Here is a 56,120-nt window from a genome sequence, read left to right as displayed (position 1 = left end):
CCGCGCTCAGACAGGTGGCCGATGACTCCCAGTCCGGTGCGACCACGCGGCGCTGATTATCCAGCAGCCAGGTAATGCGCTTGGGCAGCGAGCGGGAGGTATCTTCCAGCACCAGCGAGGGCCAGTTGCGTAAGGTGTCATCGCTCAGCGGACCTTCCAGCGCCGCCAGCGGGTGATCGCGCGCGACCACGCAGGTCCAGCTCAGCATGCCCATGTCGCGAAACGCGTAGCGCCCCCCAACCGGGATCGCCTGGGTTGCACCAATCGCCATCTCCGCCCTGCCGTCCGCCAGCGCATCCCAGACGCCGTTGAACACTTCCTGCGAAACACGCAGTTCGACGTCGGAAAAATGACGATAGAAATCGACGATCATCTGCCGGGTCCGCTCCGGCTTAACGATGTTATCCACCGCGATAGCGAGATGCCCGCGCCAGCCGTTGGCGATCTGCTGGCACTGCTCACGGGTGATCTGCATTTTTTTGATAACAGACCGCCCTTCCTTCAAAAACCACGCTCCGGCAGGCGTGAGCTCCACGTCGCGATGGCGCCGCTCGAACAGCGGGACCGCCAGCCACGCTTCCAGCTGGCGCACCGTATAGCTGATAGCCGAGGGAACGCGATGCAGCTCCTGGGCGGCACCGGTAAAGCTGCCGTTACGCGCCACGGCATCAACCACTTCAAGGGAATAATCTGACCACATCTTTAGCCTGCAAATTTTTTGAATGCACCCGCCAAATATTAGCGTTTCACAAGCCGCTTTGCACTCCCTACACTCTGCGCCAACGTACACCTGCCTCCTCAGGAGAAAAAAAGTGCAACCCAGGAAAGGATTTTTAGTCTGGCTCGGCGGCTTAAGCGTGCTGGGCTTTTTGGCAACCGATATGTATCTGCCCGCGTTCGCCGCGATGCAGGAAGATTTGCAAACCCCTGCCGCCGCCATCAGCGCCAGTTTAAGTTTGTTCCTCGCTGGCTTTGCTTTTGCGCAATTGCTGTGGGGGCCGCTCTCGGATCGTTTCGGCCGTAAGCCCGTCCTGTTGTTGGGTCTGGCGATTTTTGCCGTAGGCTGTCTGGGCATGCTGTGGGTCCGCGATGCCGCCTGGCTGCTGGCGCTGCGCTTTATTCAGGCGGTCGGCGTCTGCGCCGCAGCGGTGACCTGGCAGGCGCTGGTGACCGATTACTACCCCGCCTCGCGCACTAACCGCATATTCGCCACTATTATGCCGCTGGTCGGCCTGTCGCCGGCGCTTGCCCCGTTACTGGGCAGCTGGATCCTCGCGCATTTCGACTGGCAGGCTATTTTCGCCACGCTCTTTGCTATTACGCTGGTCCTGATGCTGCCTGCTTTCGGGCTTAAACCTGCGCATAAAAAAGAGACGCATCCGGACGCAAAGCCCATCACCTTTACCTCTTTACTGCGGTCGAAAGCCTATCGCGGTAACGTGCTGATTTATGCTGCCTGCTCTGCCAGCTTCTTTGCCTGGCTGACCGGTTCGCCGTTCATTCTGCATGACATGGGCTACAGCCCGGCGGCTATCGGCCTGAGCTATGTACCACAGACCATCGCCTTCCTGGTGGGTGGCTATGGCTGTCGCGCCGCGCTGCAAAAATGGGAAGGCCAACAGATGCTGCCCTGGCTGCTGGTTTTGTATGCGCTAAGCGTGATTGCGACCTGGGCTGTCGGCTTTATTCCCGGCGCCGGGCTTGCAGAAATTTTGATTCCGTTCTGCGTCATGGCGATCGCTAACGGGGCCATCTACCCTATTGTTGTAGCCCAGGCGTTGCGTCCATTTCCGCAGGCGACAGGCCGCGCTGCCGCGCTGCAAAATACCCTGCAACTTGGCCTGTGCTTCCTGGCAAGTCTCGTGGTCTCTGCGTTGATTGCAACCCCGCTGCTCACCACTACCAGCGTGATGCTGGTCACCGTTGCGCTGGCGGGTTTGGGCTATCGCATGCAGTCCTCAGCCCATCGCGAGCAGAGTGAAAACGCGCATACAGAAACGTCGCACGCCTGATTGCGCGGGAAACTATGTTAAATACCAGTGATTAGGTTGCTAACAATTTTCTGTTGAATCACCAAATTTTGCGGCCTATACTAAATTTGGTTCGATTAAATACGATAAATATTAAGTGTTAACGGGAGCCGGAGCGCTCCCGTTTTACCATTGAAGGCATTTCGGCAAGGGTTATCTCCCTTCCTCTGTTCTACGTCGGATATTAGCCTCGCGGGCATTTACCGTGAGATTTCTCACAAACCAAAAAAGCGTCTACGCTGTTTTAAGGTTCTGATCACAGCAAGGTGATGGAGAAGCTATGAGTTCATCGTGTATAGAAGAAGTCAGCGTTCCGGACGATAACTGGTCCCGGATCGTCAGTGAACTGTTGGGACGTGCGGGCATTACGATTAATGGCTCATCCCCCTCCGATCCCCAGATAAAGCATCCCGATTTTTTCAAACGCGTGTTACAGGAGGGGTCGTTAGGGCTGGGTGAAAGCTATATGGACGGCTGGTGGGAGTGTGAGCGGCTGGATATGTTCTTCTCCAGCGTATTACGCGCCGGTCTTGAAAAACAGCTCCCTCGTCATTTCAAAGATACCTTACGCATTGCCTCCGCCCGCCTGTTCAATCTGCAAAGTAAAAAACGGGCGTGGATCGTCGGTAAAGAGCATTACGACCTGGGCAACGATCTGTTCAGCCGTATGCTCGATCCTTTAATGCAGTACTCCTGCGGATACTGGAAAAAAGCGACGACCCTGGAAGAGGCGCAGCAGGACAAGCTGCAACTGATCTGCGATAAATTGCAGTTACAGCCCGGTATGCGTGTGCTGGACATCGGCTGTGGCTGGGGTGGTCTTGCCTGGTTTATGGCGAAAAATTACGGCGTCAGCGTAGTCGGCGTCACGATTTCCGCTGAACAGCAGAAGATGGCGCAGGAACGCTGTCTGGGTCTGGATGTTGATATTCGGCTTCAGGACTACCGCGACCTGAACGAGCAGTTCGATCGCATTGTTTCCGTAGGTATGTTCGAGCACGTGGGGCCGAAGAACTACAAGACTTACTTCGAGGTCGCCGATCGTAACCTGAAGCCTGAGGGAATTTTCCTGCTACACACCATCGGCTCTAAACGCACCGATAACAATGTGGATCCCTGGATCAACAAATATATCTTCCCGAATGGCTGTTTACCCTCTGTTCGCCAGATTGCGAACGCCAGCGAACCGCATTTTATTGTGGAAGACTGGCATAACTTCGGCGCAGATTACGACACCACCCTGATGGCCTGGCATGAACGTTTCCAGGCTGCATGGCCTGAAATCGCCGACAACTATTCGGAACGATTCAAACGGATGTTTAGCTATTATCTGAATGCCTGTGCGGGCGCGTTCCGTGCGCGGGATATACAGCTTTGGCAGGTGGTGTTTAGTCGTGGGATTGAGCACGGTTTGCGTGTGGCTCGCTGAAAAAATAACCCCGGTTAACCGGGGTTATTTTTTATTCTTCTTCCATGGTTTTAATTATCGCCGCCTCTTTCGCCGCCAGTACGCGCTCAACGGTATCCACGACCGCCTGGGTCTGGGGATCAATTTCGATATTTACGCGCTGCCCTAGTTTTTTTGCGCCAAGCGTAGTACGTTGCAGCGTTTCAGGAATTAAATGCACGCAAAAACGCGTTGGCGTCACTTCACCGACGGTCAGACTAATCCCATCGATGCCAATAAATCCTTTATAAAGGATGTATTTCATTAATGACGGATCCTGCACCTTAAACCAGATTTGACGGTTATTTTCCGAGGTCACGATTTTCGCCACTTCTGCGGTGGTCATAATATGGCCCGACATCAGATGCCCGCCAATCTCATCGCTGAATTTCGCCGCGCGTTCCACGTTGACGATATCTCCCACCACCAGCTCACCCAGGTTAGTGATACGCAGCGTCTCTTTCATTAAATCAAAGCTAATCTGGTTATCGTTAATTTCGGTCACCGTCAGGCAGCAGCCGTTATGCGCTATCGACGCCCCGGTTTCAATGCCGTCGAGCATATATTCAGGCAGCTCAACTACGTGAGTGCGGAAATTCGGTTTTTCATCAATGGACACCACTTTGGCAGTGCCCTGCACAATACCAGTAAACATGCTTACAGCTCCTGTTCATTCCGAACGGCGATGACACCGTATAATCCCACCACAATAACAGTTGAAAAAACAGGTTGCCAGTGATGCGCAATTTCTGGCGATTTTTTCACTAGATAATTAGTTAAACCCCGCTACAATAGCTGGCATCCCTCTGTTTTTTCTTCTTGCTGCCAGTAACGGCGGCCTTTTTAGTCTCTCAAATAACTACAATACAAAGGTGTTCACGTGCAGAAGTATATGATCGAAGCGCGTCAGTTATTGGCACTGGCCATACCGGTGATCGTCGCGCAGGTAGCCCAAACCGCAATGGGATTTGTGGATACGGTAATGGCCGGTGGTTACAGCGCCACCGATATGGCCGCCGTGGCGATCGGAACCTCAATCTGGCTTCCGGCCATTCTTTTTGGTCACGGCCTGCTGCTGGCGCTGACGCCCGTTATCGCGCAGCTTAACGGCTCCGGTCGACGCGACCGCGTGGCCCATCAGGTGCGCCAGGGCTTCTGGCTGGCCGGGGGTGTCTCCGTCCTGATTATGATCGTCCTGTGGAACGCCGGGTATATTATTCGCGCCATGCATAATATCGACCCGGCGCTGGCGGATAAGGCGGTCGGTTATCTGCGCGCCCTGCTCTGGGGCGCGCCCGGCTATCTGTTCTTCCAGGTGGCACGTAACCAGTGTGAAGGGCTGGCAAAAACCAAGCCGGGCATGGTGATGGGCTTTATCGGCTTGCTGGTGAACATTCCCGTGAACTATATCTTCATTTACGGTCATTTTGGCATGCCGGAACTCGGCGGCGTGGGCTGCGGCGTGGCAACGGCTGCGGTGTACTGGGTGATGTTCGGCTGTATGCTCACCTACATTAAACATGCGCGATCCATGCGTGACATTCGTAACGACACCTCGTTCAGCGCACCTGACTGGACGCTCATGACCCGTCTCATTCAGCTGGGGTTACCCATTGCGCTGGCGCTGTTCTTCGAAGTGACGCTGTTTGCCGTCGTCGCCCTGCTGGTCTCGCCGTTAGGGATTATTGATGTCGCAGGACACCAGATCGCCCTGAACTTCAGCTCTTTGATGTTCGTCCTGCCGATGTCCCTGGCTGCCGCGGTGACGATTCGCGTGGGCTTCCGTCTGGGGCAAGGCTCGACGCTGGACGCGCAAACGGCAGCCCGCACCGGCCTCGGCGTCGGCGTCTGCATGGCAGTCTGTACCGCGCTCTTTACCGTGCTGTTGCGTGAGCAAATTGCCCTGCTCTATAACGACAACCCGGAGGTAGTGACCCTGGCCTCGCATCTGATGCTGCTGGCGGCCATTTATCAGATCTCTGACTCCATCCAGGTGATTGGCAGCGGCGTGCTGCGTGGGTATAAAGATACGCGTTCCATCTTCTTCATCACCTTTATCGCTTACTGGGTGCTGGGTCTGCCGTGCGGGTACATTCTGGCGCTCACGGATCTGGTGGTGGATCGCATGGGGCCAGCCGGATTCTGGATGGGCTTTATCATCGGCTTAACGTCTGCGGCCATTATGATGATGCTGCGTATGCGCTTCCTGCAACGTCAGCCGTCTGCGGTAATTTTGCAGCGCGCTGCACGTTAATGACACAGTAGCCGCCGGCTGGCGGCTACTTTCTCTTCACTTTGCGCGGTAATGAAGCAATCGCGTGAAATCAGAGAGAAAAATGCATTTTCCCTCTTGCCACCTTGGGGCTGTGCCGCTAATATTCGTCCCCGTTGTCACCGACAACACAATGCGTTCATAGCTCAGTTGGTTAGAGCACCACCTTGACATGGTGGGGGTCGTTGGTTCGAGTCCAATTGAACGCACCATTTTGCGTCTGTAGCTCAGTTGGTTAGAGCACCACCTTGACATGGTGGGGGTCGATGGTTCGAGTCCATTCAGACGCACCAATCTGTTTTCTCGCACATTTCATTCCCGTTCAGCCTCATGCAGAGGCAGCAAACCTTTTAAGCACATCGAAAGTGACCTCCAGCCCGCGCGTGCAGCGAAAGAGCGGAATGGCATAAGCCCCATCAGGTTAGCAAAACGCCCGGCGTTTGCCGGGCGTGAAAACAACGTCAATCAATGATTACGGCTTATGTTCAATCGCCGGGTTGTTGTTGATGGCGATGCGCTGCGGTTTCTCTTCTTCCGGGATATCCTGGTGTAATTCAATCGCCAGCAAGCCGTTTTCCAGCGAAGCGCCGGTTACTTTCACATGCTCCGGCAGACTATAGCTGGCCCGGAAGTCGCTGCGGCTGATACCCCGATGGATCCACCCTTCTTCGCCGTTTTCGGTTTTCTCTTCTTCACGTTTACCGCTGATATTCAGCTGACCGCCAACGGTTTCAATTTCCAGTTCGCTCTCTTTCCAGCCCGGCACGCTGAGCGTCAGTTCATAGCGGTTATCACCCACCCGCCGGATATTGTAAGAAGGCGTGGAGGGCAACGGCGTACTGCCGGTTAGCTGGCTAAAAAGGCGATCGATACGGTTAAAACGGTCCGCAAACAGAGAGTCGGAGAGATCGTTCAACATGGGAAAAGCTCTCAGAGTCATCATGTACCTCCTGAACAGTAAAAAAGAATATTCAAAAAGTTCATGTCTTACGGGCAGATATTCCTTACCCGCTTTCTATATGAGGTTACCGCACAATATTTCAACCTCAGGAGCCTGCAAAATGTAGCTGGAACCTAAAAAAAGCAACGGGCCGTTAAGCCCGTTGTTCGTTACTTCATCGCAATTCTATCACTCTCGCCCGCTCAGCCTGCTTTCGGTAGTGATCATATCGCTCCCGGAACCATGCCTACTGTTCATTACTCATATTGCCGGTCACGGCATCGATATCAACTGGCTGACCCAGGACGTACATACGGGCAAAACTGCGTGCCAGAAAATCAAAATTCTTTAATGCGTTTATATCTTGTCGCTTCATTAGCATATCCCTCCAGTCATTGTGATTACTGTTCAAGGTCATATGCTTTTCTGATCTCAGTATCCGCCTGAAAAAGATCGTTTTTTGAGCGATGCGTGCGCATCCATCTGCCAGTGTTCACATTTCAGGAACGACAAAACTCTTCAGCCCTGGTCATGATTTTCCCTCCCTTTTATCACTCATGCAGAAAGCATAAACGCCAGCCATGCAGTAAGTTCGCCATGTAGCCGGAAGGTGCGAACGGCATGCTTTAATGCCAGACGCTGTAACAGGTCGCCCAGCGCGTTCAGGTGGGTTTCCACCTGCAAGCGTCTTATCAGTTCGAATAACAGACAAAGAACGTTTACACTGGCGGATTAATACTGATTTCCTGAACAAACGGGTAAATGGGTGAATCCGGGCTTGTTGGCCATATAGAGAAGGGCGCATGTAGGTTGCCGCGGTTGTGTATCGAACTGCGCATTGTTTTCTCCAACACGCTGCTCCTGGCCTTTCACGGCTGTTTTCTTTTTCGTCTGCGCTTGCCTGGCGGAGGGGGAGGGTTTTACCTGCCGGGGCAGTTCGGAGGCACCATAACATGAACAGAATCGCTTCGACTGGCTCAGACTTCCGTCATTGCAGACAAAACGACCATCCGATGTACAGTGTGCTATGCCATCTTTTGAGCCCGAGCAGGGCTGTCTTCCACGGGCGGCATCAGCCTGCATGTTAAAAAGTACACTGACCGTAAGATGGAGAATTCTCCTGATAAAATCAGCTGGTTCTCCTCACTGACGCTGTGCAGGTCAAGCCCGCCGGCGAAGTTACCGTACTTTTTAACCCCCATCACATACAGATAATCGTTAAACCTGGGACCAAACAGTCTTTCCTTTCAGAAATCAGGCAGAATCATATCTAATCAGCCAGGGTCAATTGAATTGACCTTCCCATAAGTTCAGGAAGGGGCGCAACATCCCCTCTTCAAAACGTCTTAATTTTTTCCTTCATTGAATGATTTAACCTTTCTCCTGCTACGCTTATTTTATGGTTCAGAAATGCAGGAACGCTTTCGATGAAAAAAATCGCCATTATCGGCTCAGGTCCAACAGGGATTTATACCTTTTACTCACTTCTTAACAACGCAGCACCGCTTTCGATCACCGTGTTCGAAAAGGCAGACCAACCCGGTGTCGGGATGCCCTACAGCGACGAGGATAATTCCCGGCTGATGCTGGCGAACATCGCCAGTATCGAAATTCCGCCCATTTTTATTACCTATCTCGACTGGCTCAAACAGCAGAGTGCGGCCCATCTTGCCCGCTATAACGTCGACAGTGAGAAACTGCACGACCGGCAATTCCTGCCGCGTATTCTGTTGGGTGAATATTTTCACGATCGGTTTCTTGCCGTCGTTGCTGAGGCGAAAAAGTCGGGCTTTCATGTCGAGGTGCACCCCAACGCAGAAGTCACGGATATTAAGGCTGATGCAGACGGCGTGGCCCTTTCAGTGAACGATGCCCCTTTCTCAAGGCGGTTTGATCTTGCGGTTGTTGCCACCGGCCACGTCTGGCCTGATGAAGATGAAACCACCCGCGCATATTTCCCAAGCCCATGGTCAGGGCTGATGGACGCGGAGGTCCGAGCCTGTGAGGTGGGGATCATGGGTACCTCCCTCAGCGGGCTGGACGCTGCAATGGCGGTTGTGATGCAGCATGGCCGGTTTAGCGGGGAGCAGTTCGTTGTCAATAAAGGCAGCGAAGGGTTAAATATCACCCTGATGTCCCGCACGGGCGTTCTGCCGGAGGCCGACTTCTACTGCCCTATCCCTTATGAACCGCTGTCCGTGTTAACGGAGTCTGTGGCGGAGAGCGAAATCGCCAAAGGCCCGGACGGGCTGCTTGACCGCATCTTTGCGCTGATGGTGAAAGAGCTCGAGCTGGCCGATCCGCGCTGGTGCCAGGCGATATCGCTCGGTACGCTGAATGCCGACACGCTTCGTGATGTCTGGTTTGAGGATCGTAAAAAGCATGGCCCTTTCACCTGGGCCGAAGCGAATCTGAAAGAAGTGGAGCGCAACAAGCGCGAAAAACGCACCGTTGCCTGGCGCTATACCGTGCTTCGTCTGCATGAAGTGGTTCAGGCCATCGTCCCTTCACTCAGTGAGCATGACAGAGAGCGGTTTAAATCCGGGCTGGAGCGTGTGTTTATCGATAATTATGCCGCCATTCCACCGCAGTCTATCCGCCGTTTACTGGCGCTGCGCGAGGCAGGGATCATTAGCGTGGTCGCACTCGGTGATAATTACGACCTGGATATCGGCAGCGATCAGACCGTCATCACCACGGCAGAAAAGCGTTACCGCTTCGACGTGTTTATTGATGCGCGCGGGCAAAAGCCACTCAGAAACAAGGACATTCCCTTCCCCACCCTGCGTAAACAGCTTGCGGAAACCGGCGATGACGTCCCGGACGTGGGGGAAGACTATACGTTGCTGGCGCCTGCATCACTGCGGGGGCGCATCGCTTTTGGGGCGATCCCCTGGCTGATGCACGATCATCCCTTTGTTCAGGGTTTGTCTGAGTGCGCTGAAATTGGTAAAGCGATGGCGAAAGCGGCTGGAAAACCTGCGTCGGGCGTGCGAAGGAAGTTACCATTCATGGAATTTTAACAGAGCTTCCCTGCCCTGCGGGGTCGGGTTACTCGAAGAAGACGTCCGGGTTTTCCGACAGCGACACGAACGATTTAGTGTTCTTGTCCAGGGCAAGGATTTTGCCGCTTTCGATGTCATATACCCAGCCGTGCAGGCGAATGGCGTTGTTGCGCAGGCCTACCGCCACCGACGGATGGGTCTTGATATTGCTCAACTGCGCAAAGACGTTCTCCTGCACCATCGCATTCACCTTATCGATTGGCTTATCCCATGTTTTCTTCTCAACCACCGCTTTTGCCGCATCAGAATAGCGCAGCCAGTGGGAAACGGCCGGCATCGGCTCCAGATCGGCGTTGTCAGCAATCGCCTTCATTGCGCCGCAGTTGGAGTGGCCGCAAATAACGATATCGGTCACGCCCAGGGCAACAACAGCATATTCGATGGTCGCAGAGACACCGCCAGGCTCCGGCCCGAACGGAGGCACAATGTTGCCCGCGTTTCGAATGACAAAGAGCTGTCCTGGCTCCTGTTGCGTAACCAGTTCCGGAACCAGACGGCTGTCGGAGCAGGAGATGAACAGCGCTTTGGGATTCTGACTGGACGCTAAACTACGAAAAAGCTCTTTACGTTGCGGGAAAATCTCTTTTTGAAAGCTGAGAAAACCTTCAATGATATGTTGCATAGCCATTTCTCTTTTATCTGTTTTAGTTTAGGTATGATCGCGATCACACTCGTAAAATTTAACCACCGCGCCTTAGCCGAGACAAGCAATATATTTCTGGCCCGACCGCTGCACGATCTCATCCGCGTTCGCCGGGATGTTCTGCCCTTCAAAGGCCCCGTACAGGCGCTGGTACGTTTTCCCTGTCAGTCGACCAATCACCGACTCAACGGTGCGGGCAGGCAGCGGCAGCATATTCGGATAACTCCACATAAACGACACGGCGTCCTTACCGGGCGTAACCTGCAAAATATCACCGGCCAGCAGCACGCCGTCGCCTGACTGCCAGTGCAGCACCGTGCCGCCGGCAAAATGCCCGCCCAGCCGCAGCAGAGTCACCAAAGGCATAATCTCCAGGGCGTCCTCCTCACAGAAGCGTATCGCCGGGCTGTCACGCATCACCCACTGCCGATCGCTGGCGTGCAGGTAGATCGGTGCGTTAAACGCCGCGGCCCACTCCTGCATGGTGGTGTAGTAATGCGGGTGCGAAATCGCGATCGCGCTGATTCCCCCGAGCGCGTCAACTAACGCTCTGGTCGCGGGGTCAAGATTGGCGATGCAGTCCCACAGAACATTGCCCTGTGGCGTACGCAGCAGGAGCGCCCGCTGGTTGATGGCAAAAGCGGGAACGGTTTTGATGCTGAACAGCTGCGGCTCCAGCTGTTGCCATTTGTTGGTGTGCGTGGTCGTAAGGCTGTCGAAGTCCGTCCATGCCTGGCCCGTCACCGGGACATACTGGCGCTCATCGTCGCAAATCGGGCAGTTTTTGGGCTGTTCATCGTAAGCGGTACCGCAGGTTTTACAGAGTGTAATCATCGGCTTTCCTCAGCAATAAAGCACTGAGTATGGCAGGGATTATCCATATGTGCTGAGGGGTGCCTGGCCCGCTTTTTTTGACTTATACTGTGCGAGTATCAAAAACTGAATAACGCAGGTGGCACATGGAAATTGATCTCGATAACTTAGTCTTTAACGGGCTGGATGAAGCAGAAGAGCGCAACGCGGAACGTCTCGACGATGCGGATAAAAAAGCCCAGGCGATTGTCGCCGATGACGACTGCGGCGATGCCTGCAAGATCTGAAGAAAAAGCACCGGGCTCCCCGGTGCTTTTTTTTTATGAATGCCTTTTGCTACCCGCTATCAGATCTCCGGCGTTTTGCTAAACCCGGTCAGCATCAGGATCAGGCTTTGGGTAGATGACCCCGTCTCAAACTGATAGTGATTTCCCTGACGATCGCCGCCGATATACCACGAAATGTCGGTTTTCCCTTCTGCCAGCGCCTTGCGCACCGCTTTATCCACGTCCACCATCCGGTATTCGCGGGAGTAGTTCAGGTACAGCACCGCATCCGAGCGATAGTTGCAGGACGGTCGTGACTGCCAGCTCACGGTGGCCGGTTCCCAGTCGTTACTCGCCGGATAGAAGAAGATTTGATCCGCGCCGTCAGTTTCCACTTTCCCGCCATAAATTCTCACGCGGTATTTAAACTGGGCAGGATCCTGTCCGACAGGCAGCGGAGGGATGTTGAACTTCACCAGCGACAATGTTTCGCTGTTTTTCGTGCGTCCACCGTTCTTCCAGTTATCCTGCACCAGTAAGACCTGGGGATCGGGCTGTGAAAGTGCCGGTTCCATGCTGCTGAGCCAGACGTTAGCCTTCGCTTTTGAATAACCATACGGCACGGCGGTGCCGCAATCCATTCCCCGGTTCATGCACAGGTCGGTCATAAATCGCGCGGCATCTTCCGTCCAGCCGTTCATGAAGTCAGCATGCGCCGTATACAGGCTCCCCCACCGCTCTTCACGCTCACTGCCATGCATGATGGGGTCGAGGGAAAGCTGGACTTTGCTGGTATCCAGAGAGCTAATTGTCGGAAGCACGTACGCAATATTCATGTTCACCGTCGGGATCTTCACCGGGAAGGCGGACGGACACTGTCCTTTCGTATCGTAGGTGGCGTTAGCCAGGCCGTGGGCGGGCTTCAGGTTGACCCCGTCCCAGCAGTTCGGGAACTGAATGCCGATATTAAACTGCACGGCATCCTTCGCCTTGCGTAAGCCGCAGACTTCACCCGTTCTGGTGGTGTAGCCCTTGCCATTGGCGCATAAAAAGGTGATATGCGTATTTGGCGCGGTGCCATGATGATCGCCCGCCAGCAGCGACAGCCCCGGCGGAAACGAATGAAGCGGCCAGGCGTCAACGTTCGATGCCTGATAATAGGTTTTTTGATAGGCGGGTTTGACCACCGTTCCGTCCGGCAATTTTAGCGACGGAGCCCAGTAGGCCGAGCTGTCTGCTTTGTTATCGCAGGTAGTCTTTTCCTGGGTACGCAGAGATTCACGGCTGGAGTAAGCATCCGCGTGCACGTTACCAAAAAAATCGTGCAGCATAGCCTCATTGGGCATGCCGAACATCATAATGGCATCATCGCCGAGGGTGTGGGAATAACTGCATACAACATGCGCCTGTGGACCAGCGTGTACCGCCTGCATGGTAAGCAGAAGTGCGGAGGCAGAAAGCGCGGGGGTTAATACTGTCCGTTTCATTATTATCTCCATCTGTGAAAGGAGATAGTGGTAACAAAACGGCCATCATTTACCGAGGATTAGCCTGGGTATTTTTCCCTTCATCCTCGCTTTACAGACACCACGCACAGCTCATTCCAGTACATTTCGCGCGTCCGGCGCAGTTCAGCGTGACGTTTTATCATGGAACCACTCCGGGTCGATGTTGGCTACGTCCACGCCATACAGGCTGGCGACAGGCAGTATTGACTCAAGAACACGTTGCGCGCTGTTCTCCGCATTCACTGGTCGGGGCGCAAAAAACCGCCGTAACGTGCTTATCCATTTTTTCATCGTCATTACCCTTCTCGCTTAACCTGTCCTCAGTTAAACACCCAAATTGCGCCCGGGGAAATATCAAAATCCACTGTCGATGTGCAGGATCTGCAAATAGCGCCCCGCCGTCTGCTCTCTTCTTTAACACCTTGTTCACTCATGCTTTTTTTCTCATAGCAAAGAACGATTTCTTATTTGGCGATAGCTTTCCCTTATGGGAGCGTAACGGGGTAAAACAAAAACAACGGGATGGCGTATGACTATGGCTGCAAAAATGAAAGGGTTTAAAAAACGGGCGCAGGTTCTGGGATTAGTGGCAGCCTGGGGCCTGGTTTCAGCGCAGGCGCAGGCCGATCGGCTGGCGGATATCAAGGCAGCAGGCGTGGTGAAAGTGGCCACGTTTGATGCCAATCCACCCTTTGGCTCGATTGATGCCAAAACGCATGAGATCGTGGGTTACGACGTGGACTTCGCCAAAGCGCTGGCGAAATCGCTCGGCGTCAAGCTTGAACTGGTCGCCACTAATCCGGCTAACCGTATACCGCTGCTACAGTCCGGAAAAGCGGATCTCATCGTGGCGGATATCACGATCACTCCGGAACGCGCACAGGTCATTGATTTCTCAACGCCTTACTTTGTCACCGGCCAGCAGTTCCTGGTTCCGGCAAAATCACCGGACAAGCTTGATGACTATAGCCGGGCACGCATTGGCGCCGTAAAAGGTACGACGGGTGAACAGGCGCTGCACCAGCGTTTTCCGCAGTCCCGCGTCCTCTCTTATGATGATATTCCGCTGGCGCTGACGGCACTGCGCAATGGCAACGTGCAGGCCATTACCCAGGACAGCACCATTCTGGCCGGTCTGCTGGCGCAGGCGCCGGATAAAGCCGACTTCAAAATCCTGCCCGACCTGCTCAGTAAAGAAGAGATTGGCGTGGGGGTGAAAAAAGGTGAAACGGCGCTGCTGAAAGCCGTTAACGATGAGCTGGTAACCCTGGAGAAAAACGGCCAGGCGGCAAAAATCTATGACGTCTGGTTCGGTCCAGGCACCCCAGCTCCACAGCCTCGTAACTTTAAAATAGAAGCCCGGTAATATGCTCTCAGGTTTATTTTCACGCTCCGCGGCCAATGCCGCGGATTTTTCACATCTGGAACAGGCCAGCGTTGAGTTTCGCCATGTGGACAAACGCTACGGCGACCATCCGGTTTTAACCGACATTAACCTCACCATCATGCCGGGTGAAGTGGTTGCCATTCTCGGCCCTTCGGGTTCCGGAAAATCGACCCTGATTCGGCTTATCAACCAGCTTGAGAGCCTGAGCGGCGGGGAGATTCTGATCGACCACAAGCCGACCGGACAGCTTTCCGGCAGCAGGCTACGTCAGTTACGCAGCCGCGTCGGGTTTGTGTTCCAGCAGTTCAATCTCTATGCCCACCTTACCGCCAGTCAGAACATTACCCTGGCACTGGAGCACGTTCACGGCTGGAAACCCCTGCCTGCCCAGGAGCGCGCGCTGGCGCTGCTGGAGAAGGTCGGCATGCTGGAGAAGGCGCACCGCTTCCCCGCTGAACTTTCCGGCGGACAGCAGCAGCGCGTGGCGATTGCCCGTGCTCTGGCCTCGTCGCCGCAAATCATTCTCTTTGACGAGCCGACGTCGGCACTCGACCCGGAAATGATTGGCGAAGTGCTGTTTGTGATGAAAACCCTCGCGCACAGCGGGATCACCATGATTGTCGTTACCCATGAGATGCAGTTCGCCCGGGAAATTGCCGATCGAATCGTCTTTATCGACGGCGGAAAAATTCTGGAAACCGCGCCCCCGGCGCAATTTTTCAATCAACCGTCGCATCCCCGTGCGAGGCGTTTCCTGCAAAAAGTGCTGGATCCGCTGCATCAGGAGCAACTGTAATGCCCGCTCTGGACTGGCAGGGGGTGCTGGCCGGACAGCCCCTGCACTGGATCCTCTCCGGATTTCTCACCACTCTGTGGGTGACGCTGGCGGGGATTATGCTGGCCAGCCTGCTCGCCTTGTTCTTTATGCTTTTGCGGCTTTCCGGGGGACGTTTCGGGACATTGATCGTCAGCTGCTGGGTATCGCTGTTTCGCAATACGCCGCTGCTGGTACAGCTGCTGTTCTGGTATTTCGCCGCCTGGAACGGGTTGCCGCAGGGGCTGCGTGACGCGGTGAACGCAGACCACAGCTGGTCCATTTTACCCGGTGACGTCTGGTGGTTTACGCCAGAGTTTTTATGCTCCGCCTGGGGGTTAGGCGTCTTTACCTCGGCGTTTTTAATTGAAGAAGTGGAATCGGGGCTGCGTTCCGTACCTGCCGGGCAACGGGAGGCGGCGCTCGCTCAGGGATTTTCCTCATGGCGTCTGTTTCGCTACATTCTTCTGCCACAGGGGCTCGCTAACGCGTGGCAGCCCGTCGTTGGCCAGTACCTTAACCTGATGAAGCTCTCCTCGCTCGCGAGCGGGATTGGCTTCGCCGAACTGACCTACCAGGTCCGCCAGATAGAAAGTTACAACGCCCATGCACTGGAAGCCTTCACCTTCGGTACGGTGCTCTACTTGCTTACCGGGATGGTGACGGGAAGCGTGCTGGTGCGCCTCGGCCCCCATTCAGGGAGGAAAAATCATGATCCCCGGATTTAACGTTATTGTCGAAAACCTGGATTATCTGCTTTGGGGACGTGCGGCTGCGGGAGAACCCGGCGGCGTACTGCTCTCACTGCTGATGGCCGCAGGCGCCGCCGCGCTTGCCCTGCCCGGCGGGATTGTGCTGGCTTGCGTCGCCTGGCGCTATCCCGGCGTGGTGCGCAGTGCGCTGTTTGCGTGGGCAGAGTTGATTCGCGGGATCCCCCTGATCTTCGTGATATTCTGGATGTGGTATCTGCTGCCGCTGATAACCGGCAGGGATCTCCCGGGCGCGACGACCGTCACGCTGGCGCTGGCCTGGTTTACCGCGGCTGCGGTGATGCATTCGGTGTTAGCCGGACTGAGAGCCCTGCCGTCGGGCCAGAATGAGGCCGCGCTTTCTCAAGGGTTCAGTACGCAGCAAACGCTGTGGCGCGTGCTGCTGCCGCAGGCGCTGAGAAATATTCTGCCGTCGCTGGTGGGGATTTTTATCAGCCTGCTGAAGGATACGTCGCTGGCGTTTATCGTGAACGTTCCTGAACTGACCACGGTGGCGGGACAGATCAACAACCGGGTGCAAATTTACCCGGCGGCCATTTTTATCTTCACGGGTGTGATCTATTACCTGCTCTGCTGCTCGCTTGAGCTGCTCGCGAAGCGCTGGCGAGTTAGCCGGCCAGCGCTTTAACCACCGTTTCCATCGCTTTGGTGGTCAACTCACTGCGCTTAACGCGCTGGTTCGCCAGCGCGGTACGCAGAACGCCCGCAATGACAATATGTTTCGGCTCCTGCCCTAAATCACGCATTTCGAGAACGACCTTGCCTACCACCCGACACATCTCCTGGTAAAGCGCTTCGTCTTTGGTCACATTGCCCATTGCCATCACTCCGTTGCCCTAAACCGTCAGCTTAAATCATTCGTCGGCTGGATACAAAAAAGAAGCCCGGCGTGTAGTTCGCCGGGCTTCGTCTGGAAAATCAGGAGATTAGTTGTTTACCGGGATGACTGCGCCTTTGTATTTGGTGCGGATCCAGTCCTGAATCTCTTTGGAGTGCAGCACGTTCACCAGCGCGACGATATCCTTCTTCTTCTCGTCACCGCGATGAACGGTAATGATGTTGGCGTACGGGTTATTCTCACCGCTTTCAACCGCAATTGGATCGTGCACCGGATCCAGACCGGCATCAATTGCGTAGTTGGCGTTGATCACCACCGCAGCACCTTCGTCGTTGTTGTACATCTGCGGCAGCAGAGATGCCTCAACGTTAGGGGTGAATTGCAGCTTTTTCGGGTTCTCCACGATATCGCTGATGCGCGCGGTCACTTTATCGATGCCTGGCTTCAGCTTGATCACGCCCTCTTTTTCGAAGATGGAGAGAATACGCCCTTCCTCGGAAACCGCATCACGCATGATGATTTTGCCGCCTTCCGGCAGATCCTTCAGCGATTTGTATTTTTTCGAATAGATACCGATCGGCTCAATGTGGATTGCGCCCGCACTGACAAAATCATAATCCTTATCGCCCGCGTGATCTTTCAGGACGCTGTTCAGGTAAGGGATGTGCTGGAAATAGTTGGCGTCAATGTCATGCCCCGCCAGCGCCGTGTTTGGCAGAATGTAGTCCTGGAATGGTTTAATCTCCAGATCGATCCCCTGCTTCGCCAGAATCGGCTTAGCCTGCTCCAGAATTTCCGCGTGCGGGGTGTTGGACGCCCCCACGGTGAGCGTGTCCGCCCAGGAGGCAAAGCTCAGGGCACTCAGGGTTGCGGCGGCGATCAGTGTCAGTGTCTTTTTCATGATGTGGTTCCTGTGTGTATTTATTAGCGTTTATCTAACAGTGAAGTAATGGCATCGCCGCAGAACTGGATAATGAACACGATGATCAGAATGGTCACCGTTGCCACCAGCGTGACGTCACCATGGTTGCGCTGGAATCCTTCCAGATAAGCCAGATTTCCCAAACCGCCGGCACCTATCACCCCTGCCATTGCGCTGTAGCTCACCAGCGCAATCAGCGTCACCGTCATACCTGAAACCAGTGCGGGTGAAGATTCCGGCAATAAAACCCGAAACACTAACGTGCTCAGCCGCGCGCCCATCGAACGCGTGGCCTCAATGACTCCTTTGTCTACTTCTCGCAAGGCAATCTCGACCAGACGGGCGTAGAACGGCGCCGCGCCCACAATCAGGGCGGGCAGCGCAGCGTTAGCGCCGAGAATGGTCCCCACAACGGTCTTGGTGAACGGGATCAGCAGAACGATGAGAATGATGAACGGAATCGAGCGGAACACGTTCACCACAATCGACATCACGCTGTAGACCGTGCGGTTGTGGAATAACCCGCCGCGGGCGGTTAAAAACAGCGCCAGACCAAGCGCGATCCCCAGGACAAACGTCGCCACGCCGGAAAGCGCGGTCATGTAAAGCGTCTCCTGGGTTGCAGCCCAAAGCTGATCCCACTTCAGGTGCGGAAAGAGTTCTTCAGCCATGCTTGATTACCTCGCCTTCAATATCGCTTTGCTTCAGGTCGGCGAGGATATTGTTCAGTTGTTCGTCCGATGCCACCACGTGCACCCAGAGCTGCCCGAAAACACCGTGGGCGGTTTGCGTCATTTTGCCGTGCAGGATGTTAAACGGCAGGCCGTAGCGCAGGGTCAGTTCACCGACGATCGGCCTGTGCGTGCTGTGCCCGGTGAAGGTCAGCCTGATTACCGTGCCTTCCAGATCGTTTGCCAGTTCGGTATTGAAGGTCTCTTCCTCCGCGTACTGGCTCACCTGGCGGACAAACTGCCGGGTGATCGGCTGCTGCGGATGCGTAAACACGCTCAGCACGTCCCCCTCTTCCACCACCTTGCCGTTTTCCATCACCGCCACGCGGTCGCAGATTTTGCGCACCACGTGCATCTCATGCGTAATGAGTACGATGGTCAGGTTAAAGCGACGATTAATGTCCAGGAGCAGATCGAGGATCTGATCGGTGGTCTGCGGATCCAGCGCCGAGGTGGCTTCGTCACACAGCAGTACGTCCGGATGATTGGCCAGCGCGCGGGCAATGCCCACACGTTGTTTTTGCCCGCCGCTCAGCTGGGATGGGTAGGCATTCTCGCGCCCCTTCAGGCCGACCAGCTCCACCAGCTCGGCAACGCGAGCCTGAATTTGCGCTTTTGGCACACCGGCAATTTGCATTGAAAAGGCGATGTTTTCCTTCACCGTGCGCGACCAGAGCAGATTAAAGTGCTGGAACACCATGCTGATTTTCAGGCGTGCCTGACGCAGCGCTTCTCCCTTCGCGGCGGAGATATCCTGACCGTTAATGGTGACGCTGCCGGCGCTGGGCTTTTCCAGACCGTTTAGCAGACGGATCAGCGTACTTTTCCCGGCCCCGCTGTAACCGATGATCCCGTAAATCTGTCCCTGCTCTATCGTCAGGTTGACGTTATCAACGGCTGTCAGCGCCTGTTTCCCGTTGTCAAAAACCTTCGAAATATTGCTGAGTACAATCATTCTTATTCGTTATCCGTTTCGCATATAGCGGTTTAGCAGTATGGATGTCCAAAAGATAGTAAACAGCCGTTATCAGCTTTTAAATGACCAAAAAAGAATTTCTTATAATGCTCAGGAATAAGCAGCGAACTGGCGGGTGAAAAGCATTTAGATGAATATCAGCAATAATTATCTGCCATTTGCATATCAGGTCTTACTCACCCGACGAAATCGGCTAATTTTGCAGCACTTTATGCGGATATAGCCATCCTCACATCCGGACAACTTTACGTCTTGCTGTCTTTCCATCTGAAAACATAAGGATTATTCCTTTCCGTTCTAAAACTCAGTGAAAGGTTCTTTATTGAGAAAATTTCATGGTTCTATCATCCGGTCATCACCTCTTCACAGGACATGACCATGACGCTTTACCACTCCGTCACCGAACTGATTGGCCGTACGCCGCTCATCCAGCTGCACAAGCTGGACACCGGCCCCTGCTCGCTGTTTCTGAAGCTGGAAAACCAGAATCCCGGCGGCTCGATTAAAGACCGCGTCGCGTTGTCGATGATTAATGAAGCCGAGCGTACGGGCCAGCTACGGCCCGGCGGCACCATTATTGAAGCCACGGCGGGGAACACCGGCCTGGGGCTGGCGTTGATTGCGGCGCAGAAGGGCTACTCGCTGATCCTGGTGGTGCCGGACAAAATGAGCCGCGAGAAGATTTTCCACCTGCGCGCGTTAGGGGCGCAGGTCGTGCTGACCCGTTCAGATGTGAATAAAGGGCATCCGGCCTACTACCAGGATTATGCCCGGCGGCTGGCGAACGAACTGCCAGGAGCGTTTTATATTGATCAGTTCAATAACGCGGCCAATCCGCTGGCGCACCGCACCACTACCGCACCGGAACTGTTTGAACAGCTTGACGGCCAGATCGATGCCATCGTCGTCGGCGTGGGGTCCGGCGGTACGCTGGGCGGCTTACAGGCGTGGTTTGCAGAACATTCGCCGCAGACGGAATTTGTGCTTGCCGATCCGGCCGGGTCGGTGCTGGCGGACCAGGTTGAGACCGGACGCCATCACGATGCCGGATCGTGGCTGGTTGAGGGGATTGGCGAAGACTTTATCCCTCCGCTGGCGCACATCGAAGGGGTTAACCGCGCCTGGCGCATTACCGATGGCGAGGCGTTCACCACCGCCCGCGATCTGCTAAAAACGGAAGGGATCCTGGCGGGCTCCTCCACCGGCACGCTGCTGGCGGCGGCGCTGAAATATTGCCAGGCGCAGACTACGCCAAAACGTGTGGTCACCTTCGCCTGCGACAGCGGCAATAAATACCTCTCGAAGATGTTCAACGACGACTGGATGCGCCAGCAGGGGCTGATTTCGCGTCCGCAGGCAGGCGATCTCTCGGACTATATTGCCCTGCGCCACGATGAAGGCGCGACGGTGACTGCCGCCCCGGACGACACGCTTTCCACCGTGCTGGCCCGCATGCGCCTGTACGACATCTCCCAGCTGCCGGTGCTCGATAACGACAAGGTCGTCGGCATCATCGACGAGTGGGACCTGCTGCGACACATCGGGGGAGATGCCGATCGCTTCTCTCTCCCCGTGACGGCGGCCATGACGCGTCAGGTCGAATATCTGGATAAGCAGGCCCCGGAGAGCGCCCTGTACGCCATCTTTGACCGTGGCCTGGTGGCGATTATTTATGACGAAGATCGCTTTCTGGGTCTAATCACACGCAGTGATGTACTCACCGCCTGGCGTAACCGCCTGACAAAATAAAAGGAGCAAAAGATGAAAAACCTGGCCACCCTCAGCGTTCACAGCGGTGAGTATCACGACCCGCACGGCGCCGTGATGCCGCCAATTTACGCCACGTCGACGTTTGCGCAACCGGCACCGGGTGAACATACCGGCTACGAATACTCCCGGAGCGGCAATCCAACCCGCCACGCGCTGGAGACCGCCATCGCCGAACTGGAAGGCGGCACGCGCGGGTACGCTTTCGCGTCAGGGCTGGCAGCCATTTCCACCGTGCTCGAACTGCTGGATAAAGACAGCCATATCGTCGCCATTGACGACGTGTATGGCGGTACGTATCGCCTGATCGAAAACGTGCGCAAGCGCAGCACTGGGTTACAGGTGAGCTGGGTTAAGCCGGACGATGTAGCCGGGCTTGAGGCCGCCATTCGCCCGGACACGCGCATGATCTGGGTGGAAACGCCAACGAACCCGCTGCTGAAACTGGCCGACCTGGAGGCCATCGCGGACATTGCCCGGCGCCATAATGCGATCAGCGTGGCGGATAATACCTTCGCCTCCCCGGTCATTCACCGGCCGCTGGAGGCGGGGTTCGATATAGTGGTCCACTCCGCCACTAAATATCTCAACGGTCATTCAGACGTGGTTGCCGGGCTGGCTGTTGTCGGGGCAAATAAGGATCTCGCGGAGCGTCTGGGCTATCTGCAAAACGCGGTTGGCGGCGTTCTGGATCCGTTCAGCAGTTTCCTGACGCTGCGGGGGATTCGCACCCTCTCACTGCGCGTTGAGAAGCACAGCGCCAACGCACTGGCAATTGCGCAATGGCTGGAGCAGCATCCTCAGGTAGACCGCGTGTTCTATCCCGGGCTGGCGTCACATCCCCAGTATGCGCTGGCACGCAGACAAATGGCGCTGCCGGGCGGCATGATCTCCGTTGTGATTAAAGGCGATGCGCAACGCGCGACAGAGGTGATCCGTCATCTTACGCTCTTTACCCTGGCGGAAAGTCTGGGCGGTGTGGAGAGTCTGGTGAGCCAGCCCTACAGCATGACCCACGCCTCCATACCACTGGCGCAGCGTCTTGCAAACGGTATTGTGCCGCAGCTTATCCGCCTGTCGGTGGGGATTGAGGATGCGAAGGATCTGATCGCCGACCTTCAGCAGGCGCTGGAAAAGTGAGCAAAAAACGGCGGGCGTTGCGCCTGCCGTCATAAGATGACATTAGACCTTAACGCCTTGATAACAAACTTATGTGAATCTGCACAGATTGTTTTGAAACGCTGTTTCCATTTTCCTTTTTACTGTAAATCAGCGTATAATGCGCGCCAAATCCCTGGTGAATGGTTTCAGCGCTTGGAATACAAAAAACAACGTACAACTTCTCCTCTCCTTCGTTGGGCTGGCACTCAGGCACACTTTCTTCTGCACGCTCATTTGATGTCACCTATTCTTAGTGCGTGTCATATACTCTTTCGCAACACAGGTTTGACTCCGCGGCGGTGCGCCCCCGGAGCGAGATTTCCATATCCTTCCCAACTTAAAGACTAAGACTGTCATGAAAAAGACGAAAATTGTTTGTACTATCGGCCCGAAAACCGAATCCGAAGAGATGCTGAGCAAAATGCTGGATGCCGGCATGAACGTGATGCGTCTGAACTTCTCCCACGGCGACTATGCTGAACACGGTCAGCGTATCCAGAACTTGCGCAACGTGATGAGCAAGACCGGGAAAAAAGCGGCAATCCTGCTCGACACCAAAGGTCCTGAAATCCGCACCATCAAACTGGAAGGCGGTAACGACGTTTCCCTGAAAGCGGGCCAGACCTTCACCTTCACCACCGACAAATCCGTTGTAGGTAATAACGAAATCGTTGCCGTGACCTACGAAGGCTTCACCAGCGATCTGTCCGTTGGCAACACCGTGCTGGTGGATGACGGCCTGATCGGCATGGAAGTGACCGCGATCGAAGGTAACAAGGTTATCTGTAAAGTGCTGAACAACGGCGATCTGGGCGAAAACAAAGGCGTTAACCTGCCGGGTGTGTCCATTGCTCTGCCAGCGCTGGCTGAAAAAGACAAACAAGACCTGATCTTCGGCTGCGAACAAGGCGTGGACTTCGTTGCTGCCTCCTTTATCCGTAAACGTTCTGACGTGGTTGAGATCCGTGAGCACCTGAAAGCGCACGGCGGCGAGAACATTCAGATCATCTCCAAGATCGAAAACCAGGAAGGCCTGAACAACTTCGACGAAATCCTCGAAGCGTCTGACGGTATCATGGTAGCGCGTGGCGACCTGGGCGTTGAAATCCCGGTTGAAGAAGTGATCTTCGCGCAGAAGATGATGATCGAGAAATGTGTTCGCGCGCGTAAAGTGGTTATCACCGCAACGCAGATGCTGGACTCCATGATCAAAAACCCACGCCCTACCCGCGCTGAAGCAGGCGACGTAGCAAACGCCATCCTCGACGGTACCGATGCCGTTATGCTGTCTGGCGAATCTGCAAAAGGGAAATACCCTCTGGAAGCGGTCGGCATCATGGCGACCATCTGTGAGCGTACCGACCGCGTGATGAAAAGCCGTCTGGATTACAACAACGACAGCCGTAAACTGCGCATCACCGAAGCCGTGTGCCGTGGTGCGGTAGAAACCGCTGAGAAACTGGAAGCCCCACTGATTGTCGTGGCGACCCAGGGCGGTAAATCTGCGCGTGCCGTGCGTAAATACTTCCCGGATGCGACCATTCTGGCGCTGACCACCAACGAAACTACCGCGCGTCAGCTGGTGCTGAGCAAAGGCGTGATCCCACACCTGGTGAAAGAGATTGCCTCTACCGATGATTTCTATCGTCTGGGTAAAGAAGTGGCTCTGGAACTGGTTGATTGTGGCCTGGCCCAGAAAGGCGACGTGGTGGTTATGGTTTCTGGCGCGCTGGTTCCAAGCGGCACCACCAACACTGCATCTGTCCACGTGCTGTAATATTTCACGAACAAATTATTGTTTTGTTAAAAAGCGTCCTTCGGGGCGCTTTTTTTATTCCCGCCTTTAACCAGAACTATTCAAAAAGCAAATCGGGTTTTTCTATTTAATCGCGATTTATCTAAGATGAATCCGATGAAAAATGCCTTTTTTAACATAGCTTTTTCGTCAAAATTGCCGATTTCGTTGCTTCTTTGAGCGAACGATCAAAAATAGGCGTAATCCCATCAAAAAAATATTCTCAACCCAAAAAACTTTGTGTAATACTTGTAACGCTACATGGAGATTAACTCAATCTAGAGGGTATTAATAATGAATCGTACTAAACTGGTACTGGGCGCGGTAATCCTGGGTTCTACTCTGCTGGCAGGTTGCTCCAGCAACGCTAAAATCGATCAGCTGTCTTCTGACGTTCAGACTCTGAACGCTAAAGTTGACCAGCTGAGCAACGACGTGAACGCAATGCGTTCCGACGTTCAGGCTGCTAAAGACGACGCAGCTCGCGCTAACCAGCGTCTGGACAACCAGGCTACTAAATACCGTAAGTAATAGTACCTGTTAATAAAATGGCGCACATTGTGCGCCATTTTTTTTGCCTTCGTCAAACCTCTACTGAAGCGCTTTCTCTCCCTCGCCTTCCGCCACCGCCGCTGAGACACGACTGTTCTGTACCGACAGGACAGAATTGCTGGCTGAAGAACCACTGCCTGCTGACACGGCAACCGGGATCCCCGCTCTGCGCGCCAGGGCCTTGTCGATTTGCGTTTTATCGCTACCTGACTCCGCTGCAAAGGCGGTAAACGCCGCCGAGTGCGTGAACGGCACCGTCTGTGGGTTTTCGCCCTCAGCCTGCGCCAGCGGCCTGTGCACCTCGATATAACGTTTGCCGTCCGGCTCGACGGAGAACTTCACCGGCTCATTGATGATCTGCACCCGCGTGCCGACGCGCACTTGCTCAAACAACGCTTTGATATCGGGCGCGTTCATCCGCATACAACCCGAGCTGACCCGCAGCCCTACGCTGTCCGGCGCGCTGGTGCCGTGAATAAGATATTCCCCATTCCCGATACCCAGACGAAGCGCAAAGCGCCCCAGCGGGTTATTTGGCCCTGCGGGTACCACAGGCGGCAGTTTAATGCCCTGGGCCAGTGAGCGCGCTCTGATGCCCGCTGTGGGGGTCCAGGTAGGGTTAGGGATTTTCTGACTCACACGGGTGGTGCTGACCGGTGTTTCCAGCCCAAGCTGACCAATACCCAGCGGATAGACCTGCACGATATTTTCGCCAGGCGGATAGAAGTAAAGACGCAGCTCCGCCAGATTCACCACAATGCCCTCACGCTCGGTGTCCGGCAGTAGCATCTGGGAAGGGATAGTAATGACCGTTCCTGGCGCAGGGTTCACCGGAGCAATGGTATTATTGGTTTCAAGGATCAGCTGTGCGGCGGTATTAAAGCGACGAGCGATAGACTGAAGTTTATTGTCACCTTCCTGAATGGTGTATGTCTGGTTTTGCCCAATCAGGCGGCTGCCTGCGGGCGGTAAAGGATAATCAACCGCCCAGGCTGAATTAACAGCACTGAGCGAACCAAGGAGTAATAGAGTTATTAGAGATGCGCGCTTCATGCTGAGATTCCTTATTCACTGACCAAACGTCAGAAAGCTGAAAAACCAGCGAGGTGGAAACCACCTCGCGAAACAGAATGAATGCTGTTCTGTCAGTTTAGCTAAGGATTGCGGCTTTGGCGCGTATGGCGCGGATCATCGCTTCCAGTCCCTGGGATCGGGACGGGGTGAGGTGCTGGGTTAAGGCCATTTTTTCAAACCACGGGCGAACGTCAAAGGCGACAATATCCTGCGCCGACATCTGGTGATAAAGAATAAATACGACGGCAATAAGCCCCTTCACAATGGCGGCATCGCTGTCACCCTGTAATTGAATTACGCCTTCGTCCGTCTGCTGCATCAGGATCCAGACCTGGCTCTGGCAGCCCTGAATGATGTTGTCCGGGTTATGCGCCTCTTCGCTGAGCGGCGGCAGGCGCTGACCCAGCTCGATGATATAAAGGTATTTCTCTTCCCAGTTTGCGCAACGCCCAAAGTTGCGCAGCAATTTATCTCTGTCCGGCAAATCTGCCATCTCTCGCCTCTCCGTTAGCCAAGCAGCTGGTGAATACGTTTTAGTCCCGCCACCAGTCTGTCGACCTCTTCCGTTGTGTTGTACATCACCAGCGATGCGCGGCACATAGCCGGTACCTGATAATACGCCATCAGCGGCATCGCGCAGTGATGCCCGGTACGCACGGCGACGCCGTAATTATCAAGGAAACTGCCCACATCATAGGCGTGATGCTTGCCGAGGTTGAAGGCTATCACACCCAGACGGTCAGCAGGGCCATATAAGGTCAGTTCCGGGACGCTGGCCAGCTCCTGCAAGGCATAATGCATCAGCTGCTGTTCGTACTCCTGAATCGCCGCCAGCCCCGTTTCAGTGACGTAGCTAATGGCCGCGCCCAGCCCGATGATCCCGCCCGTGTTGGGCGTACCCGCCTCGAAGCGCCAGGGCGCACGGGCGTAGGTTGTGCCGTCCGTCAGGCTGACGGTGGCGATCATTGACCCGCCCCCTTCCCACGGCGGCATGGCCTGGAGAATGTCCTCTTTCACATACAACACGCCGATGCCCGTCGGGCCATACAGCTTGTGCCCGGAGAAGACGTAGAAATCGCAGTCCAGGGCCTGAACGTCAACCGCATGGTGCATCACCGCCTGGGCGCCATCAATCAACACTTTCGCACCAACCTGATGGGCTTTGTCGACGATCAGCGCCACCGGATTTTCCGTCCCCAGCACGTTTGAAACGTGGGTCACCGCCACCAGCCGCGTTCTGTCGTCCAGCAGGGCGTCCAGCTTTTCCAGCTGGAGCGTGCCGTCTTCATTCAGGGGGATCACCCGCAGTTGCGCCCCCACACGCTCACAGAGCATCTGCCAGGGCACGATGTTGGCGTGGTGCTCCATCTGGGTGATGATGATGTTATCCCCCGCGTGCACCTGCGCATTGCCCCAGCTGTTAGCCACCAGGTTGATCCCTTCGGTGGTGCCGCGCACGAATACCAGCTCTTCCGGCGAACGCGCGTTGAGGAAGGCAGCAACCTGCGTGCGCACGTTTTCCATGCGCTGGGTCGCCTCGGCGCTCAGGGTGTGGATCCCGCGATGTACCGCCGCATAACCGTGGCGGTAAAACTCGGCTTCCGCATCCACCACCTGATTTGGTTTTTGCGCGCTGGCCGCACTGTCGAGATAGGCCAGCGGCAGACCGTTCACTTCACGGGTCAGTACCGGAAAATCTGCCCGGACTTTCTCTACGGGAAATGTCATGCTTCGCCTCCAGGCAGCCGCTGACCGATACGGGCCAGCACCTGCTGTTTAAGTCCGCCATCGGGCAGCGCTTCCGTCAGCTCAGCCGCAAAGGCGTAAATAATCATCTTTTGCGCGGCCTGCTGGTCTATCCCGCGCGAGCGCAGGTAGAACATCTGCTCATCGTCAATACGCCCGACCGTCGCGCCGTGGCTGCATTTCACGTCGTCCGCATAGATTTCCAGCTGTGGTTTGGTGTCCACCTCTGCCAGACGTCCCAGCAAGAGGTTGTTGTTGGTCATCTGCCCGTCAGTTTTGATGGCGTGCTGCGCCACGTTTATCAGGCCGTTAAACACCGCACGTCCTTTGTCGCTGACGATGGTTTTGTGCAGCTGACGGCTGTTGCAGTAGCCTTTGTTATGCTCAAGCCAGGTGCGCGTGTCGCACACTTCTGACTTCACTGGCATCGCCAGGCTGTTAATACGTAGCGTAGTGTTTTCACCGTTCAGCTGGGTGCTGGTATTGTGGCGCAGCACCGCGCCGCCAAGCAGGAAGCTGTGGCTGTACGCCGCGGCATCCTGGCCCAGCAGAATATCGTTGTGGGCGAAGTGGTGACTGAGCGGATTCTCAAACGCCAGCTTGATGTGGTGCAGTTGGGCATTGGCCGCCACGTTCATCGTCAGACGCGAACCGGTGAAATGACGGGTGTCGTTAAGACTGACGTAATGCTCGATCACCGTCGCCTCTGCCCCTTCTGCCAGCTCAAGATGGTGGCGATAGTGGGCGGTGTTAATCTCATCACCCTCAACGCCCTGGGTGATATGCATCAGCAGCAGCGGCTTAGCCGGACGCTGGTTACGCTTAACGCGAATATGGGTGACAGATTGCGACAGGCTCTCTGTCAGGTGCAGGAAGACTTCAGGCTGAACGGGCGCAGTCAATGACTGGCGCTCATCGTTAATGGCGATATCGAACCCGCTCTCCTGCACGCTGTCGCTCAGCTCCGTACCGAACTGACCGTCGACAAATACCAGACGCACGGCATCCACGCTCAGCGCCAGCCTGTCGCGCTGATCGGGGCTGACCTGCGCCAGACGGGTGACAAACTCGCCGTTCAGCAGGCCATCCAGCGGGGTATATTTCCAGTTCTCATGTTTACGCGTCGGTAAACCGAGACGCAGCATCTGCTGAAGATGGTGCTGGGCCTGTTCAGAGCGCGCTCCACCCTGCGCTTCAAACAGCCGGTGCCACTGCTGAAGTGCATTACTGCTGTTCGGTAAGCCAGCCATAACCCTGCTCCTCCAGTTGTTTAACCAGCGTAAAGTCACCGGATTTCACAATGCGTCCCTGGTAAAGCACGTGGACATAGTCCGGTTTGATGTAGTCCAGAATTCGCTGATAGTGAGTCACGATGATAAATGAGCGGTTGCCGTCACGCAGGGAGTTCACCCCGTCGGCAACGATCTTCAGGGCATCGATATCCAGCCCTGAATCGGTCTCATCGAGAATGCACAGCGCCGGTTCCAGAACCGCCATTTGCAGAATATCGTTACGTTTCTTCTCACCACCGGAGAAACCCACGTTTACCGAGCGGGTCAGCAGATCTTCCGGCATTTTCAGCAGCTTGATCTTCTCTTCCATCAGATCCTGGAAGTCAAAGCGATCCAACGCCTCAAGGCCGCGATACTTGCGCACCGCGTTCAGCGCGGTTTGCAGGAAGAACTGGTTGCTGACGCCCGGAATTTCCACCGGATACTGGAAGGCCATAAAGATGCCCTCGCCGGCACGCTCTTCCGGCGACATCTCCAGCAGATCTTTGCCGTTAAACTCAACGGAGCCGCTGGTAACTTCATAATCTTCGCGTCCTGCCAGCGTCGCTGAAAGCGTACTTTTCCCGGAGCCGTTTGGCCCCATGATGGCGTGAACTTCACCCGGTTTGACGTCAAAATTGAGGCCACGCAGGATCTCTTTCTCTTCCACGCTAACCTGTAAATCTTTAATGCTTAACATGTGCTTTCCTTAACCGACGCTGTGTTCAAGACTAATGGCGAGGAGTTTCTGGGCTTCAACGGCAAATTCCAGCGGCAGTTCAGAGAACACGTCCTTACAGAAGCCGTTAACGATCATTGAAATCGCATCTTCTTCACTGATCCCGCGTTGCAGGCAGTAGAAAAGCTGATCTTCACCAATACGTGACGTAGTTGCCTCATGCTCAAGCTGGGCGCTGTTATTGCGGCATTCGACATACGGGAAGGTATGCGCCCCGCAGTCCGCGCCAATCAGCATGGAGTCACACTGGGTGAAGTTACGCGCGTTGGTTGCCGTCGGCATGATTTTCACCAGCCCGCGATAGCTGTTCTGGCTGTGACCGGCAGAGATCCCTTTGGAGATGATGGTCGATTTGGTGTTTTTACCGATGTGGATCATCTTGGTGCCGGTATCGGCCTGCTGATGACCGCTGGTCAGCGCCACGGAGTAAAACTCACCGATGGAGTTGTCGCCGCGCAGAATACAGCTCGGGTATTTCCAGGTAATGGCGGAGCCGGTTTCTGACTGCGTCCAGGACATTTTGCTGTTTTCGCCTTCGCACAGCGCGCGTTTGGTGACGAAGTTCAGAATACCACCGGTGTTGCCGTCGCCCGGGAACCAGTTCTGTACCGTAGAGTACTTCACTTCCGCATCTTTATGGATGATCACCTCTACCACCGCCGCGTGCAGCTGGTAGCTGTCGCGCACAGGAGCGGAGCACCCTTCGATGTAGCTTACGTAGCTGCCTTCATCGGCCACCAGGATGGTGCGTTCAAACTGGCCGGTTTTTTCCGCGTTGATGCGGAAATAGGTCGAGAGCTCCATCGGGCAGCGCACGCCTTTCGGCACGTAGATAAAAGTACCGTCTGACGCCACCGCCGCATTCAGTGCCGCGAAGAAGTTATCGTTACTCGGCACCACGGTACCAATATACTTTTTCACCAGCTCGGGGTGATCGTGAATGGCTTCACCAAAGGAACAGAAAATGATCCCCTGCTCCGCCAGTTTTTCACGGTAGGTGGTTGCCACCGAGACGGAGTCAAAAATGGCGTCTACCGCCACCTCTTTGCCTTCGCGCACGGGCACGCCGAGCTGATTAAACGCCTCTTCCACCTCTTTACTCAGGAAGCTGTTCTCCGCGCCGGTTTGCTGAACCGCGCCGGGTTGCGAGGCACAGGTATCATCACAGCTGCCGCAGGAGGGCGCGGAGTAGTAGCTATAATCCTGATAGTTCAGCTTATCGTAATGCGCTTTCAGCCAGTGGGGTTCTTCCATCTCCAGCCACGCGCGGAATGCGCTCAGGCGAAACTCCAGCATCCACTCCGGCTCGTTACGTTTCGCCGAAATGGCGCGCACGACCTCTTCGTTGATGCCTTTCGCCAGCTCATCGGTTTGCAGCTGCGTAAAGAAACCCTCTTTATAGTTGAGGTGTCCGCCGCTCCAGGTGTTTACATCACTCGTTGCTTCAGTATTACGAGACATAGTACCGCCTATACCCCAAAGCTTTCGCCGCAGCCGCATTCGTTCTGGGCTTTCGGGTTATGAAATTTGAATAACTGGTTTAAACCTTCCCGAACGTAGTCGACTTCGGTTCCATCGATAAACGGCATCGCCTGTAGCGCGACGTATAACTTTGCACCGTCGGTTTCAAAGACCAGATCGTCCTTTTCAGGTTCGGTTACGGTATCCAGCACGTAGCCAAATCCCGCGCAGCCAGTCTGCTTAACGCCTAAGCGTACGCCGAGGATGTCGGGATTTTTTGCCACCAGCTCATGAATATGCGCCGCCGCCGCGGGCGTCAGCGTTAAACCACGCCAGGCAAAATCGGCCGGATTGAAGGTTTCTGAATGCAGTTCCATAGGTCCACCTCATCTGATAAGCCACCAGGGCATAACACCATGTTAGTGATAACGATTATCACTTCAACCCCCTGCGAGCAGGGGCTTTGGGCTAAACCGCCCTTTTTGGCTACTTTCATTAAGCATAGACCCTGTGACGGGATGCGGATGGGATGGTTAGATTTGTTCAATGCATTGATAAATAATGCATTTCATAAGAAAGGCGGTAAGGTGACGGGCAATGATAAAAATTGTATTGGAAATACCTATTTTTGAGATAGCTATCTTCCAATAAGAAAGCTGACTCGAAAAGACAAAAAGGCCCTGACGGACCCCTTAACATCAGTGATGGAACGAAACGGCGAAACCCTGTTCACGCCAGTGGTCGAGCTGCTCCTGTTGACGAGGCGTAGGCGCTTTACCGGTCCAGACGAAGATTTTTTGCCCGGGGAAGAGTTCAGGACGTGGAGAATCAATCGGCTCAGCCAGCACGTCGATATGCCAGCCTTTGTAGGCAAGACGGGCCGCTTCCAGCCACAAATGCGTACGGTCGTCGCACTCCCACCCGACCAGCAGCGCATCCTTACCTGCTTTTTTTCGCGACTCACCCAGGCTTGCAACGGCAAACTCAATCAGGACACCGTCCAGCAGGCTTGCCATGTGACGCACCGTATTCTGGTCCTGGTTCATTCGCTGCCGCACAGGGGTGATGATGTTATCTATCAGAACATCCATCGCATGGTCACGGCGGAACTCGCCGATTTTGGCGCGCAGTTTTGCCGGACTGGCATAGCGCAGAACGGTTAACATCTCTTCCTGAAAAGATGCCCAGTTCCCCTGAGTCATTACTTCTGTATTTTCAAGAAGCGCTTTTACTTTACCGACCGAAACACCCGTTTTCATCAGGCGTTTGATCTCTTCGATACGCAGGATATCTTCATCGTCAAACTGACGATGACCCCCTTCGCTTCGCTGCGGCTTCAACAATCCATAACGGCGCTGCCAGGCACGCAGCGTAACGGGGTTGATACCGCATCGTTCGGCCACTTCGCCGATACTGTAATAGGCCATTAACTCCCTCACGCACAATACTTCCATACCTAACCAAACCAACCTTATCAGATTGTACAAATCATTTGTATAACTAACTCCTCGTTCTGAGACAAGTGAATGGCTCAATGAACCACTCACTCGTTAATGTATTGTTGTATAAATTTAGCCGTACGTACAGGTCACTTTTAAGAGTTACGTACAGGTTTTTATAAATCGTACTTTTTCTCGGGCCAGGCAATCGCCGGTATGCCCCCCAGGCGCGGGCTGGCGAAAAGGTGCCCCTGGAACTGAGAAATCCCGGCAGATTCCAGCCACATCCACTCTTCAGCCAGCTCTACGCCTACCGCACAGAACAGAATTTCCAGGGAGGCGCAGCATTTAATAATTGACTGAATGATCGCCTGACGCGGGCCGCTCTTGTGCACGTTGGCAATCAAATCACGGTTGATCTTGATTCTGTCCGGCTGAAACTGGGCCAGCAGTTGCAGACCGGCGAATCCCGCGCCAAAGTGATCGATGGCCACGCTGATCCCGGCGCTTTTAAGCTGTCTGACCGCGCTGGTGAACTCTTCGAAGCGCGAGATCGCCTCGCTCTCGGTGAACTCGACCACAATTTGCTCCGGCACAAAACCGTTCGCCTCAATTGCCGTCAGTAAAAAATCGACGGCGCCAGGAACATTGACCAGCGTCATCGGCAGCAGATTAATGGACAACGTTTGAGTCTGTAGGCCCAGCGCGCTGGCCATCGACAAAGCCACCTGTTTACTCTTCAGATCCGATTCGTACAGCGCCTCACGCGACAGGTTGGCAAAATAGCTTTCCGGGGACTCACCGGACGGCGTGCGGATCAGGGCTTCCCAGGAAACTACCTGCTGCATAAACGGATCGACGATAGGTTGAAATGCGAAACTACAGTCCGCGCCCTTTGCCACTACTGTCGGCTGGGAGGATAACGGCGTATTTTCGGTGACAAACTCCCAGGCGTCAGCCGGAGGCAGCTCAAAGTAGTTGGCTTTTTCAGTGGCTTCAACGAAGGTGCGGAAAAATTGCAGGGCGCGATCGTTATAGGTCAGCTGATAGCGGGTTGTGCCTTTATCGAGTACCTGTTGCAGCACTTCGTCGGTATCGTACTGACGAAGGTCAAAGAGCTCCATACCCACGTTGCCAAAACGTCTTGAAGGCCCGTGATCGCTTAACAATTCGACCACGTTGTGATGCCGTGGGTCACGGCAGATGAGCTCATAGATCTCCTTAACGTTATCAGCGGGCCCTTCAAGTAACTGAAAAAAGTGTGTGCCGTTAAACAGCAAAATCCCCGTCACATCGAACTGGCGATTTCTACAATTTGCAGCAGCGACCATGTCTTCCAGCGCTTTCACTGGAACGTCCTCGCAGATGTGACTGCGGTAAATGATGGTTGTGAGCATGCTAATCCTGAAGATTGAGGGGGTGACCACGAAAACACGTGGGGAAAACTCTGTTATAGCACATTAATTGCCCAACAAATAATTTACATCTCAACGATTTACACGGCTTTTTTGCGTCATTTACGGGCTTGTACAACTCTGCAACGCCGCTTCGGATTGTACAATATATCTTGTGAATCCCGCAGTAAATCGTATAAGAATAAGCACCTGATAAATAATCATTTTATAAAATATATTATAAAATCTTTAAAAAATTGTACATTTTAAATGTACAGATTTGAAAATTATGTATACCTTAAATGTAACGTTACTGATTACGAAAATTTACAGGAGCGAAACATGCAGCAGAACGGACACCTCGCAGACTCGGCAACAGCGATTGCGCAGTATTTCGAAAAAGCCGCGCTTCCAACCCAACAGGAAACATTGGGTCAGGTTGTTGTTGAAATCCTTAGCGACGGGCGAAATCTGAATCGCAAATCGCTCTGCACAAAACTGTTGAGTCGCCTTGAAAAGGCCAATGGCCCGGAAGAGGAACATCATTATCACATGCTTCTTGGCCTGCTCTTCGAACGTTAATGTCATGAACAGCAGTGATGCGGACAGACTGATCGACAAGCTTATTGGAGAAGCCGCTCTTTCACTTTTGAAGGAGCGCGGTCCCGTGACGACCGAGGGATTGGTTCAGCGTCTGCGTAACATGCAAGCATATGAAACGGATCCCCAGCGGCGGGAGACATTAGCGCGAGTGATAGCTGAAATCAGCTCTGGCACGGTCGCTTTTAAAGGTCGCAGAACCGCACAAGGACGAATACAGAGAGAGGGATCTCTCAAAAATAACCGAGACAATGTAGTGCCGTTATTTGGAAATGGAAAACCGTCCGATCCTAAAAAGATACATTGACTACAACTTTACAGCTACGGTGAGAACAAATGAGACAAAATATTCAGCTTCAACCCGAATACCACTCCGCCTTTTTAGATAGCGCGTTGTCGGAGTATTTCCGTCACGCAGGCGATCGCTTTGCTGAAGAGTCTGCCATTTTTTCGACTGCGGTTCGTTGTGTTCTTGCTTCCGAAGGTCATTTGACCAACAAAGCGATCATTCTCTGGCTAATCCAGACGTTGGAATCCACCGACGATGTCGTTAAGGCGGATGTGATCCGCAAGACGCTGGAAATTGTCGTCGGTTACACCATGGACGATCTTTAACGCCTCCCCCATCCCTACGGATAGCGTGTCATCGTCAATTCTGACGAACAGACTGACGATGACACACCCTCTCTCCACAAACGCCCTGTTAATCAAGAACGCTGAATGTGGCATGGATCCTGCTTAGTCCGCTAAGGGACTGGGCTTTCCAGTAAACATTGCTTCATTTCTTAACAGGTCTGTTATTGATGAAAAAAATCGCCAGCGTCTGCCCCTACTGCGGTGCAGGCTGCAAACTAAACCTCGTCGTAAAAAATAACCGCATTATCCATGCCGAAGCCGCTGATGGCGTAACCAATCAGGGCACGCTTTGCCTGAAAGGTTTCTACGGCTGGGACTTTCTTAACGACACACGGCTGCTTACCCCCCGTCTGACGCAGCCCATGATCCGCTACAGCAAAGGCGAGGCCTTTACCCCTGTTACCTGGGAAGAGGCCATTCGTTATACCGCTCACAGGCTTAAAAGCATCAAAGAACAGTATGGCCCTCGGTCCATTATGACCACGGGTTCCTCACGGGGAACGGGCAATGAGACCAACTATGTGATGCAAAAATTTGCCCGTGCGGTGCTGAATACTAACAACGTCGACTGCTGCGCCCGCGTCTGTCACGGTCCGTCCGTTGCCGGTTTACAGGAGACCCTCGGCAACGGCGCCATGAGCAATTCCATTAACGATATTGAAAACTCAAAATGCCTGCTGGTATTCGGCTATAACTGCGCCGACTCTCACCCCATCGTCGCCCGACGCGTGCTTAAAGCACGTGAAAATGGCGCTAAAATCATCGTCTGCGATCCGCGTCATATTGAAACGGCACGCATTGCCGATCTTCATCTTCAGCTAAAAAATGGCAGTAACATGGCGCTGGTCAATGCCTTTGGCTATGTCCTGCTGGAAGAGGAACTGTACGACAAAAACTACGTTGCCCGCTTTACAGAAGGGCTTGAGGCGTACCGGCTGACGGTAAAAGATTACGCCCCCGAGCAGGTTGAACATCTGACGGGGATCCGCGCGCGGGATGTTCGTCAGGCAATGCGCATGTTCGCAGCGGCGCCTTCAGCAACGGTGATGTGGGGAATGGGCGTCACGCAGTTTGGTCAGGCGGTCGATGTGGTGAAAGGTCTCTCCAGCCTGGCGCTGCTGACCGGCAACCTGGGCCGCCCTGCCGTCGGCGTGGGTCCGGTTCGCGGGCAAAATAACGTTCAGGGTGCCTGCGATATGGGCGTTCTGCCCAATATGTTCCCCGGCTACCAGGACGTCACTGACCCGGCGGTCAGACTGAAATTTGCCGATGCGTGGAAAATCAATGTCAACCGGATGGACGATCGCGTCGGGACGCGTATCACCGAAGTGCCGCATCTCGCGCTGGAAGGAAAGATCAAAGCGTATTACATCATGGGGGAAGATCCGCTTCAGACAGAAGCCGATCTGGGACTGGTCCGCCGCGGCTTTGAGGCGCTCGATTTTGTGGTGGTTCAGGACATCTTTATGACCAAAACGGCAGAGGTGGCTGACGTGCTGCTCCCTGCTACCTCATGGGGAGAACACGCCGGCGTGTTCACCTGCGCCGATCGCGGCTTCCAGCGTTTCGGCAAAGCCATTGAGGCCAGCGGCAACGTGAAGCGCGACTGGGAGATTATCAGCCTGCTGGCCACGGAGATGGGCTATCCCATGCATTACGAGGATAACCAGCAGATCTGGGACGAAATGCGCGAGCTGTGCCCCCTCTTCTACGGCGTGACCTACGAAAAAATGGGCGAGATGGGCCATGTGCAGTGGCCTTGCCCATCCCTCGATCATCCCGGCACCCCCTACCTGTACAAGGATAATCAGTTCGACCCCCCTACTGGCAAAGGACAGCTATTTGCCGCCCCCTGGCGCGCCCCGGCGGAGACACCGGATGCGGATTACCCGCTGGTACTGTGCACGGTGCGCGAAGTGGGTCACTACTCCTGTCGCTCAATGACCGGGAACTGCGCGGCGCTGCAAAGCCTGGCCGACGAGCCGGGCCGGGTGCAAATGAACCCGGCCGATGCGGATGAACGGGGGATTGCCGAGGGCCAGCTGGTCTGGGTACGTTCACGCCGGGGTAAAGTGATCACGCGCGCCAGCATCAGCGAGCGCATCAATGCGGGAGCAATCTATATGACCTACCAGTGGTGGATTGGCGCCTGTAATGAGCTGACGCAGGATAATCTCGACCCGATATCCAGAACGCCGGAAACGAAGTATTGCGCCGTGCAGCTGGAGGCGATCGAGGACCAGCGCTGGGCGGAGGATTTTGCGGCTTCCGCATACCAGACCATGAAGACGCGGTTGATCGCTGCGGTTAACGTTTAAATGCATTGCCGGGTGGCGGCTATCGCTGCCCGGCCCGCTATCCGCTGCTGTTTTACGTTATCTGTTGTGCATAATTATTTTCCAGGTAATCGCGAAGCAGGTTCGGACGGCTCTTTTTCTCCATCAGCCTTCTCAATAGTACGATCAGCTCGTAATCGCTTCGCAGATTAAATTTCTGCATCATCATATATTTATGGGTAAAGACCGTTTTTTCGCTCATCTTCAACGCGTTCGCGGTCTGCACCACCGACAGCCCCCGGTAAAAATTGACCATAATACGAATCTATTGCCGGGATAAACCTTTATGCTGGCAGTCGAAACAGGTCTTTTTATTCAACGTGTAACCTGGTAATTGCGTCCTGAACCACGCGATAAACAGAACGCCGCTAATACGGTCAAGCGACGCCCGGCGCGGGAGAAAAATGATGTCCTGAAAGCAGGAAGGCAGCGCCGAAAAGCGCAGTTCATCGTCGACGAGACCTATCACAATTCCTTTTTGCCGGGCCAGTAACTCCGGAAAACAGGTCAGCGTTTCCCCCTGACATAATGAAAGAACAATAATATCAGCCTGGCTGACGTTTTCATTGGTCAGCGCCAGGTGAAATGTGATGGAGCGATGAAAGTTATGCTTAAAAAAATCGTCGAAAAAGCTCTGTAGCCCAGCCTGAAAAAACAGATCCGTTTCCTGAATCAGAATATTTAACATAGTTCACACCAACGTCTTTAAAAAAGGCTTATCACCGGCATTTAGTTGTACTGCATCGTCATTACCACAACCGCGCTGATGCTTCCCGGCGTGGCGCCTCCCGGCATGGATTTTACCGAGGCCAGCATAGCCAATGTCGCGGTTCTGTCCGCGGCAATGGTCTGGGTCATACTGGTGCCTGTTCCTTTAAGCGCGCCGGTTTGGGCATCGCGCATGGCTATCGCCACGTGCGTGGCCGAACCGCTGTTCATGAAATAGTCCGCTCCCGCCTCGGGATCGGGGCTGCCGGTGAAAGCGACGGTCACACTCTGCGTTCCCGTTGGGCACTGGGTAAACAGCAGACTGAAAGGCACCGGATCCGATGTTGAGCCCGGCGTCGCCATATTGGTTGCCTGAATATTGCCCAGGTTGACATCGAGGCTGTTACTGCCGCCATTAAATATGCACGGCGACGCAACGATATTTCCCGTCACACCGATGTTGACGCTATCAGCGGAGCATACCTTCCCGCTGAGTAAGGCAAGTAACAGCAGTGTCCTGCATCTTATTTTCATCTTCTTACCTGCTACTGGTAGGTCAAATTAAGGGTGGCGGAGGCATTCGCTGAACCTGACTCCACGCGGGTTAACGTCTGGTAATACCGGGCCGTTAATGGCAACGTCTCTTGCCCCCCGGCAGACTGCCGCAAGAATAGTCGGCTGTTCATCACCAGCGGTGCACCGTTATAGATAAGCTGCACCCCCACCCCTTTCGCAGTGCCGGCATTTCCCTGCCCGGTTAAGGCCATCACGCTGGTATTGGCGCTGTCCGGGTTCTGTATTCCACTGAGCGAGACCGTAATATTGGTTCCGGCGGCGCAGGTCAGGCCCAGGTTTTGCGTGTTCTGTGCTCCCGCTGGCGTGGTGCCCACCGTGGAGCCGAACGCCGAGGCGGGAATATCCCCTATCGGAAACGTCAGCTGGGCCGTATTCACCGTGCACGCCAGCGCATTGATGGTGCCGGAGGTGAGCTGCGTGGTCAGACCGTCACGGTAGAGGCCATCGCTTCCCTGTAGCGTCACGACGCCGATCGTCCCCGGCGTTAATGCCCCCGATGAGACCGGCCCCGTCACCACCAGCTCAATCCTCCCGCCGTACCAGTCCACATAGGAGGTCTGCGCATTGTACGAGAACGTATTGCTCGGGTTTTCAAAATAGCCGTTGGAAGAAAAGCGTATCCCTATCCCGCTGACGTTCGTGTTGTAAACATGGTTGCCGTAGCTGCTCAACGTGGCGCCGTTGTAGCGCAGGCTGAATCCCAGCATCAGCGGATTAGTACACCCGGTAAGATAGGAGCCTGTGGCTGACGCCGCGCCAGAAAATACCACTGTGCCGACAGGCGCATCGCGCTGCACGTTGATCGTCCCCACGGACAGGGTTGAAAGCTGCGGGGTGATGGTGGTGCAGGTACCGGCACGAGCCATATTTGCCGCCGCGAGCAAACAGAGCAGCAGCATCGCGTTAAGACATTTCATGTTAGCGTTCCTGACGGCAGGTGGCGCGCATATCAGCGATCCCACCGTACGTTGAGTGATTCGGCAGCGTGAAATCAGCGCGGCATTGCTGACTGGATTGACTTCCCCATGTAGCGACTAACGTTCCCTGCTCGCGCATCCCGGTTAAATAGACCTGACCGCGATCGCCGACAATAAAACTGCCGCTGTCATCACCCACAAGGGTGACCACCGCCCCAAACGGAACGGCGCGGTCGTTGTCGATCAAGGTCATCAGCACCCGGCGACCTGACTTCGGCAGATAATCGGCTCTCACCACCGCTCCCCGCGTCGGCGTCACCGTGCGAGTGTTGATCTCCAGCTCGACATCGTCCGGCATCGTTTCCGGGTCGAGGGTGAGATCGTTTTTCCGGTAGACAGAAAGGTTGCTCACGACCGTATATCCGCGAAAATCTGTCCGTACACCGGGCTGATTGCGGATATCCACGCCGTGGGCGCCGGGGGCTTTGATTAAGACGCTGGTCTCCCCCAGCGGCTGGGAAAGCGTGATGCCATCAGCATGGGCGAGAATGCCGCCTTGCAGCCCGTAATTCAGGCGTTCACTTTTTTTGTCATAACCATAACCTGCCGTGACTTCGCCATAGGCGCCTTTGTAGTCCGCGTTAACATTGCCGGTATAGCCCACGCCCTCTGTGCCGTATCCCTGCTGTACGCTCCAGGTCAGGGCACGGTTCTCGAGCGCTACCCCGTTCAGGCCGACGTTATGCGTCGTCCCGTTATTCCCGCTGGCGTTCATGCCATAGTTAGCCCATGTCTGCGGCAAAAATTTATCCAGCGGAATGCTGACGTTGAACGCCAGAAGCTGGTCGTGGTCAGCGTTTTTTTGGCTGTCGCGGGTTTCTGACGCTGAGCGGACATTTTTGCTGTAAGTCCATGTCAGGCCATAGCTGATGTTGTGCCAGTAGTTGCTATAGCCGACGCTCCACGAAGCCATAGACTTACCGTCATTCCAGTAATCTTCCCGCGCCGCAGTGAGGGTAAGCGCGCCCAGGTTGTCCCCCAGCGTCTGGCTCATCGTCAGCTCGGCACGGTTACGTCGCCTGTCCTGAAGCGCGCTGCTGTCGCCGTACGAATCGAGGACGTCCTGCATGCCGTAATAGCCGCGGGTCGAGTAGCGATACCCGGCAATCGAAAAGTTGGTCCCGGTATTGATAAAATTCTTGCTGTATCGGGCCCGCCACGACTGACCGTTTGTTTTCACGGCATGCTCCGACGTTGACCAGCCCTGAGTGACGTCTGCGGATATCGCCCCGAGATCGCCCATATTCTTGCCCACCCCCAGAGCCGCCGACTGGTACTTATCTGCCCCCTGGACGCCGCCATAGAGCGTAATACCGTGAGGGAGGCCGTAAATTCCGGTCAGTTGCCCGAAGGGGGTTTTCTCCACGCTACGGTTATACGAGCGATACTGCCCGGCGGTAAGGGCATATTTCAGGCGCCCCTCCCGTTGCAGGACCGGCAGCGAAGCGTACGGCAGGGTGAAATGTTGCTCCCTACCATCAGCTTCGACGATCGTGACATCAAGATCGCCCGCGCCGCCGGTGGGATACATATCCGCGATCTCAAACGCGCCCGGCGCCACATAGCTTTGGTAGATTTGATAGCCATTCTGACGCACCACGACCTGCGCGTTAGTTCGCGCAATACCGCGCACCACCGGCGCATAGCCTTTCAGGGAATCCGGCAGCATATCGTCGTCGGACGCCAGCTGGACGCCGCGAAACGGCATGCTGTCAAAGACATCGGCAGGCGCGGAACTGTCTCCGAGCGTAAGCTGGGCTTGCAGGGGAATAATCGCGCGCTGCATCAAGGTATAGACGTTGTCCCACTTATCCTGGCCGGACGCATCGCGGGACCAGGTGGTGTAGTTGCGTAACCGCCAGGGACCGACGTTGATCCCCGGCCGCAGGTTTGCATACTGGCTGTCGCTGCGGGTGCCTGCCCCGCTTCTTGCCCGGCTGTTTGCCCCGCTCAGGCTGTAGTTGAGCATGGCCGCGGTAATGCCTTCATCCCACATATCCGACGGAACGTAACCTCTCGCTGGCAGGTCTATAGCCGCCTGTGGAATGCTAATCGCCAGACGCTGGGCGCCAAACTGGAAATCCGCGCTGGCCTGTGGGATCGCCCTGAGATCGGCGCATTCACCTTCCCCGGCGGCAAGCTGTGGGAAAAGCGCCGTTTTCACGCCCCACGCTTTTAACTGCCCGATACTCAGGCACGGCTGCAACGTTTCACTGCCGTTAGCATCCTTCACTGCCATAAAACGAATATCCCGCGTTTCCAGCAGCCGATCGTCAAGAATAATATCAACGTGGTATGTCCCGGGCGCCTGCGAGCCGGATTCAAAGGCAGATTAATCCGCTTTTCCCATTCCGGGATTATCCAGCTCTACCAGTTCCGTATTAAACGTCTCACTGGCATACAGTGTGGGAGAGACACCAGCAAGCGCGAGGGCAATAAATATTGCCAGGCGCGCAGGCTGCATTGCATTCAATGCCGTTGTCATGACGAACACCTGATTAACGCGTAAGGATCACAAACTGGCCCGGTGTAATTCGCCAGGGCTGCCATAATCGTTAATGACTTTAAACGTCAGCGTATTGCCACTGGTTCCGTTCGGTAACGGAAAACGGGCTGTGCCTGAAGGCATCACGTACGTGACATCGTCAAGTTTCTTATTACCCAACGTAATTTCATTGAAATTGATAACGTACGGCGTAGGGTTATTAACCTGAAGGGTATTTCCCGCACGACGCCAGGTTAATTTATTGGCTTGCTCCTCGGGGGTAGACGCACGAAGAGTCTCTGGTCGATAAATTAATTTGATGCGCGTTTTGACGGCAATTTGCAGCGAGTTCATCTGCTTTGAGGCTGAAGGAATAGCTTTAATGTTCAGCCAGAATAAACTCTCCTGCCCCTGAGGCAGTGAGCCGGTCATGACAATACGCTCAAGGTTTTTTTGCCCGCCGTCCAGCCGATACAGTGGTGGCGTAATAATAAAAGGCGCTTTACCCGATTGTTCATCCTGAACATCTATCCACGACTGGATTAAATAAGGAACGTTATCAGGATTAGTAATACCTATTGACGCCTCTTTTTTAGTCCCATCAAAAATAATACGGGTGCCGCCAATAATTACTCCTGCACTGACGGATGTTAACGTCAGCGGTAACAGCGCCATAGCCAGGCCCGTTGTCGTGATAAAACGCATTTTTTTTTACCTCATAAAACAAGGGGCCGGGCGGCCCCCCGCCAATTACTGCCATTGACTTAGTTGTACACCACTGAGAAGTTTGCGACCGAGTTAGCCGGGCCCGCGGTCACGGATGCCGCGGTGGAGATATACTGCGCGTAGAAGTTCAGCGTATTATCAGCCGTACTGCTGAGCGGGTAAATATAGCTGTTGCTGCCGTGCAGCGGCAGATCGGCTTTATCTGCCGTCATCAGGTTAATCGCCACCCCGGTGGCCGCCCCCGCCACGGACGTATCAATCGCCAGCAGGCTAGCGTTGGTTAAATCCGGCGTGCCGTCAAAACGGACTTTTGCATTGGTGACCGTTACCGGACAGTTTTTCAAAATAATATTGAATTGCGTCGCAGCCGTTCTCGCCCCGGTTGTCGGGAATTCCGTTTTATAATAATCGCCTAATACCACCACCTGATTCTGGGATGCCACATCAACGTCGCAGGCAGAATCCAGAATATTCCCGTTAAAATTAACGGTACCGGCCGCTGCGAATGCATTGGTCATGGTGAGTACAGAACCTGCCGCTAACATTGCCATCATCAATTTTGTATTCATAATTTTATATCCCGTATTACTTTATTTATTACCGACATTCAGTTGCAGAAACAAAAGACCTTCCGACGAGTCAAAATTTATACAACTCTTTTTCCGCATACAATCAATTTTGAGGTCTAGCTGTAGACCCTCTTTTAACAATTACAAAACATATTCACTCGGAAACACCTTAAGAATAATGGCCAAAGTCTACTTTTAGACCTGAATAAAAAAGGTTTCAATTTCAATTAATTAAGACTCAAAAAAAAGCGAGTCTATAATTAGACTCGCCGCAAACATTCCCTGATCTGCTGGTTTTTAAGATAATTCTTTATGCCGATCAAAAAATGATCGCATCAGTCAGTGAGGTTTCACATGAATACCCGTTTCGCGCCTGAGTCAGATATTGATAAGTCAACAGTGCTCGGCGCTAAGCCTTTTAAGCACATTGAAAAAATAATCGATAATGTTTTGCCGCATGCGGAGAGAAGCATTATTGCCAGAGGAGAAATTATCCATTATTGCTCCGGCGATACCCGTCAATGCTTTTTACTGTTGCATGGCAGCGTGGCGTTGCACCGTCGCGGGGACGGTATCGTCTTAAATTCTGAATCCGCGCCATTTATACTCGGCGTGAGCAGCCAGTTATCGTCTGAACACCTGTACGTCAGAGCGCTGGAAACCTCAGAGGTGGCCAGCGTTTCGCTGGCGTGTTTCAATCATGTTGTCGCACAACAGAATTTACGGGAGCACTTCTCAAACCTGCTGATCTATACCGCATCGCGCGTCTACGAACATTGTGCCCAGATATCGCAAATGTCGGCTTATGACATTATCCGCTTTCAACTGGTTGAGTTGATGCAGGAGCCGGAAGCCATAAGACAAAACATTACCGCCGCGGCCTATATCAAAAGCCGCACCTATCTTTCACGCAGCGGCATTATGCGGATCCTCGCGGAGTTGCGGACGGGGAAATACATCACCATGGAGCGTGGCGTACTAGTAGAGATCCATCACTTACCCCGTAAGTACTGAGGCTGTATTTATCTCTGGAGAAGGTGGAAAAGAAGAGCGACACTATAGAGAGTACAGTCTCTTTCCAGGTTAACGCTATGTCTTCTGACAAACCATCGCATCGCGGCTCTCCCTATGCTCAGGAACTGATTTCTCATTTACAGCCGCACTGCGCCACGCATAAAACCGATCCCGGCGAGCAACTTGATCTCCAGGTTGACGGGCAGAGCATGTGTTATTTAATTCTTGACGGCACGGTCGCCATATACAGAAGAAGCGACGACATGATGCTTTCAACGGCGCGCAGTCCCGCCCTGTTTGGCCTCGCTAACCTGACGGACATTTATTTTAATGACTACCTCCGAACGGTAACGCCTTGCCTGATTGGTGTGCTCACGACCGATCGGGTGGCTGAAATTATCAAAGAGAAGGCGCTGTGGGGGCTGCTTTCTAATCATCTGATGTTTGTCTATAACCGCCTCTATCACAACGTCATGCCGAAAGGCGCGCCAACCGCGTACGAGATGATTCGCCAGCAGCTCGTGCTGCTGATGCAGGAAGATGACAGCTACCGACGCAGCGTGACGGCGGAAAGGTATATCAGGGATAAAACCCATCTTTCCCGCAGTGGCGTAATGCGGATCCTGGCTGATCTGAAAACGGGTGGGTTCATCGAAATGGAAGAAGGCCGGCTGATTAAAATTAACAAACTGCCTGCCAGATACTGAATGTCAGACACAAAAAAGGCCGCGCTTGCGGCCTTTTCTTCACTGCTTAATGGACGTGAACGCCCAACCGCCAGGCAAAGTAGATCTCTTCTTTCAGTTCGTTTGAAGAGAGCGCCAGCAAATCCGTAAATTCCAGCTCAAGCTGTTTCAGCTTTTTCAGGTACTGGGCGGGAGACAGATTGCTTTTATCGCGACGTAAATATTCAATTGCCAGCTGTGTTGGGGTTATTTCAGTATCCATGATGTCCTCGCTTATGTTCAAAACGTGACCAGTATATCACAATCAGGCGGCTAATTTTTGACCAAAAGCAAGACATCTGGAAACTTTACACAACGGCCGTCGTCAGCCTGGATGAACAACACAGGCGATCCTGCTCGTCCAGAATATCAATCTGCCACACCTGATGACGGCTTCCGGCATGCAGCGCCCGGCAGATGCCGCGCACGCGCCCGCTGCGAACGGAGCGGATGTGGTTGGCATTGACCTCCAGACCCACCACCTTCTGCTCTCCTTCCGTACACAGGTAGCCCGCCACCGACCCCAGCGTTTCGGCCAGCACGACGGACGCGCCGCCGTGCAACAGGCCAAAGGGTTGATGAGTGCGGCTGTCTACCGGCATCGTCGCTTCCAGTTCGTTGTCGCCAATGCGCGTGAACTGGATGTCCAGCAAACCGACCATGTTCTCCGCGCCCATGGCATTTAAGGCCTCAAGGGTGAACGCACGTTTCCAGATCATCCGATAATCTCCAGTAAAGCCTGCAATGGATGGCGGACGCCGTTACCTTCCACCCGTTTCACCTGGCTGCGGCAGGAGTAGCCCGTCGCCAGACAGCGGTTGCGTGGCAGGCGCTGCATCGCCTGATGCCATGACAGCTCGTAAATGCCGAGCGAATTAGCGTGGTTTTTGACTTCATGGCCGTAGGTTCCGGCCATACCGCAGCAGCCCACGTTAACGCTTTCCAGCTTCGCGCCAAACCGGGCGAAGATAGAAGCCCACTGGGCAGGCGCCGTCGGCAGCGCCGTCACTTCAGTGCAGTGCCCAAACAGATACCAGGCTTCTCCACTCACCTCCTGAGTGGGCGTTTGCGTCAGCACCGCAGGCAGCCACTCGTGCACCAGTAAGACCTGAAAATCACCGCGCTTATCGCCGAGCGTCTGCTTATATTCATCCCGGTAACAGAGCACCAGCGCCGGATCGACGCCCACCATCGGCATGCCGAGCTGCGCCACGCGATTCAGAAAATCTGAAGTTTTCTGCGCGGTTTTCGCAAAGCGGGTGAGGAAGCCTTTAATGTGCTGCGCCTTGCCGTTCGGCGAGAACGGCAGCACCACCGGCTGGTAGCCGATTTTCTCGGCCAGTCGGACAAAATCGGCCACCACCTGCGCATCGTAATAGCTGGTAAACGGATCCTGCACTACCAGCACCACCTTCGCTTTCTGCTCAGGGCTTAATGCTTCCAGTTGTTCCAGGGTCATGTTAGCCGAGCGGTGCCCCACCAGCCGACGCTGGAGTGATGGCACCGACAGCAGCGGCAGGTCCACCATGCCGATATGTTTTTCTGACAGTTTGCGCACCAGCGGCTGGTTGATAAAGAAGTTAAAGGTTTTTGGCGCACGGGCCATCAGCGGCGCGTAACTCTCCACCGTCGCCACCAGATGATCGCGCATCGGGCGCAGATAACGCGTGTGGTACAGCTGGAGGAAGCGGGAACGGAATTCCGGTACGTCAATTTTAATTGGGCACTGGGTTGAACACGCCTTGCACGCCAGGCAGCCGGACATTGCCTCTTTCACCTCATGCGAGAAATCGTATTCGCCTTTGTTCGCATGCCAGCTGTTGCGGGTGCGTTCGATAAGCCCGCGCAGGCTGGCGCGTTTTTCCGGCAGCTCCTGTTCCAGCTTGAGCGGGTCAACGCCGCGGTCGGCCAGCAGGCGCAGCCATTCGCGCACCAGCGTGGCACGCCCTTTCGGGGAATGAATGCGGTTGCTGGTGATTTTCATCGACGGACACATCGGGCTTTTCACATCGAAGTTGAAGCACAGCCCGTTGCCGTTGCACTCCATCGCGCCGCGCCAGGAAGCGCGTACCGCAATCGGAATTTGTCGGTCATAGGTACCGCGCTTGACGGCGTCCACCTGCAACATCGGCGCATCAATGCCCTCCGGCGGGCAGATTTTTCCCGGGTTAAGGCGGTTATCGGGATCAAAAGCGGCTTTTACCTTACGCAGCTCGGCGTAAAGTTGTTCGCCAAAAAACGCCGGGCTGTACTCGGCGCGGAATCCTTTGCCGTGCTCGCCCCATAACAAGCCGCCGTATTTGGCCGTGAGGGCCACGACCTCGTCGGAGATCTCCTTCATCAGGATCTCCTGCTGCGGGTCGCACATGTCCAGCGCCGGGCGCACGTGCAGCACACCCGCGTCCACGTGCCCGAACATGCCATAGCTCAGACCATGGCTGTCGAGCAGCGCGCGAAACTCCACAATATAATCAGCAAGGTGCTCCGGCGGCACGCAGGTATCTTCCGCAAACGGAATCGGCTTCGCCGCCCCTTTCGCGTTGCCGAGCAGCCCCACCGCCTTTTTACGCATCGCGTAGATTCGCTCGATGCCGGAGAGATCGTTACACAGCTGCCAGCCAATGACGCCGCCTTCCTCCTGGGCAATCAGCTCGTCCAGACGCTGGCAGAGCGTGCTCACCTGGCTCTCAATCAGCTCTGCGTCATCCCCGGCGAACTCGACGATGTTCAGGCCGAGCATCTCTTTATCCGGCACGTCGGTAATCAGTTCGCTCACCGAATGCCAGACGATATCTTCCCGGGCCAGGTTCAGAACTTTTGAATCGACGGTTTCCACCGACAGCGCCCGCGCCTCCACCATAAACGGTGCATTACGCAGCGCGGAGTCAAAGGAGTTGTATTTGACGTTCACCAGACGGCGTACCTTTGGCAACCGGGTGATATCCAGACGCGCTTCGGTGATGAAGGCCAGCGTCCCTTCTGACCCGGTCAGTACGCGGGTAAGATCGAACTGGCTCAGATCGTCATTAAAGACATGGCGCAGATCGTAGCCCGTCAGGAAGCGGTTAAGCTTCGGGAATTTGTTGAGGATCAGTTCGCGATTTTCGCGGCAGCGCTCCAGCACGGTACGATAAATCCGTCCGCTGGTGGTGCTCTCTTTTGCCAGCGTTTCGGCCAGCTCGATCGGCATCGGTTGGGTATCGAGGATATCGCCCCCCAGCAGCACCGCCCGCACACCCATAACGTGATCGGAGGTTTTGCCGTAGACCAGCGAGCCCTGCCCCGAGGCATCGGTGTTGATCATCCCGCCAATGGTCGCGCGGTTACTGGTGGAAAGCTCTGGCGCAAAAAAATAGCCGTAAGGTTTCAAAAACTGATTCAGCTGATCTTTGATCACCCCCGCTTCCACTCGCACCCACCCCTCTTCCGGGTTGATCTCAATGATGCGGTTCATATAGCGGGACATATCAATGATGATGCCCTGGTTCAGCGCCTGCCCGTTGGTACCCGTCCCGCCGCCGCGTGGGGTAAAGACCAGGGTGCTGAAACGCTCCTGCGACGCCAGACGGGCGATGAGCGCCACATCGGCGGTAGAGCGCGGGAAAACGACGGCATCGGGAAGAAGCTGGTAAATACTGTTATCGGTCGCCATCGTCAGCCTGTCGGCATAATCGGTGGCGGTGTCACCTGTAAAACCCTGTTGCTCCAGTGCCTGCAAAAAATTAAGCACCAGCTGAACGACGCCCGGTGCCTGAGAAATCTGTGGGATCATTGCTGTCGACCCTAATGAGAATAGTGTGAAATCGTTTGCGTTGTGTCTGGAAAGTTTTATCACATTTTTTTCTTATGTGCTTCGTAGAATTACGGGCAAAATCCGCCTGTCAAAAATCGCTGAAATCACTAATGATTAGAGAGATGCGGTTTATATTCCCATCAGCCTTGCTGGTGTTCATTTAAGGAAAGTTTCGTTTATGGTCAATCTTCGTCAGCCCAGGGATGTCGCGCAGATACTGCTGTCGGTGCTGTTCTTAGCCATTATGATTATTGCGTGTCTGTGGATTGTTCGTCCTTTCGTGCTCGGATTTGCCTGGGCCGCGACCGTCGTCGTCGCAACCTGGCCTTTACTCTTACGTTTGCAGAAACTGCTGTTTGGTCGCCGCGGCCTGGCCGTGCTGGTGATGACGCTGCTGTTGTTCCTGCTGTTTATTATTCCCATTGCACTGCTGGTTAACAGCCTGGTTGACAGTAGCGGCCCGGTTATTCGCGCGGTCACCAGCGGTGATATGACGCTGCCGGATCTCGCGTGGCTGAACAGTATTCCTGTTGTGGGCGCAAAACTGTACAGCGGCTGGCACAGCCTGCTGGAGATGGGCGGTAGCGCCCTGATGGCCAAAGTGCGTCCGTACATCGGCACAACCACCACCTGGTTTGTGGGGCAGGCTGCGCACATTGGTCGCTTCATGATGCACTGTACGTTGATGCTGGTCTTCAGCGCCCTGCTGTACTGGCGCGGCGAGCAGGTTGCGCTGGGGGTGCGTCATTTCGCCACCCGACTGGCAGGTAAACGCGGCGATGCGGCCGTGCTGCTGGCAGCCCAGGCCGTCCGCGCGGTAGCGCTCGGCGTGGTGGTCACAGCGCTGGTGCAGGCTGTACTTGGCGGAATCGGGCTGGCAATTTCCGGCGTACCTTATGCCACCATTTTCACCGTCGTCATGCTGATGACCTGTCTGGCTCAGCTCGGTCCGCTGCTGGTGCTGGTTCCCTGCATTATCTGGCTTTACTGGACGGGGGACACGACCTGGGGCACGGTGCTACTGGTCTGGAGTTGCGTGGTGGGCACCATGGATAACGTGATCCGTCCCCTCCTCATCCGCATGGGCGCTGACCTGCCGCTGATTCTGATCCTGTCCGGGGTGATCGGGGGGTTAATTGCCTTCGGCATGATTGGCCTGTTCATCGGTCCGGTGCTGCTTGCGGTAACCTGGCGTCTCTTCTCCGCCTGGGTGCATGAAGTGCCGCCGCCGGGAACCGACCCTGACGTCATCTTAAGCGAACTTGAAGAACTGGAAGATAAGAACGCGCAGTAAGAACGTAGGCCGGGTGGCGCTAACGCTTACCCGGCTACACTCTCCACAGCAATACTTAAACGTTGCTAAACTATTTATTCTCTGCACACTGGTCAGACCCGCCTTTTTCTGCCTAAAACCGTCATTCTCTTCAAGAAATCTTTACCTGCCTTTAACTATTGAGACGAATCCGATCGACTCAAAATCCTGGCATGCCTACTATTAAGACACGGTTATAAATCAACACCTTGATTTATAAGCATGGAAATCCCCTGAGTGAAACAACGAATTGCTGTGTGTAGTCTTTGCCCATCTCCCACGATGGGCTTTTTTTTATCCTTTTTACGCCCGTGTAATGTCACAGCGGCTGAGCATGCGCCATTCCCCCGCCAGCTCCCGCGTCTCCCCGGTTACCAGCACGTTCACCACCTCGCGTATATCCGCCGAGGACGCGCCAACCTGTAGCTCAAATTCCCCTGGCTCGACAATCCGCTTCCCGTCCCGGCGGGTGAAATTAAACATCTCCACCGGCAGGGTAAAGGTCAGCGTGGCGGTTTCTCCCGGTGAAAGCGTAACGCGCTGGAACGCTTTCAGCTCCTGAAGCGGACGCACCTGCGTGGCGACCTTATCGCGTACGTACACCTGTACCACTTCGCTGCCGCTGCGCTCGCCGGTGTTGGTGATATCGACGCTTAACGCCACCTCTCCGTCGATCGGGACGCGGCTTTCCGCCAGGCGGGCCGCGCCCCAGCGAAACTGCGTCCAGCCGAGACCGTAACCGAACGGGTAAAGTGCGCCGAAATGGAACGCAAACGGCGTGCCGCCGCTTTTCAGCTTGTGGTTATAGTAGTACGGCATCGCCCCGGCGTTTTTCGGCACGCTCACTACCAGCCTGCCCTGCGGCTCCGCGCGGCCGGTTAATACATCGGCAATCGCCCAGCCCCCTTCCTGCCCCGGCGCCCAGGCCATCATCAGCGCGGCCACCTTCTCTTCCAGCCCCTGAAGGTTATAAGGACGCCCACCCGTCATGACGACAATCACCGGCTTACCGGTTGCCACCAGCGCCTCCAGCAGCTGTTGCTGCACGCCCGGCAGATCCAGCGAATCGGTATCCGAACCTTCCCCCACGGTGCCGCTCTGGAATAGTCCGGCGAGGTCGCCCACGCAGGCTACCACCACGTCACTCTCTTTTGCCGCGCTCACGGCGTCGGGGATCAGATCCGTGCGTTGTGAAACCGGCGATTGCTGCATCGGCTTACCGCCGCTGTCGCCCGGGAACACCGGTGCGCCCGCCATCCGTTTTTCGATAATGTGACACCCTTTGGCGTAACGTATCTGTGATGCGCCAAGGTACTGTTCCAGCGCCGCGCGCGGGGTAGTCACCTGCGAAGTGTCTTCAACCATATCGCTGATAATCAGGTGAACCGGGAAGCTGTAGCCGCTCAGTAACGCCAGTGGATCGTCCGCCGTCGGCCCCACTACCGCTACACGGGGTTTTCCGCCGAGGGGCAAAATGCCGTTATTTTCCAGCAGCGTGATCGATTTTGTTGCCACCTCGCGCGCCACCTGCCGGGTCGCCTCATTCTGCAAATCGATACCGTCTTCGTCGGCGTACGGTTTTTCAAACAGCCCAAGACGGAATTTTTCACTGAGCACGCGCGCCACAATCTCATCCACTTTCGCCATTGAGATAAGCCCACGCTCTACCGCTTCCGCCAGATGACGCGCGCAGTCATCCTTCGGCAATTCCACGTCCAGCCCGGCGTTAAACGCCAGAGCCGCCGATTGTGCTGGATCGTGAGAAATCCCGTGGTGCTGGTGCAGCAGGCTGACGCCGCCGTAATCCGCCACGATAATGCCGTCGAAGCCCCACTGTTCACGCAGCACGGTGGTGAGCAGAAAATGGTCGCTGTGCCCTGGCTGATTATCAATGTCGTGATAGGCTGGCATCACCGAACCGGCGTTGGCCAGCTTCACCGCCATCTCAAACGGCAGCAGGAAGGTATCGTTTAGCTCGTTGAAACCGAGATGAACCGGCGCATGATTGCGCGCCCCTTCGCTGAAGGAGTGGCCGACGTAATGTTTCAGGGTCGCCAGCAGATCGCGCTTATCGCCCTGCAACCCCTTCACGTACGCCGTCGCCATCACCCCTACCAGCCACGGATCTTCCCCAAAGGTCTCTTCCGTCCGTCCCCAGCGCACATCGCGCGAGACATCCAGCACCGGGGCCAGCCCCTGCTGGCACCCGACGGATCGGGCCTCTTTGCCAATCTGCTCCGCCGTGCGCTGCACCAGCGCCGGGTCCCAGGTAGAACCGTAGTTCAGCGACGACGGGAACAGCGTTGCATCTTTGCACAGCAGCCCCACCAGACACTCCTCATGAAACAGCGCCGGAATGCCGAGCCGGGTCTCCTCCATCATCATGCGTTGCAGGCGGTTGGCGGCACGCACGCCGGTTTTTGCATCAACAATGTGCGTGCCGAGCGGGCGGGTGATCTGCCCGACGCCCAGCTTCAGCCTTTCGCTGAGGGACGCCTGTTCACTCACGCCGGCGAATTCATCGCTCAGATCGCTGCGCTCGCGGTGGTTGCCGTGTTCATCAAGGATCAGCCAGTACGCGTGCATCTGGGCAAATTTCTCTTCCGGCGTCATACGCGCCAGTAAATCAGCGACACGCTCGTGTACGGAACGTCCCGCGTCCTTGTAGATCGCAGTCATGGTTTACTCCTGTAGTGCGGATTGGGTTGCCGGGCTGAGCTGCCCCGCATCGTTTCGACTATCGCGTTTGCTGGCCAGCTCGCGGGCGATGCTGTCCACCAGCCGGCTGTTAAGTTTGTAGATGGCAAGGAGCGCCACCATGCAGAGGAACAGCGCGCAGGGGATCAGGGTGAACAGGGCATTGATGGTTGCGAGAACGTGAGGCGCCTGGTTTGCCTGACCGGGAGCGTAATCCACCATGCCAAGCACCCAACCGACCACCGCCCCACCCAGCGCCAGCCCAAACTTGATGGCAAACAGGGCGGTAGAAAAGACCAGCCCGTCCAGGCGGCGGCCACTACGGTGTTCTTCGTAGTCCACCACATCGGAGAACATGGTCCATTGCAGCGGCGTGGTCAGGTTCTGAATAAAACTAAACACAATATTCAGACCGAATATCAGCCACACCTGCGAAGGCGGAATGAAGAAAATCAGCGCGCCAAAAATAACGAAAGAAATAATGGTCCACTGATAGGCACGCACCCGGTCAAATTTGCCCAGCAGGCGTTCAGATAATAATGCGCCGCTTAAGGAGGCCACCATGCCGGAAACAATAAAGGCAAAAACCAGTTCCGGACGTAACAGAACATAATTAACGTAATACATGGTCGCAGAGCCACGCGTCACGACGGCGGTTAACAGTAAAATATTAAACAGAAAAACAATTCGCCACTGGCTATTGGCGGCCAGCAGTTTTAAATCCGTCAGCATCGAGCCGGAGGTGTCATTGCGCGGCGAGTAACGCTCCCGGCTCATAAAGAAGCAGCAGAAGAATAAAACAATGCCCAGCAGCCCCATCAGGCTCATGGCATAGAAATAGCCTTTTTGCACATTCCCCTGGCCTAATAATGAGACCAGCGGCAGCGCGATGACCGTTACAATCAACCCGCCGATAAACGACAGGCCAAAGCGCCAGGATTGCAGCGAGTGGCGTTCGCGCGGGTCGAGCGTCAGCGCGCCGGGCATGGCGCAGTAAGGGACGTTAATCGCGGAATAGATCAGGCTCAGGATGGCATAGGTTACGCAGGCATAGACAATTTTTGCCGTCGCCCCGGCATCCGGTACGTAGAAGGTAATCAGGCAGCTCACGCCAAACGGAATGGCAAACCAGAGCAGCCAGGGACGAAAACGACCGTGGCGGGTCTGAGTGCGGTCCACCAGCGCGCCAATGCACGGGTCGACAAACGCATCGACCACGCGCACCACTAAAAACATGGTGCCCATAATGGCCGCAGGCAAACCGAATACGTCCGTATAGAAATAAGCGAGAAATAACGTTGCCGTTTGCCAGACCAGCGCGCTGGCCATATCGCCGAGGCCGTAACCTATTTTATCTTTGGTACGTAATACAGAGGAGATTGTCATTGTTATTTGCCTTTTTATCAGGTTAAAACGTATTTCAACCAGTCGCGCATCATCCCGACGGATGTACGCGGTAAGGCTCAAGTATTAGCAACGCCCTGCCCGCTAACAATTGTCTAAATTAACAGATAAATTATGATATTTGGTTTTTTGCTTTATTTGTGATGGTGAGCATATTCGCAGGAAAATAAAAAAGGCGAGGACAGATATCCTCGCCTTTTTCAGGTTGTGCAGGTTTTACTTGTTCAGCTCTGCCAGGCTCAGCCAGGTCTGCACCACGGTGTCCGGGTTCAGGGAGAGGCTATCAATCCCCTCATCCATCAGCCAGGCCGCAAAGTCTTCATGGTCAGAAGGACCCTGGCCGCAAATCCCGACATATTTACCCTGTTTCTTCGCCGCGCGGATGGCCATGGAGAGCAGCGCTTTCACCGCCTCGTTACGCTCATCGAACAGCTCAGAGACGACGCCGGAGTCGCGGTCCAGGCCGAGCGCCAGCTGCGTCATGTCATTCGAGCCAATGGAGAAGCCGTCGAAGTGCTCCAGGAACTGCTCGGCCAGCAGGGCGTTGGACGGAATTTCACACATCATGATGATCTTCAGCCCGTTCTCACCGCGCTTCAGCCCCTGACGCGCCAGCTCATCCACCACCGCTTTCGCCTGATCCACGGTACGGACGAACGGGATCATGATTTCCACGTTGGCCAGCCCCATGTCATTGCGCACGCGTTTTACCGCCTCGCACTCCAGCGCGAAGCAGTCGCGGAAGCTTTCCGACACGTAGCGTCCGGCACCGCGGAAGCCCAGCATCGGGTTCTCTTCTTCCGGCTCGTAGCGTTCGCCGCCCACCAGGTTGGCGTATTCGTTGGACTTAAAGTCCGACAGACGCACGATCACGCGTTTCGGGTAGAAGGCCGCGCCGAGCGTGGCGATCCCTTCCGTCAGACGCCCCACATAGAACTCTCTCGGCGAGTCGTAACCCTTCATCATCTCGCGGATTTCGTTTTGCAGTTTTGCGTCCTGGTCGTCGAACTCCAGCAGCGCACGCGGGTGCACCCCGATCATACGGTTAATAATAAATTCCAGACGCGCCAGGCCCACGCCTTCGTTCGGCAGGCAGGCGAAGTCAAACGCGCGGTCCGGGTTACCGACGTTCATCATGATCTTCAGCGGCAGGTCCGGCATGGTATCCACGCTGGAGCTTTTCACGCTGAAGTCGAGGATATCGGCATACACGTAGCCGGTATCGCCTTCAGCGCAGGAGACCGTCACCTTCTGGTCATCCTTCATGCGTTCGGTCGCGTCACCGCAGCCGACTACCGCCGGGATCCCCAGCTCACGGGCGATAATAGCCGCGTGACAGGTACGGCCACCGCGGTTGGTGACGATGGCAGCCGCTTTTTTCATGATCGGTTCCCAGTCCGGGTCGGTCATGTCGGTCACCAGCACGTCGCCGGGCTGAATGCGGTTCATTTCGCTGATGTCGTGGATCACTTTCACCGGACCGGCACCGATGCGGTGACCAATTGCGCGGCCTTCCGCGACAATTTTGCCCTGCGCGTGCAGGGTGTAGCGCTCCATGACCTGACCGCGTGAACGGACGGTTTCCGGACGCGCCTGAACGATAAACAGCTTGCCGGTGTGTCCGTCTTTCGCCCACTCGATGTCCATTGGACGGCCATAGTGTTTTTCAATCTGCACCGCCTGCTTCGCCAGCTCTTCCACTTCGGCGTCGGTCAGTGAGAAGCGATCCCGCTGCTCCTGC

53 protein-coding genes, 2 tRNA genes, 1 other RNA gene and 3 pseudogenes (2 of these 59 running past the window's edge) are annotated in these 56,120 nt (G+C 55.0%); 24 read left to right on the top strand and 35 right to left on the bottom strand.

Annotated elements, in window-relative coordinates; genetic code table 11:
• A protein-coding gene (punR, locus tag ACOTWU_RS03860; protein ID WP_003857638.1) for a DNA-binding transcriptional activator PunR crosses the window boundary here: on the bottom strand, positions 1-700 show its 5' portion. The gene continues 212 nt to the left of window position 1, outside the view; 700 of the gene's 912 nt are visible here — the first part of the coding sequence; the start codon lies at positions 698-700; its stop codon lies beyond the left edge, outside the window.
• Between the two features lie 112 nt (positions 701-812).
• Here punR and punC point away from each other — a divergent pair, with 112 nt between their 5' ends.
• Both punC and cfa read left to right on the top strand, forming a co-directional pair.
• Positions 813-2,012 (top strand): purine nucleoside transporter PunC, encoded by a 1,200-nt coding sequence (gene punC, locus ACOTWU_RS03855; RefSeq protein ID WP_047726942.1) that lies wholly within the window; start codon positions 813-815, stop codon positions 2,010-2,012.
• A 298-nt stretch (positions 2,013-2,310) separates the two neighbouring features.
• On the top strand, positions 2,311-3,459 hold the full coding sequence (cfa, locus tag ACOTWU_RS03850) for a cyclopropane fatty acyl phospholipid synthase (protein ID WP_017384609.1): 1,149 nt from the start codon (positions 2,311-2,313) through the stop codon (positions 3,457-3,459).
• Positions 3,460-3,490: 31 nt separating this feature from the next.
• Here the strand turns inward: cfa and ACOTWU_RS03845 are convergent, their stop codons facing one another.
• Entirely contained in the window at positions 3,491-4,132 is a 642-nt protein-coding gene (locus tag ACOTWU_RS03845; RefSeq protein ID WP_047726940.1) for a riboflavin synthase, read from the bottom strand.
• A 225-nt stretch (positions 4,133-4,357) separates the two neighbouring features.
• Between ACOTWU_RS03845 and mdtK the strand changes: the two genes are divergently transcribed.
• The 3 genes from mdtK (at position 4,358) to ACOTWU_RS03830 (ending at position 6,042) form a co-directional block, all read left to right on the top strand.
• The gene (mdtK, locus tag ACOTWU_RS03840; RefSeq protein WP_017384611.1) at positions 4,358-5,731 is read left to right on the top strand and encodes an MdtK family multidrug efflux MATE transporter; all 1,374 of its coding nucleotides are present in this window, start codon (positions 4,358-4,360) and stop codon (positions 5,729-5,731) included.
• Positions 5,732-5,884: 153 nt separating this feature from the next.
• Positions 5,885-5,961: transfer RNA gene (locus ACOTWU_RS03835), tRNA-Val, on the top strand.
• 4 nt (positions 5,962-5,965) lie between these two features.
• Positions 5,966-6,042, top strand: a tRNA-Val gene (locus tag ACOTWU_RS03830).
• 179 nt (positions 6,043-6,221) lie between these two features.
• Here ACOTWU_RS03830 and ACOTWU_RS03825 read toward each other — a convergent pair.
• From ACOTWU_RS03825 to ACOTWU_RS03810, 4 genes and pseudogenes are all read right to left on the bottom strand, one after another.
• Positions 6,222-6,692 (bottom strand): Hsp20 family protein, encoded by a 471-nt coding sequence (locus ACOTWU_RS03825; RefSeq protein WP_026080712.1) that lies wholly within the window; start codon positions 6,690-6,692, stop codon positions 6,222-6,224.
• 172 nt (positions 6,693-6,864) lie between these two features.
• Positions 6,865-7,071: pseudogene (glgS, locus tag ACOTWU_RS03820) on the bottom strand (cell surface composition regulator GlgS).
• A gap of 173 nt (positions 7,072-7,244) precedes the next feature.
• Positions 7,245-7,367: a hypothetical protein gene (locus ACOTWU_RS03815; RefSeq protein ID WP_255353781.1), complete on the bottom strand. Its 123-nt coding sequence runs from the start codon at positions 7,365-7,367 to the stop codon at positions 7,245-7,247.
• A 54-nt stretch (positions 7,368-7,421) separates the two neighbouring features.
• A complete protein-coding gene (locus ACOTWU_RS03810) occupies positions 7,422-7,772 on the bottom strand; it encodes a hypothetical protein (RefSeq protein WP_071887074.1) in 351 nt (116 codons plus the stop codon).
• Positions 7,773-8,116: 344 nt separating this feature from the next.
• Between ACOTWU_RS03810 and ACOTWU_RS03805 the strand changes: the two genes are divergently transcribed.
• Positions 8,117-9,712 (top strand): FAD-NAD(P)-binding protein, encoded by a 1,596-nt coding sequence (locus tag ACOTWU_RS03805; RefSeq protein ID WP_040117569.1) that lies wholly within the window; start codon positions 8,117-8,119, stop codon positions 9,710-9,712.
• Between the two features lie 28 nt (positions 9,713-9,740).
• Here ACOTWU_RS03805 and ACOTWU_RS03800 read toward each other — a convergent pair whose 3' ends face one another.
• Positions 9,741-10,376 (bottom strand): carbonic anhydrase, encoded by a 636-nt coding sequence (locus ACOTWU_RS03800; protein ID WP_015570694.1) that lies wholly within the window; start codon positions 10,374-10,376, stop codon positions 9,741-9,743.
• A 72-nt stretch (positions 10,377-10,448) separates the two neighbouring features.
• Positions 10,449-11,231, bottom strand: coding sequence for an MBL fold metallo-hydrolase (locus ACOTWU_RS03795; RefSeq protein WP_421625757.1), 783 nt, complete (start codon positions 11,229-11,231; stop codon positions 10,449-10,451).
• Between the two features lie 125 nt (positions 11,232-11,356).
• Between ACOTWU_RS03795 and ACOTWU_RS03790 the strand changes: the two genes are divergently transcribed.
• Entirely contained in the window at positions 11,357-11,497 is a 141-nt protein-coding gene (locus ACOTWU_RS03790; protein WP_003857665.1) for a hypothetical protein, read from the top strand.
• 59 nt (positions 11,498-11,556) lie between these two features.
• Here ACOTWU_RS03790 and ACOTWU_RS03785 read toward each other — a convergent pair whose 3' ends face one another.
• Together ACOTWU_RS03785 and ACOTWU_RS03780 are read right to left on the bottom strand one after the other, a co-directional pair.
• Positions 11,557-12,963: a DUF1996 domain-containing protein gene (locus ACOTWU_RS03785; RefSeq protein ID WP_126498909.1), complete on the bottom strand. Its 1,407-nt coding sequence runs from the start codon at positions 12,961-12,963 to the stop codon at positions 11,557-11,559.
• A 144-nt stretch (positions 12,964-13,107) separates the two neighbouring features.
• Positions 13,108-13,275 carry a hypothetical protein gene (locus ACOTWU_RS03780; RefSeq protein WP_032653328.1) on the bottom strand — a complete coding sequence of 56 codons (168 nt, stop codon included), beginning with the start codon at positions 13,273-13,275 and terminating at the stop codon, positions 13,108-13,110.
• 244 nt (positions 13,276-13,519) lie between these two features.
• Between ACOTWU_RS03780 and ACOTWU_RS03775 the strand changes: the two genes are divergently transcribed.
• Genes ACOTWU_RS03775 through ACOTWU_RS03760 form a run of 4 tightly spaced genes read left to right on the top strand, consistent with a single transcriptional unit; the run spans position 13,520 to position 16,583 of the window.
• A complete protein-coding gene (locus tag ACOTWU_RS03775; protein ID WP_044488997.1) occupies positions 13,520-14,350 on the top strand; it encodes an ABC transporter substrate-binding protein in 831 nt (276 codons plus the stop codon).
• Position 14,351: 1 nt separating this feature from the next.
• Positions 14,352-15,167: an amino acid ABC transporter ATP-binding protein gene (locus ACOTWU_RS03770; RefSeq protein WP_032103702.1), complete on the top strand. Its 816-nt coding sequence runs from the start codon at positions 14,352-14,354 to the stop codon at positions 15,165-15,167.
• Positions 15,167-15,913 carry an amino acid ABC transporter permease gene (locus tag ACOTWU_RS03765; RefSeq protein WP_023303553.1) on the top strand — a complete coding sequence of 249 codons (747 nt, stop codon included), beginning with the start codon at positions 15,167-15,169 and terminating at the stop codon, positions 15,911-15,913. The genes ACOTWU_RS03770 and ACOTWU_RS03765 overlap by 1 nt, the downstream gene beginning before the upstream one ends.
• The gene (locus tag ACOTWU_RS03760; RefSeq protein WP_015570700.1) at positions 15,897-16,583 is read left to right on the top strand and encodes an amino acid ABC transporter permease; all 687 of its coding nucleotides are present in this window, start codon (positions 15,897-15,899) and stop codon (positions 16,581-16,583) included. The genes ACOTWU_RS03765 and ACOTWU_RS03760 overlap by 17 nt, the downstream gene beginning before the upstream one ends.
• Here ACOTWU_RS03760 and fumD read toward each other — a convergent pair.
• From fumD to ACOTWU_RS03740, 4 genes are all read right to left on the bottom strand, one after another.
• A complete protein-coding gene (gene fumD / locus ACOTWU_RS03755) occupies positions 16,564-16,773 on the bottom strand; it encodes a fumarate hydratase FumD (protein ID WP_003857676.1) in 210 nt (69 codons plus the stop codon). The genes ACOTWU_RS03760 and fumD overlap by 20 nt on opposite strands.
• Before the next feature lie 108 nt (positions 16,774-16,881).
• On the bottom strand, positions 16,882-17,694 hold the full coding sequence (locus ACOTWU_RS03750; protein WP_003857677.1) for a MetQ/NlpA family ABC transporter substrate-binding protein: 813 nt from the start codon (positions 17,692-17,694) through the stop codon (positions 16,882-16,884).
• 23 nt (positions 17,695-17,717) lie between these two features.
• Positions 17,718-18,386 carry a methionine ABC transporter permease gene (locus ACOTWU_RS03745; RefSeq protein WP_017384621.1) on the bottom strand — a complete coding sequence of 223 codons (669 nt, stop codon included), beginning with the start codon at positions 18,384-18,386 and terminating at the stop codon, positions 17,718-17,720.
• Positions 18,379-19,401: a methionine ABC transporter ATP-binding protein gene (locus tag ACOTWU_RS03740; protein WP_017384622.1), complete on the bottom strand. Its 1,023-nt coding sequence runs from the start codon at positions 19,399-19,401 to the stop codon at positions 18,379-18,381. The genes ACOTWU_RS03745 and ACOTWU_RS03740 overlap by 8 nt, the downstream gene beginning before the upstream one ends.
• Positions 19,402-19,800: 399 nt before the next feature.
• On the opposite strand from ACOTWU_RS03740, the gene ACOTWU_RS03735 reads away from it, so the two are divergent.
• The 5 genes from ACOTWU_RS03735 to lpp all read left to right on the top strand — a co-directional run bounded on the left by ACOTWU_RS03735 (position 19,801) and on the right by lpp (position 24,676).
• Complete coding sequence (locus ACOTWU_RS03735; RefSeq protein ID WP_017693563.1) at positions 19,801-21,171, top strand: pyridoxal-phosphate dependent enzyme; 1,371 nt, start codon at positions 19,801-19,803, stop codon at positions 21,169-21,171.
• Positions 21,172-21,183: 12 nt separating this feature from the next.
• The gene (locus ACOTWU_RS03730) at positions 21,184-22,329 is read left to right on the top strand and encodes a trans-sulfuration enzyme family protein (protein WP_032648094.1); all 1,146 of its coding nucleotides are present in this window, start codon (positions 21,184-21,186) and stop codon (positions 22,327-22,329) included.
• A 36-nt stretch (positions 22,330-22,365) separates the two neighbouring features.
• The gene (locus tag ACOTWU_RS03725; RefSeq protein WP_418235933.1) at positions 22,366-22,698 is read left to right on the top strand and encodes a hypothetical protein; all 333 of its coding nucleotides are present in this window, start codon (positions 22,366-22,368) and stop codon (positions 22,696-22,698) included.
• 7 nt (positions 22,699-22,705) lie between these two features.
• Complete coding sequence (pykF, locus tag ACOTWU_RS03720) at positions 22,706-24,127, top strand: pyruvate kinase PykF (RefSeq protein WP_015570703.1); 1,422 nt, start codon at positions 22,706-22,708, stop codon at positions 24,125-24,127.
• Between the two features lie 312 nt (positions 24,128-24,439).
• A complete protein-coding gene (gene lpp, locus ACOTWU_RS03715) occupies positions 24,440-24,676 on the top strand; it encodes a murein lipoprotein Lpp (RefSeq protein WP_001082307.1) in 237 nt (78 codons plus the stop codon).
• 60 nt (positions 24,677-24,736) lie between these two features.
• Here lpp and ldtE read toward each other — a convergent pair whose 3' ends face one another.
• The 9 genes from ldtE to ACOTWU_RS03670 form a co-directional block, all read right to left on the bottom strand.
• Entirely contained in the window at positions 24,737-25,750 is a 1,014-nt protein-coding gene (ldtE, locus tag ACOTWU_RS03710) for a L,D-transpeptidase LdtE (RefSeq protein ID WP_032648093.1), read from the bottom strand.
• Between the two features lie 97 nt (positions 25,751-25,847).
• Positions 25,848-26,264 (bottom strand): cysteine desulfuration protein SufE, encoded by a 417-nt coding sequence (gene sufE / locus ACOTWU_RS03705; RefSeq protein ID WP_015570705.1) that lies wholly within the window; start codon positions 26,262-26,264, stop codon positions 25,848-25,850.
• Between the two features lie 14 nt (positions 26,265-26,278).
• Positions 26,279-27,499 carry a cysteine desulfurase SufS gene (sufS, locus tag ACOTWU_RS03700; protein ID WP_032619799.1) on the bottom strand — a complete coding sequence of 407 codons (1,221 nt, stop codon included), beginning with the start codon at positions 27,497-27,499 and terminating at the stop codon, positions 26,279-26,281.
• On the bottom strand, positions 27,496-28,767 hold the full coding sequence (sufD, locus tag ACOTWU_RS03695) for a Fe-S cluster assembly protein SufD (RefSeq protein ID WP_126498910.1): 1,272 nt from the start codon (positions 28,765-28,767) through the stop codon (positions 27,496-27,498). The genes sufS and sufD overlap by 4 nt, the downstream gene beginning before the upstream one ends.
• Positions 28,742-29,488, bottom strand: coding sequence for a Fe-S cluster assembly ATPase SufC (gene sufC / locus ACOTWU_RS03690; protein WP_003857736.1), 747 nt, complete (start codon positions 29,486-29,488; stop codon positions 28,742-28,744). The genes sufD and sufC overlap by 26 nt, the downstream gene beginning before the upstream one ends.
• A gap of 9 nt (positions 29,489-29,497) precedes the next feature.
• On the bottom strand, positions 29,498-30,988 hold the full coding sequence (gene sufB / locus ACOTWU_RS03685; RefSeq protein WP_003857739.1) for a Fe-S cluster assembly protein SufB: 1,491 nt from the start codon (positions 30,986-30,988) through the stop codon (positions 29,498-29,500).
• Between the two features lie 8 nt (positions 30,989-30,996).
• A complete protein-coding gene (sufA, locus tag ACOTWU_RS03680) occupies positions 30,997-31,365 on the bottom strand; it encodes a Fe-S cluster assembly scaffold SufA (RefSeq protein WP_003857741.1) in 369 nt (122 codons plus the stop codon).
• A gap of 321 nt (positions 31,366-31,686) precedes the next feature.
• The gene (locus ACOTWU_RS03675; protein WP_033487124.1) at positions 31,687-32,415 is read right to left on the bottom strand and encodes a MerR family transcriptional regulator; all 729 of its coding nucleotides are present in this window, start codon (positions 32,413-32,415) and stop codon (positions 31,687-31,689) included.
• A gap of 188 nt (positions 32,416-32,603) precedes the next feature.
• Complete coding sequence (locus ACOTWU_RS03670) at positions 32,604-33,824, bottom strand: diguanylate phosphodiesterase (RefSeq protein ID WP_015570710.1); 1,221 nt, start codon at positions 33,822-33,824, stop codon at positions 32,604-32,606.
• Positions 33,825-34,163: 339 nt separating this feature from the next.
• On the opposite strand from ACOTWU_RS03670, the gene ycgZ reads away from it, so the two are divergent.
• The 4 genes from ycgZ (at position 34,164) to fdhF (ending at position 37,375) form a co-directional block, all read left to right on the top strand.
• Complete coding sequence (ycgZ, locus tag ACOTWU_RS03665; protein ID WP_017384632.1) at positions 34,164-34,403, top strand: regulatory protein YcgZ; 240 nt, start codon at positions 34,164-34,166, stop codon at positions 34,401-34,403.
• A 4-nt stretch (positions 34,404-34,407) separates the two neighbouring features.
• Positions 34,408-34,728, top strand: coding sequence for a hypothetical protein (locus ACOTWU_RS03660; protein ID WP_032648090.1), 321 nt, complete (start codon positions 34,408-34,410; stop codon positions 34,726-34,728).
• A 29-nt stretch (positions 34,729-34,757) separates the two neighbouring features.
• Positions 34,758-35,036, top strand: coding sequence for a biofilm/acid-resistance regulator YmgB/AriR (locus ACOTWU_RS03655; RefSeq protein WP_003857748.1), 279 nt, complete (start codon positions 34,758-34,760; stop codon positions 35,034-35,036).
• Positions 35,037-35,224: 188 nt separating this feature from the next.
• Entirely contained in the window at positions 35,225-37,375 is a 2,151-nt protein-coding gene (gene fdhF, locus ACOTWU_RS03650) for a formate dehydrogenase subunit alpha (RefSeq protein WP_421625756.1), read from the top strand.
• Between the two features lie 52 nt (positions 37,376-37,427).
• Here the strand turns inward: fdhF and ACOTWU_RS03645 are convergent.
• The 6 genes and pseudogenes from ACOTWU_RS03645 to ACOTWU_RS03620 form a co-directional block, all read right to left on the bottom strand.
• A pseudogene (locus tag ACOTWU_RS03645) lies at positions 37,428-38,081 on the bottom strand (helix-turn-helix transcriptional regulator).
• A 41-nt stretch (positions 38,082-38,122) separates the two neighbouring features.
• Positions 38,123-38,635, bottom strand: coding sequence for a fimbrial protein (locus ACOTWU_RS03640; protein WP_026094315.1), 513 nt, complete (start codon positions 38,633-38,635; stop codon positions 38,123-38,125).
• An 11-nt stretch (positions 38,636-38,646) separates the two neighbouring features.
• Positions 38,647-39,594, bottom strand: a complete 948-nt coding sequence (locus ACOTWU_RS03635; protein ID WP_023296361.1) for a fimbrial protein — start codon at positions 39,592-39,594, stop codon at positions 38,647-38,649.
• A 1-nt stretch (position 39,595) separates the two neighbouring features.
• Positions 39,596-42,139 (bottom strand): annotated as a pseudogene (locus ACOTWU_RS03630) (fimbria/pilus outer membrane usher protein).
• Between the two features lie 27 nt (positions 42,140-42,166).
• The gene (locus ACOTWU_RS03625) at positions 42,167-42,844 is read right to left on the bottom strand and encodes a fimbrial biogenesis chaperone (RefSeq protein ID WP_023303536.1); all 678 of its coding nucleotides are present in this window, start codon (positions 42,842-42,844) and stop codon (positions 42,167-42,169) included.
• 59 nt (positions 42,845-42,903) lie between these two features.
• On the bottom strand, positions 42,904-43,434 hold the full coding sequence (locus tag ACOTWU_RS03620; protein WP_015570717.1) for a fimbrial protein: 531 nt from the start codon (positions 43,432-43,434) through the stop codon (positions 42,904-42,906).
• Between the two features lie 354 nt (positions 43,435-43,788).
• On the opposite strand from ACOTWU_RS03620, the gene ACOTWU_RS03615 reads away from it, so the two are divergent.
• The gene (locus ACOTWU_RS03615; protein WP_126498913.1) at positions 43,789-44,448 is read left to right on the top strand and encodes a winged helix-turn-helix transcriptional regulator; all 660 of its coding nucleotides are present in this window, start codon (positions 43,789-43,791) and stop codon (positions 44,446-44,448) included.
• Between the two features lie 77 nt (positions 44,449-44,525).
• Positions 44,526-45,155 carry a helix-turn-helix domain-containing protein gene (locus ACOTWU_RS03610; RefSeq protein WP_017693577.1) on the top strand — a complete coding sequence of 210 codons (630 nt, stop codon included), beginning with the start codon at positions 44,526-44,528 and terminating at the stop codon, positions 45,153-45,155.
• A 46-nt stretch (positions 45,156-45,201) separates the two neighbouring features.
• On the opposite strand, the gene ACOTWU_RS03605 is transcribed toward ACOTWU_RS03610, so the two are convergent.
• The 3 genes from ACOTWU_RS03605 to ydiJ all read right to left on the bottom strand — a co-directional run bounded on the left by ACOTWU_RS03605 (position 45,202) and on the right by ydiJ (position 48,945).
• On the bottom strand, positions 45,202-45,396 hold the full coding sequence (locus ACOTWU_RS03605; protein ID WP_003857766.1) for a YdiH family protein: 195 nt from the start codon (positions 45,394-45,396) through the stop codon (positions 45,202-45,204).
• A gap of 85 nt (positions 45,397-45,481) precedes the next feature.
• Positions 45,482-45,892 carry a 1,4-dihydroxy-2-naphthoyl-CoA hydrolase gene (menI, locus tag ACOTWU_RS03600; RefSeq protein WP_045349028.1) on the bottom strand — a complete coding sequence of 137 codons (411 nt, stop codon included), beginning with the start codon at positions 45,890-45,892 and terminating at the stop codon, positions 45,482-45,484.
• Positions 45,889-48,945 (bottom strand): D-2-hydroxyglutarate dehydrogenase YdiJ, encoded by a 3,057-nt coding sequence (gene ydiJ / locus ACOTWU_RS03595; protein ID WP_023303534.1) that lies wholly within the window; start codon positions 48,943-48,945, stop codon positions 45,889-45,891. The genes menI and ydiJ overlap by 4 nt, the downstream gene beginning before the upstream one ends.
• A gap of 199 nt (positions 48,946-49,144) precedes the next feature.
• Here ydiJ and ydiK point away from each other — a divergent pair, with 199 nt between their 5' ends.
• Positions 49,145-50,260 carry an AI-2E family transporter YdiK gene (gene ydiK, locus ACOTWU_RS03590; protein ID WP_015570721.1) on the top strand — a complete coding sequence of 372 codons (1,116 nt, stop codon included), beginning with the start codon at positions 49,145-49,147 and terminating at the stop codon, positions 50,258-50,260.
• 208 nt (positions 50,261-50,468) lie between these two features.
• An RNA gene (rprA, locus tag ACOTWU_RS03585) (antisense sRNA RprA) lies at positions 50,469-50,576 on the top strand.
• A gap of 5 nt (positions 50,577-50,581) precedes the next feature.
• On the opposite strand, the gene ACOTWU_RS03580 is transcribed toward rprA, so the two are convergent.
• The 3 genes from ACOTWU_RS03580 to ppsA all read right to left on the bottom strand — a co-directional run.
• A complete protein-coding gene (locus tag ACOTWU_RS03580) occupies positions 50,582-52,957 on the bottom strand; it encodes a glycoside hydrolase family 3 N-terminal domain-containing protein (protein ID WP_063623903.1) in 2,376 nt (791 codons plus the stop codon).
• Between the two features lie 3 nt (positions 52,958-52,960).
• Positions 52,961-54,361 (bottom strand): MFS transporter, encoded by a 1,401-nt coding sequence (locus ACOTWU_RS03575; protein WP_126498915.1) that lies wholly within the window; start codon positions 54,359-54,361, stop codon positions 52,961-52,963.
• 234 nt (positions 54,362-54,595) lie between these two features.
• Positions 54,596-56,120 carry the 3' portion of a phosphoenolpyruvate synthase gene (gene ppsA, locus ACOTWU_RS03570; protein WP_017693581.1) on the bottom strand. 854 nt of this gene lie beyond the right edge of the window, so 1,525 of the gene's 2,379 nt are visible here — the last part of the coding sequence; its start codon lies off the right edge, out of view; the stop codon is at positions 54,596-54,598.

Origin of the sequence: Enterobacter cloacae complex sp. GYL001 (genome assembly GCF_049237125.1) — a bacterium.
Lineage (GTDB): Bacteria > Pseudomonadota > Gammaproteobacteria > Enterobacterales > Enterobacteriaceae > Enterobacter > Enterobacter hormaechei_C.
Note: the sequence above shows the minus strand (reverse complement) of the source record. Positions and strands in the feature narration are given on the sequence as shown.

Coding starts and splice junctions, on each gene's coding strand:
- sufA (WP_003857741.1), bottom strand. CDS start 31,365: ATGGAACTGCATTCAGAAACCTTCAATCCGGCCGATTTTGCCTGGCGT.
- ACOTWU_RS03625 (WP_023303536.1), bottom strand. CDS start 42,844: ATGCGTTTTATCACGACAACGGGCCTGGCTATGGCGCTGTTACCGCTG.
- ACOTWU_RS03750 (WP_003857677.1), bottom strand. CDS start 17,694: ATGAAAAAGACACTGACACTGATCGCCGCCGCAACCCTGAGTGCCCTG.
- ACOTWU_RS03640 (WP_026094315.1), bottom strand. CDS start 38,635: ATGAAAATAAGATGCAGGACACTGCTGTTACTTGCCTTACTCAGCGGG.
- fdhF (WP_421625756.1), top strand. CDS start 35,225: ATGAAAAAAATCGCCAGCGTCTGCCCCTACTGCGGTGCAGGCTGCAAA.
- ACOTWU_RS03810 (WP_071887074.1), bottom strand. CDS start 7,772: ATGCAGGCTGATGCCGCCCGTGGAAGACAGCCCTGCTCGGGCTCAAAA.
- sufE (WP_015570705.1), bottom strand. CDS start 26,264: ATGGCAGATTTGCCGGACAGAGATAAATTGCTGCGCAACTTTGGGCGT.
- ACOTWU_RS03770 (WP_032103702.1), top strand. CDS start 14,352: ATGCTCTCAGGTTTATTTTCACGCTCCGCGGCCAATGCCGCGGATTTT.
- ACOTWU_RS03845 (WP_047726940.1), bottom strand. CDS start 4,132: ATGTTTACTGGTATTGTGCAGGGCACTGCCAAAGTGGTGTCCATTGAT.
- ACOTWU_RS03745 (WP_017384621.1), bottom strand. CDS start 18,386: ATGGCTGAAGAACTCTTTCCGCACCTGAAGTGGGATCAGCTTTGGGCT.
- ACOTWU_RS03580 (WP_063623903.1), bottom strand. CDS start 52,957: ATGACTGCGATCTACAAGGACGCGGGACGTTCCGTACACGAGCGTGTC.
- ACOTWU_RS03655 (WP_003857748.1), top strand. CDS start 34,758: ATGAGACAAAATATTCAGCTTCAACCCGAATACCACTCCGCCTTTTTA.
- ACOTWU_RS03675 (WP_033487124.1), bottom strand. CDS start 32,415: ATGGCCTATTACAGTATCGGCGAAGTGGCCGAACGATGCGGTATCAAC.
- ACOTWU_RS03825 (WP_026080712.1), bottom strand. CDS start 6,692: ATGATGACTCTGAGAGCTTTTCCCATGTTGAACGATCTCTCCGACTCT.
- sufC (WP_003857736.1), bottom strand. CDS start 29,488: ATGTTAAGCATTAAAGATTTACAGGTTAGCGTGGAAGAGAAAGAGATC.
- sufB (WP_003857739.1), bottom strand. CDS start 30,988: ATGTCTCGTAATACTGAAGCAACGAGTGATGTAAACACCTGGAGCGGC.
- ACOTWU_RS03610 (WP_017693577.1), top strand. CDS start 44,526: ATGTCTTCTGACAAACCATCGCATCGCGGCTCTCCCTATGCTCAGGAA.
- ACOTWU_RS03765 (WP_023303553.1), top strand. CDS start 15,167: ATGCCCGCTCTGGACTGGCAGGGGGTGCTGGCCGGACAGCCCCTGCAC.
- ACOTWU_RS03760 (WP_015570700.1), top strand. CDS start 15,897: ATGATCCCCGGATTTAACGTTATTGTCGAAAACCTGGATTATCTGCTT.
- ldtE (WP_032648093.1), bottom strand. CDS start 25,750: ATGAAGCGCGCATCTCTAATAACTCTATTACTCCTTGGTTCGCTCAGT.
- cfa (WP_017384609.1), top strand. CDS start 2,311: ATGAGTTCATCGTGTATAGAAGAAGTCAGCGTTCCGGACGATAACTGG.
- ACOTWU_RS03735 (WP_017693563.1), top strand. CDS start 19,801: ATGACGCTTTACCACTCCGTCACCGAACTGATTGGCCGTACGCCGCTC.
- ACOTWU_RS03575 (WP_126498915.1), bottom strand. CDS start 54,361: ATGACAATCTCCTCTGTATTACGTACCAAAGATAAAATAGGTTACGGC.
- ACOTWU_RS03635 (WP_023296361.1), bottom strand. CDS start 39,594: ATGAAATGTCTTAACGCGATGCTGCTGCTCTGTTTGCTCGCGGCGGCA.
- ACOTWU_RS03800 (WP_015570694.1), bottom strand. CDS start 10,376: ATGCAACATATCATTGAAGGTTTTCTCAGCTTTCAAAAAGAGATTTTC.
- ACOTWU_RS03620 (WP_015570717.1), bottom strand. CDS start 43,434: ATGAATACAAAATTGATGATGGCAATGTTAGCGGCAGGTTCTGTACTC.
- ACOTWU_RS03785 (WP_126498909.1), bottom strand. CDS start 12,963: ATGAAACGGACAGTATTAACCCCCGCGCTTTCTGCCTCCGCACTTCTG.
- ACOTWU_RS03805 (WP_040117569.1), top strand. CDS start 8,117: ATGAAAAAAATCGCCATTATCGGCTCAGGTCCAACAGGGATTTATACC.
- menI (WP_045349028.1), bottom strand. CDS start 45,892: ATGATCTGGAAACGTGCGTTCACCCTTGAGGCCTTAAATGCCATGGGC.
- ACOTWU_RS03670 (WP_015570710.1), bottom strand. CDS start 33,824: ATGCTCACAACCATCATTTACCGCAGTCACATCTGCGAGGACGTTCCA.
- pykF (WP_015570703.1), top strand. CDS start 22,706: ATGAAAAAGACGAAAATTGTTTGTACTATCGGCCCGAAAACCGAATCC.
- ACOTWU_RS03730 (WP_032648094.1), top strand. CDS start 21,184: ATGAAAAACCTGGCCACCCTCAGCGTTCACAGCGGTGAGTATCACGAC.
- ACOTWU_RS03660 (WP_032648090.1), top strand. CDS start 34,408: ATGAACAGCAGTGATGCGGACAGACTGATCGACAAGCTTATTGGAGAA.
- sufS (WP_032619799.1), bottom strand. CDS start 27,499: ATGACATTTCCCGTAGAGAAAGTCCGGGCAGATTTTCCGGTACTGACC.
- ACOTWU_RS03795 (WP_421625757.1), bottom strand. CDS start 11,231: ATGATTACACTCTGTAAAACCTGCGGTACCGCTTACGATGAACAGCCC.
- ACOTWU_RS03740 (WP_017384622.1), bottom strand. CDS start 19,401: ATGATTGTACTCAGCAATATTTCGAAGGTTTTTGACAACGGGAAACAG.
- ydiK (WP_015570721.1), top strand. CDS start 49,145: ATGGTCAATCTTCGTCAGCCCAGGGATGTCGCGCAGATACTGCTGTCG.
- ACOTWU_RS03615 (WP_126498913.1), top strand. CDS start 43,789: ATGAATACCCGTTTCGCGCCTGAGTCAGATATTGATAAGTCAACAGTG.
- sufD (WP_126498910.1), bottom strand. CDS start 28,767: ATGGCTGGCTTACCGAACAGCAGTAATGCACTTCAGCAGTGGCACCGG.
- lpp (WP_001082307.1), top strand. CDS start 24,440: ATGAATCGTACTAAACTGGTACTGGGCGCGGTAATCCTGGGTTCTACT.
- fumD (WP_003857676.1), bottom strand. CDS start 16,773: ATGGGCAATGTGACCAAAGACGAAGCGCTTTACCAGGAGATGTGTCGG.
- ycgZ (WP_017384632.1), top strand. CDS start 34,164: ATGCAGCAGAACGGACACCTCGCAGACTCGGCAACAGCGATTGCGCAG.
- ACOTWU_RS03775 (WP_044488997.1), top strand. CDS start 13,520: ATGGCTGCAAAAATGAAAGGGTTTAAAAAACGGGCGCAGGTTCTGGGA.
- ydiJ (WP_023303534.1), bottom strand. CDS start 48,945: ATGATCCCACAGATTTCTCAGGCACCGGGCGTCGTTCAGCTGGTGCTT.
- ACOTWU_RS03780 (WP_032653328.1), bottom strand. CDS start 13,275: ATGAAAAAATGGATAAGCACGTTACGGCGGTTTTTTGCGCCCCGACCA.
- ACOTWU_RS03605 (WP_003857766.1), bottom strand. CDS start 45,396: ATGGATACTGAAATAACCCCAACACAGCTGGCAATTGAATATTTACGT.
- ACOTWU_RS03790 (WP_003857665.1), top strand. CDS start 11,357: ATGGAAATTGATCTCGATAACTTAGTCTTTAACGGGCTGGATGAAGCA.
- ACOTWU_RS03725 (WP_418235933.1), top strand. CDS start 22,366: ATGACATTAGACCTTAACGCCTTGATAACAAACTTATGTGAATCTGCA.